The 57,671-nt window shown below is 40.6% G+C and carries 53 protein-coding genes (2 of these 53 only partly in view); 39 read left to right on the top strand and 14 right to left on the bottom strand.

Translation table 11 applies throughout. The annotated features are described in order from the left end of the window. From FC093_RS04895 to FC093_RS04880, 4 genes are all read left to right on the top strand, one after another. Positions 1-1,102, top strand: the 3' portion of a protein-coding gene (locus FC093_RS04895) for a RagB/SusD family nutrient uptake outer membrane protein (RefSeq protein ID WP_137260615.1). It extends 416 nt beyond the left edge of the window; the window shows 1,102 of its 1,518 coding nt (coding positions 417-1,518); the start codon falls outside the window, past its left edge; the stop codon is at positions 1,100-1,102. A gap of 198 nt (positions 1,103-1,300) precedes the next feature. Further along, complete coding sequence (locus tag FC093_RS04890) at positions 1,301-3,163, top strand: alkaline phosphatase (protein WP_137260614.1); 1,863 nt, start codon at positions 1,301-1,303, stop codon at positions 3,161-3,163. A gap of 370 nt (positions 3,164-3,533) precedes the next feature. Then, positions 3,534-6,674: a GH92 family glycosyl hydrolase gene (locus tag FC093_RS04885; RefSeq protein ID WP_170970995.1), complete on the top strand. Its 3,141-nt coding sequence runs from the start codon at positions 3,534-3,536 to the stop codon at positions 6,672-6,674. 156 nt (positions 6,675-6,830) lie between these two features. After that, complete coding sequence (locus tag FC093_RS04880) at positions 6,831-8,057, top strand: aminopeptidase (RefSeq protein ID WP_240743193.1); 1,227 nt, start codon at positions 6,831-6,833, stop codon at positions 8,055-8,057. Positions 8,058-8,663: 606 nt separating this feature from the next. Here the strand turns inward: FC093_RS04880 and FC093_RS04875 are convergent. Then, the gene (locus FC093_RS04875) at positions 8,664-9,539 is read right to left on the bottom strand and encodes an OmpA/MotB family protein (RefSeq protein WP_240743192.1); all 876 of its coding nucleotides are present in this window, start codon (positions 9,537-9,539) and stop codon (positions 8,664-8,666) included. A gap of 211 nt (positions 9,540-9,750) precedes the next feature. Here FC093_RS04875 and FC093_RS04870 point away from each other — a divergent pair, with 211 nt between their 5' ends. From FC093_RS04870 to FC093_RS04790, 17 genes are all read left to right on the top strand, one after another. Then, entirely contained in the window at positions 9,751-10,182 is a 432-nt protein-coding gene (locus FC093_RS04870) for an RrF2 family transcriptional regulator (RefSeq protein WP_137260612.1), read from the top strand. Positions 10,183-10,217: 35 nt separating this feature from the next. Further along, complete coding sequence (locus tag FC093_RS04865; protein ID WP_137260611.1) at positions 10,218-12,383, top strand: cbb3-type cytochrome c oxidase subunit I; 2,166 nt, start codon at positions 10,218-10,220, stop codon at positions 12,381-12,383. Between the two features lie 89 nt (positions 12,384-12,472). After that, positions 12,473-13,507: a cytochrome c gene (locus tag FC093_RS24775; protein WP_240743190.1), complete on the top strand. Its 1,035-nt coding sequence runs from the start codon at positions 12,473-12,475 to the stop codon at positions 13,505-13,507. 193 nt (positions 13,508-13,700) lie between these two features. Continuing rightward, positions 13,701-13,955, top strand: a complete 255-nt coding sequence (locus FC093_RS04855) for a hypothetical protein (protein WP_137260610.1) — start codon at positions 13,701-13,703, stop codon at positions 13,953-13,955. Positions 13,956-13,962: 7 nt separating this feature from the next. Further along, positions 13,963-14,367 (top strand): cytochrome C, encoded by a 405-nt coding sequence (locus tag FC093_RS04850; protein ID WP_137260609.1) that lies wholly within the window; start codon positions 13,963-13,965, stop codon positions 14,365-14,367. Further along, complete coding sequence (locus FC093_RS04845) at positions 14,367-14,762, top strand: group III truncated hemoglobin (protein ID WP_137260608.1); 396 nt, start codon at positions 14,367-14,369, stop codon at positions 14,760-14,762. The genes FC093_RS04850 and FC093_RS04845 overlap by 1 nt, the downstream gene beginning before the upstream one ends. Continuing rightward, positions 14,762-15,202, top strand: coding sequence for a hypothetical protein (locus FC093_RS04840; RefSeq protein WP_137260607.1), 441 nt, complete (start codon positions 14,762-14,764; stop codon positions 15,200-15,202). The genes FC093_RS04845 and FC093_RS04840 overlap by 1 nt, the downstream gene beginning before the upstream one ends. A gap of 24 nt (positions 15,203-15,226) precedes the next feature. Beyond that, entirely contained in the window at positions 15,227-15,583 is a 357-nt protein-coding gene (locus FC093_RS04835; protein ID WP_137260606.1) for a DUF488 domain-containing protein, read from the top strand. A 203-nt stretch (positions 15,584-15,786) separates the two neighbouring features. Then, the gene (locus tag FC093_RS04830; protein WP_137260605.1) at positions 15,787-16,284 is read left to right on the top strand and encodes a hemerythrin domain-containing protein; all 498 of its coding nucleotides are present in this window, start codon (positions 15,787-15,789) and stop codon (positions 16,282-16,284) included. Further along, the gene (locus tag FC093_RS04825; protein WP_137260604.1) at positions 16,284-16,628 is read left to right on the top strand and encodes a 2Fe-2S iron-sulfur cluster-binding protein; all 345 of its coding nucleotides are present in this window, start codon (positions 16,284-16,286) and stop codon (positions 16,626-16,628) included. Before FC093_RS04830 ends, FC093_RS04825 begins: the two co-directional genes overlap by 1 nt. Before the next feature lie 100 nt (positions 16,629-16,728). After that, positions 16,729-17,040, top strand: coding sequence for a phosphoribosylpyrophosphate synthetase (locus tag FC093_RS04820; RefSeq protein ID WP_137260603.1), 312 nt, complete (start codon positions 16,729-16,731; stop codon positions 17,038-17,040). Positions 17,041-17,493: 453 nt separating this feature from the next. Then, positions 17,494-18,147 (top strand): GTP cyclohydrolase I FolE, encoded by a 654-nt coding sequence (folE, locus tag FC093_RS04815; RefSeq protein WP_137260602.1) that lies wholly within the window; start codon positions 17,494-17,496, stop codon positions 18,145-18,147. Between the two features lie 478 nt (positions 18,148-18,625). Then, positions 18,626-19,726, top strand: a complete 1,101-nt coding sequence (gene tal / locus FC093_RS04810; protein WP_137260601.1) for a transaldolase — start codon at positions 18,626-18,628, stop codon at positions 19,724-19,726. A gap of 158 nt (positions 19,727-19,884) precedes the next feature. Next, complete coding sequence (locus tag FC093_RS04805; protein WP_137260600.1) at positions 19,885-20,604, top strand: FAD-dependent oxidoreductase; 720 nt, start codon at positions 19,885-19,887, stop codon at positions 20,602-20,604. A gap of 563 nt (positions 20,605-21,167) precedes the next feature. After that, a complete protein-coding gene (locus FC093_RS04800; RefSeq protein WP_137260599.1) occupies positions 21,168-22,019 on the top strand; it encodes an isocitrate lyase/PEP mutase family protein in 852 nt (283 codons plus the stop codon). Between the two features lie 10 nt (positions 22,020-22,029). Continuing rightward, positions 22,030-22,473, top strand: coding sequence for a carboxymuconolactone decarboxylase family protein (locus tag FC093_RS04795; protein WP_240743188.1), 444 nt, complete (start codon positions 22,030-22,032; stop codon positions 22,471-22,473). Positions 22,474-22,611: 138 nt separating this feature from the next. Next, entirely contained in the window at positions 22,612-23,004 is a 393-nt protein-coding gene (locus tag FC093_RS04790; RefSeq protein ID WP_137260598.1) for a cupin domain-containing protein, read from the top strand. A gap of 116 nt (positions 23,005-23,120) precedes the next feature. Here the strand turns inward: FC093_RS04790 and FC093_RS04785 are convergent, their stop codons facing one another. The 4 genes from FC093_RS04785 to FC093_RS04770 all read right to left on the bottom strand — a co-directional run bounded on the left by FC093_RS04785 (position 23,121) and on the right by FC093_RS04770 (position 25,112). Then, positions 23,121-23,375: a hypothetical protein gene (locus FC093_RS04785; RefSeq protein ID WP_137260597.1), complete on the bottom strand. Its 255-nt coding sequence runs from the start codon at positions 23,373-23,375 to the stop codon at positions 23,121-23,123. A 41-nt stretch (positions 23,376-23,416) separates the two neighbouring features. Next, entirely contained in the window at positions 23,417-24,094 is a 678-nt protein-coding gene (locus FC093_RS04780; RefSeq protein WP_137260596.1) for a sigma-70 family RNA polymerase sigma factor, read from the bottom strand. Positions 24,095-24,225: 131 nt separating this feature from the next. Then, on the bottom strand, positions 24,226-24,564 hold the full coding sequence (locus tag FC093_RS04775; protein WP_206106504.1) for a plastocyanin/azurin family copper-binding protein: 339 nt from the start codon (positions 24,562-24,564) through the stop codon (positions 24,226-24,228). After that, positions 24,561-25,112, bottom strand: coding sequence for a DUF4142 domain-containing protein (locus tag FC093_RS04770; RefSeq protein WP_240743187.1), 552 nt, complete (start codon positions 25,110-25,112; stop codon positions 24,561-24,563). The genes FC093_RS04775 and FC093_RS04770 overlap by 4 nt, the downstream gene beginning before the upstream one ends. A 109-nt stretch (positions 25,113-25,221) precedes the next feature. On the opposite strand from FC093_RS04770, the gene FC093_RS04765 reads away from it, so the two are divergent. The 8 genes from FC093_RS04765 to FC093_RS04730 all read left to right on the top strand — a co-directional run bounded on the left by FC093_RS04765 (position 25,222) and on the right by FC093_RS04730 (position 32,931). Then, a complete protein-coding gene (locus tag FC093_RS04765; RefSeq protein WP_137260595.1) occupies positions 25,222-25,827 on the top strand; it encodes a TetR/AcrR family transcriptional regulator in 606 nt (201 codons plus the stop codon). Positions 25,828-25,835: 8 nt separating this feature from the next. Next, positions 25,836-27,134: a TolC family protein gene (locus tag FC093_RS04760; RefSeq protein ID WP_137260594.1), complete on the top strand. Its 1,299-nt coding sequence runs from the start codon at positions 25,836-25,838 to the stop codon at positions 27,132-27,134. Between the two features lie 3 nt (positions 27,135-27,137). Next, the gene (locus tag FC093_RS04755) at positions 27,138-28,085 is read left to right on the top strand and encodes an HlyD family secretion protein (RefSeq protein WP_137260593.1); all 948 of its coding nucleotides are present in this window, start codon (positions 27,138-27,140) and stop codon (positions 28,083-28,085) included. 2 nt (positions 28,086-28,087) lie between these two features. Next, on the top strand, positions 28,088-29,014 hold the full coding sequence (locus FC093_RS04750; RefSeq protein ID WP_137260592.1) for an ABC transporter ATP-binding protein: 927 nt from the start codon (positions 28,088-28,090) through the stop codon (positions 29,012-29,014). Beyond that, positions 29,007-29,753, top strand: a complete 747-nt coding sequence (locus tag FC093_RS04745; RefSeq protein WP_137260591.1) for an ABC transporter ATP-binding protein — start codon at positions 29,007-29,009, stop codon at positions 29,751-29,753. The genes FC093_RS04750 and FC093_RS04745 overlap by 8 nt, the downstream gene beginning before the upstream one ends. 176 nt (positions 29,754-29,929) lie before the next feature. Continuing rightward, on the top strand, positions 29,930-31,036 hold the full coding sequence (locus FC093_RS04740; protein ID WP_137260590.1) for an ABC transporter permease: 1,107 nt from the start codon (positions 29,930-29,932) through the stop codon (positions 31,034-31,036). Then, a complete protein-coding gene (locus FC093_RS04735; RefSeq protein ID WP_137260589.1) occupies positions 31,033-32,151 on the top strand; it encodes an ABC transporter permease in 1,119 nt (372 codons plus the stop codon). Before FC093_RS04740 ends, FC093_RS04735 begins: the two co-directional genes overlap by 4 nt. Before the next feature lie 207 nt (positions 32,152-32,358). Then, complete coding sequence (locus FC093_RS04730) at positions 32,359-32,931, top strand: NADPH-dependent FMN reductase (protein WP_137260588.1); 573 nt, start codon at positions 32,359-32,361, stop codon at positions 32,929-32,931. 70 nt (positions 32,932-33,001) lie between these two features. Here the strand turns inward: FC093_RS04730 and FC093_RS04725 are convergent, their stop codons facing one another. The 3 genes from FC093_RS04725 to FC093_RS04715 all read right to left on the bottom strand — a co-directional run bounded on the left by FC093_RS04725 (position 33,002) and on the right by FC093_RS04715 (position 36,843). After that, positions 33,002-34,720 (bottom strand): GMC oxidoreductase, encoded by a 1,719-nt coding sequence (locus tag FC093_RS04725; RefSeq protein ID WP_206106503.1) that lies wholly within the window; start codon positions 34,718-34,720, stop codon positions 33,002-33,004. Between the two features lie 161 nt (positions 34,721-34,881). After that, positions 34,882-35,802 (bottom strand): sugar phosphate isomerase/epimerase family protein, encoded by a 921-nt coding sequence (locus FC093_RS04720; protein WP_137260587.1) that lies wholly within the window; start codon positions 35,800-35,802, stop codon positions 34,882-34,884. A gap of 285 nt (positions 35,803-36,087) precedes the next feature. After that, positions 36,088-36,843 carry a C40 family peptidase gene (locus tag FC093_RS04715; protein WP_137260586.1) on the bottom strand — a complete coding sequence of 252 codons (756 nt, stop codon included), beginning with the start codon at positions 36,841-36,843 and terminating at the stop codon, positions 36,088-36,090. Between the two features lie 74 nt (positions 36,844-36,917). Here FC093_RS04715 and FC093_RS04710 point away from each other — a divergent pair, with 74 nt between their 5' ends. Both FC093_RS04710 and FC093_RS04705 read left to right on the top strand, forming a co-directional pair. Next, entirely contained in the window at positions 36,918-37,490 is a 573-nt protein-coding gene (locus FC093_RS04710; protein WP_240743185.1) for an RNA polymerase sigma factor, read from the top strand. Position 37,491: 1 nt separating this feature from the next. After that, positions 37,492-37,842, top strand: coding sequence for a hypothetical protein (locus FC093_RS04705; RefSeq protein WP_137260585.1), 351 nt, complete (start codon positions 37,492-37,494; stop codon positions 37,840-37,842). 273 nt (positions 37,843-38,115) lie between these two features. On the opposite strand, the gene FC093_RS04700 is transcribed toward FC093_RS04705, so the two are convergent. Both FC093_RS04700 and FC093_RS04695 read right to left on the bottom strand, forming a co-directional pair. Beyond that, complete coding sequence (locus FC093_RS04700; RefSeq protein WP_137260584.1) at positions 38,116-39,777, bottom strand: beta-N-acetylhexosaminidase; 1,662 nt, start codon at positions 39,775-39,777, stop codon at positions 38,116-38,118. Positions 39,778-39,828: 51 nt separating this feature from the next. After that, entirely contained in the window at positions 39,829-40,650 is an 822-nt protein-coding gene (locus tag FC093_RS04695) for a 5'-nucleotidase, lipoprotein e(P4) family (RefSeq protein ID WP_137260583.1), read from the bottom strand. Between the two features lie 243 nt (positions 40,651-40,893). Here FC093_RS04695 and FC093_RS04690 point away from each other — a divergent pair, with 243 nt between their 5' ends. Then, entirely contained in the window at positions 40,894-41,730 is an 837-nt protein-coding gene (locus FC093_RS04690) for an MBL fold metallo-hydrolase (protein ID WP_137260582.1), read from the top strand. 138 nt (positions 41,731-41,868) lie between these two features. Here the strand turns inward: FC093_RS04690 and FC093_RS04685 are convergent, their stop codons facing one another. The 4 genes from FC093_RS04685 to FC093_RS04670 all read right to left on the bottom strand — a co-directional run bounded on the left by FC093_RS04685 (position 41,869) and on the right by FC093_RS04670 (position 45,158). Then, the gene (locus FC093_RS04685; protein ID WP_137260581.1) at positions 41,869-42,408 is read right to left on the bottom strand and encodes an RsmD family RNA methyltransferase; all 540 of its coding nucleotides are present in this window, start codon (positions 42,406-42,408) and stop codon (positions 41,869-41,871) included. Between the two features lie 8 nt (positions 42,409-42,416). Then, positions 42,417-43,202 carry a DUF3822 family protein gene (locus FC093_RS04680; protein WP_170970994.1) on the bottom strand — a complete coding sequence of 262 codons (786 nt, stop codon included), beginning with the start codon at positions 43,200-43,202 and terminating at the stop codon, positions 42,417-42,419. Positions 43,203-43,251: 49 nt separating this feature from the next. Continuing rightward, complete coding sequence (locus FC093_RS04675; protein WP_240743184.1) at positions 43,252-43,857, bottom strand: 7-carboxy-7-deazaguanine synthase QueE; 606 nt, start codon at positions 43,855-43,857, stop codon at positions 43,252-43,254. A gap of 422 nt (positions 43,858-44,279) precedes the next feature. Beyond that, positions 44,280-45,158, bottom strand: coding sequence for a bifunctional 5,10-methylenetetrahydrofolate dehydrogenase/5,10-methenyltetrahydrofolate cyclohydrolase (locus tag FC093_RS04670; RefSeq protein ID WP_137260579.1), 879 nt, complete (start codon positions 45,156-45,158; stop codon positions 44,280-44,282). Between the two features lie 184 nt (positions 45,159-45,342). On the opposite strand from FC093_RS04670, the gene FC093_RS04665 reads away from it, so the two are divergent. The 7 genes from FC093_RS04665 to FC093_RS04635 form a co-directional block, all read left to right on the top strand. Further along, positions 45,343-48,519, top strand: coding sequence for a SusC/RagA family TonB-linked outer membrane protein (locus FC093_RS04665; protein WP_137260578.1), 3,177 nt, complete (start codon positions 45,343-45,345; stop codon positions 48,517-48,519). 23 nt (positions 48,520-48,542) lie between these two features. Further along, positions 48,543-50,057: a SusD/RagB family nutrient-binding outer membrane lipoprotein gene (locus FC093_RS04660; protein WP_137260577.1), complete on the top strand. Its 1,515-nt coding sequence runs from the start codon at positions 48,543-48,545 to the stop codon at positions 50,055-50,057. A gap of 28 nt (positions 50,058-50,085) precedes the next feature. Next, positions 50,086-51,078, top strand: coding sequence for a DUF1735 domain-containing protein (locus FC093_RS04655; protein WP_137260576.1), 993 nt, complete (start codon positions 50,086-50,088; stop codon positions 51,076-51,078). Positions 51,079-51,112: 34 nt separating this feature from the next. Beyond that, positions 51,113-51,853 (top strand): choice-of-anchor J domain-containing protein, encoded by a 741-nt coding sequence (locus FC093_RS04650; protein ID WP_137260575.1) that lies wholly within the window; start codon positions 51,113-51,115, stop codon positions 51,851-51,853. Positions 51,854-52,635: 782 nt separating this feature from the next. Beyond that, on the top strand, positions 52,636-55,782 hold the full coding sequence (locus FC093_RS04645) for a SusC/RagA family TonB-linked outer membrane protein (protein WP_137260574.1): 3,147 nt from the start codon (positions 52,636-52,638) through the stop codon (positions 55,780-55,782). A 97-nt stretch (positions 55,783-55,879) separates the two neighbouring features. After that, positions 55,880-57,481: a SusD/RagB family nutrient-binding outer membrane lipoprotein gene (locus FC093_RS04640; RefSeq protein ID WP_137260573.1), complete on the top strand. Its 1,602-nt coding sequence runs from the start codon at positions 55,880-55,882 to the stop codon at positions 57,479-57,481. A gap of 20 nt (positions 57,482-57,501) precedes the next feature. After that, positions 57,502-57,671, top strand: partial view of a DUF1735 domain-containing protein gene (locus FC093_RS04635; RefSeq protein ID WP_137260572.1) — the 5' portion only. The gene runs 802 nt beyond the window's last position; only the first 170 of its 972 coding nucleotides appear in the window; its start codon is at positions 57,502-57,504; the stop codon falls past the right edge of the window.

Genomic DNA, 57,671 nt, shown 5'->3' with positions numbered 1-57,671 from the left:
TTATTTTTTAAGAGCGCTGATGTATTTTCAGTTAACTTACAACTATGCCAATGATAAAGCTGGTGTGCCCATTGTAACAGAAGCCGATTTTGAAAACAGCAGTGCCATTCCTCGTGCAGCAAGTGCCAGTGAAAATTACGCCATGATAGAGTCTGATTTTAAAACGGCCTCTGCTTTATTGCCTTATTTTGATACGTACAGTCCCGATTATTATGGTCATACGCATAAAGATGCGGCACTGGCTTATTTGAGTAAAGTGTATCTGTACGAGAAAAAATATGCGGAAGCCGAAGCGTATGCCGATTCTGTGATCAACAGTGGCAAACATGCTTTGCTTACCAACTTTGCCGATGTATTTACCGTAGAAAACAACTGGAGCACAGAATACATCTGGAGTGCTTACAGCACGGCTGCGGGTACCGGCGGCTGGGGCAGCATTTTGCCTGGTGTAATGCTTGAAAACAAAGGCTGGGGCTTGTATAACGGCTGGGGATATTACACACCTACCAAAGAATTGTATGATGCTTATGAGAGTGGTGATGCACGCAGGGAAGCAACCATTTTAAAACCGGGTGATACCTTTGAATTTTTCGGAAGCACCATGACGTACAGTTCTGTAAACAGTACCAGCGGCTACCAGTTCCGTAAATACATGGACCCGTTCAGGCACAGCGATCCGGTGAGTACTTACATTAGTCCAAACGGAGATCATCCTACTACTGCATTAAACCCGCCCTTATTGCGTTATGCTGAAATAATATTGATTAAAGCTGAAGCGATGCTGATGCAAGGCAAGAATGCCGATGAATACATTAATATGATCCGTAACAGAGCCGGGTTGCCTTCTGTAACAAATGCTGATATGGCGGAGTTGAAGAAGCAAAGGCGCTCCGAATTTGCAGGCGAGTGGGCAGACCGTCATCGCGACCTGGTGCGCTGGGGCGATGCGCAAGCGGCGTATGCACAACCGCTTCATGGTTATGATGGCAGCGTCATTTGGCCTGCCAGAACATTCAATCCGGATGTAAACAATGTATGGCCGGTGCCACAAACAGAGATTGAAAGCAGCGGCGGCGTTATTAAACAAAATGCAGGCTGGTAAGTATCAATATCATAAGCATCCCGTGCATGAATGCCGGGATGCTTTTTTATGTTGCTGTATTATACCATTTTCCCCTGTAGGTTGCATGATATGCTCATAGAAGCTAACTGCTTGTAGCGTGCAGCTTGTATGAAGTAACCTGCCGGAAATTAGTATTATTTCTATCCACACAACCGTTCTATTTAACTATAATTGTACATGCGTTATATCTTTTTTCTTCTTTTTTCAGGTGTTGTTTCAGCAGCTTTTTCACAGCCGGTAAAATATACCGTAAGTAATGCGCACTCTCATAATGATTATGAACAAAAAGTGCCGTTTTGGACAGCTTACAATGAAGGCTTTGGCTCTATAGAAGCCGATATTTTTTTAGATAATGATAGCTTGTATATCGCACACAATACTGAGGAACTGAAGGTGCACAGAACCTTACGGCAGTATTATATAGAGCCCTTGATAAATGTAATAAAACAAAATAATGGCTATGTATATAAAGACAGCTCAAAACATTTACAATTGTTAATTGATCTCAAGACAGATTCTGTTCAAACATTGAATGTATTGATCGTCTTATTAAAGCAATATCCAACACTTATTAATAATCATTCTATACAATTTGTGATTACCGGCAACCGCCCGGATCAATCCCAATTTACTGCTTATCCTGCTTTTATATGGTTTGATGGTGAGTTGTATAAAGATTATTCAAAAGAAGCACTGACAAGAATTGTAATGCTAAGTGATGATTTAAGTAATTACTCGCACTGGAACGGCAAGGGCAACCCGCCCGAAAAAGAATGGACTGCGCTTACCAAAGCGGTAAACAAAGCACACAGCTTAGGCAAAAAAGTTCGCTTTTGGGATGCGCCCGATTTTACCAATGCGTGGTACCAGTTTATGCATTTGGGTGTGGATTATATCAACACCGATCATATTGTGGCGCTGGCTACTTTTTTAAACAATTTACCTAAAACTACTTATACCTCAACCAGCAATACGTACGCAACTTATCAGCCCACTTATAAAACAGATGGCATAGATAAACCGGTTAAAAATCTAATTCTATTGATAGCTGATGGTACCAGCTACGCACAATTATATACCGGCTACACGGCTAATAAAGGCACGCTGAACATTTTTAATATGCGGAACATCGGTATATCCAAAACAAGTTCTTATGATAACTTCATTACAGACTCTGGTCCTGGTTCAACAGCCATTGCTTCGGGCGCTAAAACCAACAACCGTTTTGTAGGTGCCGATCATACTGGTGCACCACTGACGTTACTGCCTGCTGTGCTGGCAAAAAGAAATATTAAAACAGGATTGGTAACCTGTGGTGATATTGCCGATGCAACACCTGCCGATTTTTATGCGCACCAAAGCGAGCGCGATGATGCAACTGCAGTGCTGAAAGACCTGGAAAATGCGTCCATTGACATCTTGATGGGGTCGGGCAATGAAAGTCTTGAAAATGTAGACATCCTAAAAGCATCAGATAAAGCGGTGATTACAGAAAGTGTAATAGCACAGCTACAAAAGAAATACAGCATTGTATCTGCCATTGATAGCGTAAAAGAAACGGCTGATAAAAAGTGGATAGTGATAGATAAAAAGGCGGGATTATCTGAATTAAAAGGACGGGGCGACTGGCTGCAAAAAGCTTTTGCTAAAACGGTACAAATTTTATCTAAAAATAAAGCCGGCTTTTTCCTGATGACGGAAGGTGCGCAGGTGGATTATGGCGGACATGCCAATAACATTGCCTATGTAGCGACGGAGTTAATGGATTTTGATAAAACAGTGGGCGCGGCATTGCGATTTGCAGATACAGACGGGCAAACTTTGGTGATTGTAACAGCAGACCATGAGACAGGTGGCTTGACATTGCTGGATGGAGATTACTCGAAAGGATATATAAGCGGGCAATTTGCTTCCAACGATCATACTGCTTTACCAGTGCCTGTTTTTGCTTATGGACCGCAGTCTTTCCGCTTCAGAGGCGTGTATGAAAATACGGCATTGTTCAGTAAAATTTTAGAGGCTTATGGTATAGCGAAATAATAAATGGCTGTACACTTTTAATGTTGTGTTGGATGATTGCTTACGTCTTTTGTTGTGTATTTAGGAGTATGTTATTGTTTATAACCCAAGACTTCAGCCTTGGGTAGAACGGAGGTGAGCGTTTACGGGCTTTAGCCCAAGTGGGTGCTTTGGCCAAAGCCCGTTATCCTTTTCTATTGTAATCCCAAGGCTGAAGCCCTGGGTTATATTGCAGCAGTTAATAGAGCCATACAATACACTTCCTCAGCATACAATTTTTTAATAAGAAAAGAAGTATTTATGTCAAATTTTAGTATTCACTTTTATTAAAATGAAGTCTTATTTTCCTGTCAATATTATAAACTATTTACTCTTCGTATCAGCTTGCATAATGCCTCGCTTGTTATTTGCGCAGCAGGAAGAAGTATTGCATTATGTAAATCCTTTTATCGGCACTGCAAAAAGTGATGTTTATACAAGATGGGGTAATGAAGGCGGCACTTATCCGGGCGCAGTAGCACCGTGGGGATATATTCAATTAACACCCGAGACCCGCAACAGCGGCTATGATTATAAAGACAGCAGTATCCGCTTCTTTAGCTGTTTGCAACATCGTAGCGGCTTCCCCGGCGGCTCTGGCGGAAGATTGCATATTATGCCCGTTGCCGGTAAATACGACAGCGATTATAAGCGCCCAGTTTTACATACGAATGAGTATGCTGAACCGGGTTATTACAGCGTAACATTGGAAGATGATAAAACAAAAATAGAAGCAACCACTACCACACATGCAGGACTGTTTAAAATTACTTTTCCGCCGCATGTAATGCCAGCTATTTGGGTTGGCGATGCTGGGGATATGTCCATACTTTCCCCCAATAATGTAACAGGAAGAAGATTTAATACACTCCTGCATTTTGATAAAGCTATTAGCGATACGCAAAAGGTGGCAGATGGTTATATTCTACATTTTTCTCCTGCTGCCATAGGCAATACCATCATCACCATTCAGCTTAGTGCTTCTGCTATAAGCATTGAAAGTTCGCAACAAAATATAGATGCGGAGCTTGCCGATAAATCATTTAATGAAGTAAAGGAAAATACAGGGCAATCATGGAACAAACTATTATCTGTTATTCGTATCACTGATACTTCAAAAGAAAATAAAGAGATCTTCTACACTGCCCTATATCATTCGCTTTTACTGCCATGGATCACCTCTGATGTGAATGGTAAATACAGAGGTGCCGACGGGCAGATACATACTGCAAAAGGAAAGCATGCATATGGCGGCTTTTCTCCCTGGGATACCTTCCGTTCGCTGCATCCCCTGTTGTCGTTATTGTACCCCGACAGGCAATCAGACATGATCTTGTCAATGCTTGATATTTATAAGCAGAAAGGGTATCTTCCCATTGAATCCATGACCGGCAACCACAGCATTCCCATTCTGGTGGATAGTTATTTAAAAGGTATCAGACCGGTGGATAGTGTATTGTTGTATAGGGCAATGAAAAAGAGTATTGTGGATGGTCCTTACCTGCAACCGGATATGTCTTTGTACCAGCAAGGCTTTATTCCCTATCCGCATACAGAATCGGTAACAAGAACTGTTGAATATACGTATGATGACTGGGCGTTGGCACAATATGCAAAAGCAATAATGCACGATGATAGCTTGTATGCAATACTTACAAACAGAAGCCGCAACTATCGTTATTTATTTAATGCAGACGAGCTTAGCCTCTTGCCACGCAAGGGAGATGCGCTGTATCATGGAACTGCCAATGCTGGTTATAAAGAAGGTGATCAATGGGTTTATACCCTCTTTATACCACACTATCAGCGTGACCTGATTAACCTGCTTGGCGGTGATGACAACTTTATTCAAATGATAGATAAAGCGTTTGAGAATAACAGGCTGGTGTTTGATAACGAAACGATGTTTCATGTACCTTATTTGTTCAACAGTACGGCTTATCCTTACAAAACGCAGCAATGGGTACATGCTATTGAACAGCGTTTTGCTGCAACGCCGGGCGGTTTACCAGGCAATGACGATTTGGGTGCAACATCCAGTTGGTTTGTGTGGAGTGCTTTGGGATTGTATCCTGTTTGCCCCGGCAATCCGGTGTATGCCCTGGGAGCACCTTTGTTTAAGGACGTAGAAGTGATATTGCCAAATGGTAAGCATCTGGATATACATGCAAATAACATTTCACCGGATAACTTTTATGTAAAGAGCATTCATCTGAACGGTAAAGCCTACAACGATACATGGCTTACACATGCAACTATCTTGAAAGGCGGTGAATTAACTTTTACAATGGATAGCGTAGCTGATAAAATGCAACGAAAAGGTGCTATACCGGGCGAGCAGGATAGTGATATGCAAACCTATTTATCAGCTATTTCCCTTTCACAAAAAAGCGTAAAACCAAATGAGCCTTTCTGGATAACATTCACCATCAATAATACAGGAGCAGCAGGTACGGCTATTGTAAAGTTGCGTATAAATGATTCCACCTTCTTACAGAAAAATTGCTTTGTTGAGAAACAGGAAAATAAAAGGGATTCGATACTATGCCGCTTGTATGCTTATGGCAATAACAAATTGCAGTTGGCAGACTTATCCCCGCTATTTATACAGGTTACCAAACCTGAACACCAAACAATTGATAACTCATTTATATCAAACGTGCAGGTTTCTCCACTTACGAAAAAAGGTAGTAAAATGTATTACCGCTATACTGTAAAAAATATGGATGGAGAAGCTCATCAGTTTGTTATACCAGTGAAGCTAAACGATAAGTTGCTGCGATATGATACAGTGATGTTACACGCCGGTGATTCAGTTGTAATCAATCATCATGCAATAGCAAGAGAAGACGGAGGATATCAATTAACCATAAAAGATGCAGTTGCAAAGGGTAAGGTGTATAGTACTGCCGACAGTGCTATTGTTTTGGATATACCCGGAGAAATAATGGGTAAAGAAATGGTAACAGATGTATCGGGCTTTGAAAATAATGGACACAAAGCTGCATTTGGAAATTATATTGAATTGCCGCATACAGCAAGCCTCGACAGCAATGGAACAGCCTTAACGATGATAGCATGGATCTACGATGCGGGTACCAACAAGCCGTTGGTGGAGCTTATAGCCAAAGGCGACAATCATGTACTGCAATTGGTGAATGGTAAAAGTCTCACGTTCTTTGCCGGAGGCTGGGGCAGAGGTGATTGCACCGTGCAACTACCTGAAGACTGGCAGGGGCGCTGGCACCAGATAGCAGGTGTATGTAACAGCGCCGATTTGCGTGTGTATATTGATGGAAAGCTACAAGGTATCACACCACTCGAAGAAGAAATTAACCTGGATGTAGCAGCAAAATGGACTATCGGCAGCAATGAAGAATTTCCGCTTGACAGAACATTTACCGGGCAAATGCGGGATGTAAAAATTTATATTGCGCCATTATCTGTAGCAGACATACAATCCATTTATCAGAAAGAGAAAGTGTATCCGTAACTGCCTTCAAACAGGAGGACTATAAATTGCCTGTTTATGGGTGTAAACGGGTAAATTATTCAGGAGTATTTAACGAAGAAAAGTAACCTTCACCGCTATTCCTTTTCCCTTTCTCCAATCCTTCCTAATTTCGTTCTCATCAAAAAATAAATACTAATGATAAAGCTGGATGACAATCTGCTAAAAAAATATGCACAGGTAATGGTAAGATATGCATTGAATAATGGAGAAGGAATTAACAAAGGCGACACGGTGTTTCTTGTGGGGCAGGAATGCAGTAAAGACTTGTTTATGGCTATTGCCAAAGCGGTTTATGCAGCAGGTGGCAACCTCCTTACACACTATCAGCCTAATAATATCAGGGAGAACAGCCTTGCACGCTTTCTGTTGGAAAACGGCAGTGATGAGCAGATCAGCTTTTTTGCAAAGCCTTACTGGCAGGGCATTGTAGATGCAACAGATCATATCCTCTTTATTATAGCAGAGCCGGACATACATGTTTTTGAAGGATTACCTTCTTCCAAAATCAGCATGATGAACAGTGCCAGAGCGCCTTACATGCAAATGCGGGAACAAAAAGAGCAGGCAGGAAAACTATCATGGAGCTTGTGTCTCTATGGCACGCCATCTATGGCAGAGGAAGCCGGACTTACCTTGGAGCAATACTGGGAGCAGATTATTGAAGCGTGCTACCTGAGAGAAGACGACCCTGTGGCTAAATGGAAGCAGGTACAGCAGGAGATTGAAGACATCAAGGACAAACTGGATGCATTAGCCATTGAAAAGCTGCACATAAACGGCGAAGATGTGGACCTGTATGTGCAAATAGGGAAAAACCGGAAATGGCTGAGCGGTGGCGGAAAAAACATTCCTTCTTTTGAAATCTTTACCTCTCCTGATTGGCGGGGCACCAATGGCTTTATTCGTTTCAACCAGCCGTTGTATTATTCCGGCAAACGTATCTCCGGTGTATCGCTGCGCTTCGAGAATGGTGTGGTAGTAGCTTCCTCTGCTACGGAGAATGAAGATGCCCTCAAAGAGATGGTTGCGCAGGAAAATGCTGATAAAGTGGGCGAATTTTCGCTAACTGATAAGCGCCATTCCCGCATTACCCATTTTATGGCTACTACGCTTTACGATGAAAACATGGGTGGTGCATTTGGTAATACACATATTGCATTGGGCAATGCCTATAAAGATACTTTTACGGGTGATATGGCAACCATAACAGAAGCGCAATGGGCTGAGATGGGTTATAATTCCTGTCCTAAAGTGCATACGGATATTATCAGCACCAGCAACAGAACAGTAACGGCTACGCTGAGTGATGGTAGTGAAAAAGTGATTTATAAAGATGGGGAGTTTGTGTTGGGAGAGTCGTAATTTATTTTTTAATGAAATGGATGAGCTTAGCTGTTGGTAGTGATTTTTATTAGCTGCTTTGTAGGTTAAAGGAGAGGATGATTGTAGCATTGCAATGCTTGTTTGTCACTTTTTGCCTTGATGCAAAAAGTAACCAAAAAGTTATGAATATATTGATGCTTTTTCAATGGTATTCATGAGAACGCCTCGCTTAGTTATTTCGGATAGTAAATATTTTCAATGGACTCAATGAGCCACTTCGTGGGTTCAAGGACGGCATGATCGCTCCGCGTATCCGTCTGTGCATTCGCACCACTTAGCCTAAGATGGATTTTTATTGTTTAATTATTGTTTTGGCTGGGAGAATATAGAGTAATGTAGAGCTTATAAGTTTGTGCTGCTAAATAAATCAACGATAATAATTATACCATTTTGATGTATTGATGATACAATAAAAAAGTAGCAATAAGCCAAAAGCTTATTGCTACTTTAGTTTTAGCATGTGCTGCGAAAGTGTATTGGATAATGCTTATAACTTTTTCAATAATATACACGCGATGTATTTTGCTCAAAGCTCGTAGCTCAGGGCTCACAGCTTAATGCTTACAGCTCATAGCTCCCCCCTACTTACTTCGTACCGGTAGAATCGGATGCCGGTGCTTGATTGATGAGTTCCATAAACTGGTCAAGCTTTGGCGTAATGATGATTTGGGTACGCCTGTTTTGCATTCTGCCGGCTTCTGTATCGTTGCTGGCAACAGGATTGTATTCGCCTCTGCCACCTGCAGTAAGACGCTTAGGATCTACGCCAAAGTTATTTTGCAACGCCTGTACTACCGAAGATGCTCTCAGTGTACTTAAATCCCAGTTGTTGCGGATGTTAGGTTTTGAAATGGGCACATTATCGGTGTTGCCTTCAATCAGCACTTCAAAATCTTTGTAGTCTTTAATAATCTTGGCAATCTTTGATAATGTTTCGTTTGCTTTATCCGATATTTCGTAGCTGCCGGATTTGTACAGCATATTGTCGGAAAGTGAAATATACACTACGCCTTTAAGTACCTGCACATCTACGTCCTGCATCTCTTCGCGGCTTAATGAACGGGTTAGATTGTTGGTCAATACCATGTTCAAAGAGTCGCTCTTGTTCTTAGAGGCAATCAATTCCTGGATATACTTATTAGAGGCATTGATCTCATCTACCAGTTTGGAGATATTTACATTGCCCTGGCTGGTAGAAGTTAAACACTTGTCTAATGCAGACTGCAGCGATTGAACATGCGCACGTTCTGCCTGCAACTGATCCTGCAATCCCGCAATTTTAACATTGGCAGCGCCCAGGTTGCTTTGGCAATCCTGATTTTCTTTAAAAAGCGCATTGCTTCTGCCTTGCAAGGTGTTGTAATCTGCCTGCAATGATTGAAATTTTTTGTTGCTTACACAGCTTGTGGCAAGTAAAATTACCGCAGCACTAAAAAGCAAGCGAAAGTTGGTTTTCATCATATTATATTATTTTAGTCAAAAGTATTGATTGATAATTACAAATTTATGGCCAAGATTGCAGATGTCTGCATAAAGTCCTTCCTATCAATCGACTTGTAAGTTTGTCTTTAGCAGGTATGCATCGCCTTTTATTACATGTTTAAATAATAAAGGATAAATTTATCCTTTATTATTTAAACATGTACCTTTGCCTTAAAATTTTAATTGTTGGATGTTCTCAAAAACCTGTGAATATGCTATAAGAGCTATGATTTTTATAGCGCAGAAATCGAAGCAGCAGTGTAAAACGGGCATAAAGGAAATTGCAAAAGAGATTAGTGCACCTGAACATTTTATTGCCAAAATTCTTCAGGATCTATGCAGAAACGGATTGCTGCAATCCTCAAAAGGTCCAACCGGCGGCTTTTATCTTGATGCCAATTCGCAAAAATGCACTTTATTAGAAATAGTAAAGGTTATTGATGGGGATAAACTTTTTTACGGTTGTGCATTAGGTCTTGATTCCTGCTCGGAAAATAAGCCATGCCCATTGCATCACCAGTTTAAAATAGTACGTCAGGATATTTATGACATGTTGAAAAATGCAAAGGTGGACGAACTGCAGGAACAGCTTGAAAGCAGACTGGCCTTTCTGAAACAGTAATAGTTTTTACAAAAAGTTTTTTAATCATTCCTTTTATGAGTACAAATAAGCATTTCAAGGTGCAGTGGCTACGGGTTATTGTATGTTTATTACTTCCTTTTTCAGTTTTTGCCCAGGCAAAAAATACTGCATCTCCGTCTGCTCATGCGGGTACAGGTGAACTGATATTGCTTGGTTTGCTGGTATTGATAGTGCTGGTAGCTGCAATCTACCTGTTTATTAAAACAAATGAAATGATGCGATTGACAAGAAAGGATAAGGATAGAGAAAGTACCGGAAATGTAGAGCGATACCTTAATTCCTTCAACATCGAACAGATTGAAACCTATTTAAAATATAAAGAGACAACTAAGCCAAAATCTTCGGGTAACAGGCTGGTGCTGGTGTTATCTATGATTGTTGTAGCATCATTGTACAATACAGGTTTGTTTGCACAAACATCTGCCAAACAACCTGTTTCTTTATTTAGCGAAGGTGGCATTATTATAACGCTTATTTTAATTCTTACTCCCATTCTTGTAGGTATCATACTCATGATTGTAAAGGTGGTAAATATGACAAAACGTTACCGCCGCAGTCAGAACCTTGCAGAAGTAGCTCGGCTAACCGAATACTTAAAGTCACTGCCGGAAGAAGAAATAACCGATGCTTTAAGAAAGCGAAAGGCAGCGCTTGATTACAAACTGAGCCATAACGAGCTATCCGGTTCATTACCTGTAAAAGACGACAGAGGCATTATTACGAATGTAAACGAACATGCTAATATCCGTTTTATCGCAGAGAAAAGAAAAGCGCTTAAGCGCCCGGAGGTAGATCCTCAACTGTCGAAACTGGTTATCTGGTTTTTAATTACAGCTACCGTATGGCTGGTGTTTGGTACTTCTGTTGGCGAATACATAGGTATTAAGTTTGTAGCGCCCGATGCCGACCACTTAAGCTGGTTGAGCTTTGGCAGGCTCAGGCCGGTGCATACCAATGCAGTGTTTTGGGGCTGGTCTTCGTTAGGCATGTTAGGCCTTGGGTATTATGTAGTACCGCGTGTTGGCAACGTACAAATTCATAGCATCAAATGGGGCTGGTACACTTTATTGCTCATTAATGCTGCGGTACTGTTTGGAAGCATTGCTTTAATGGCTGGCATTAATAATGGCGGCGGTGAATACCGTGAGTATATCTGGCCTATTCAGTTGTTGTTTGGCATAGGGCTGGCAATCACTTTAGCCAATTTTCTTAAAACAGTAGCTCGCCGTAAGACGCGGGAGATATACGTATCCAACTGGTACATTATAGCTGCTGTGATGTTTGCCATTACTATCTCCCTTGTAGCGTATTTACCTTTCTGGCAAAATGGTTTGGGCGAAACTATTACGCAGGGCTACTACATGCACCAGGGTGTGGGCATGTGGTTTATGTTGTTTACACTGGGTTTGGTGTATTATTATCTGCCGCAACAATTAAACAAACCCATCTATTCTTACAGCCTCGGTATTCTTGCATTCTGGTCCCAAATATTTTTTTATACACTTATCGGTACGCACCACTTTGTATTCAGCGCCATTCCATGGTCGTTGCAAACGGTTGCCATTATAGGCAGTGTGGGTATGGTTATCCCGGTGGTTTCGGGCACTACCAATTTCATTATGACCTTTAAAGGCTCATGGCATAAAGTGTCGGGCAGTTATACGTTGCCTTTCTTTATCATTGGTATCATCTTCTACTTTACCGGCTCGCTGCAGGGAACTGCAGAAGCATTTCGGTTTACCAACCTTGCCTGGCATTTTACCGACTTTACAGTTGCGCACTCTCACTTAACCATGTATGGCATTATTGCCTTTTTTCTTTGGGCTGGTATTTATGCTATCATACCACGCATTACCCGGCAGGAGCCGCCACAAATAACAGTAGGTATTCACTTCTGGATGGCATTTATCGGGCTGCTGTTTTACAGTATTCCGCTGATGGTTGGCGGCACTTTGAAAGGTATGATGTGGATGGACGGGAAACCATTTATTGACGGCGTTTCTTTCATGGCTCCTTACTGGTTATGGCGCGCTATCGGTGGTACGCTGATGTGGACTTCGCACCTTGTTTTCGCTTTTAATATGTACAAAATGATACGTCCGAGATATACCGTCAACATTAATGAAGAAGCTATAGAAAAATTTGCTTCGGAAGACCATGAATTGGTGGACGTACAGTAAAAAGAAAAGTGAATGTGCGCAGTGTGTTGCATGTAAGCAACAAACAGGTAATTAGAAACGGGGAAGCATTACACGAGCAAAAATATTATATGATGGAATTTTTTAACGACCATAAAAAACTTTTTTTAGCAGCGCTGGGCTTGTTTCTTTTCTTAACCCTCATGGTGGCTATTTTGCCTGCTTTGTATAATCAAAAAAACAATGCGCCGCTACCACAGGCAGAAACGTTGAGCGGAGATGCATTGGAGGGCAAAGCAATATATGTAGCCAATGGTTGTGTAGCCTGTCATACCCAGCAGGTACGCAATATTGATATGGATAAAGTATGGGGGGCGCGGCCCAGCATCGCCGCTGATTATGCCAATTTCCACCGCACCGATTTTTGGCGAAATACTGCTACTTTAATGGGTACCGAACGCACTGGTCCCGACCTTACATCTATCGGTACCCGACAGCCAAGCATTGACTGGCATTTGGTACACTTGTACAATCCAAGAATTGTAGTAAAGCAATCTGTTATGCCCGCTTATCCCTGGATGTTCGTAGTAAAAAAAACACCTGCAAAAGGTGATGTAGTGGTAAATGTGCCTGCCGAATATTTAAACAGTGAAGAAGGCAAAGTAGTAGCTACCAAAGAAGCACTTCAGTTGGTAGCTTACCTGCAAAGTCTTAAACAGGTAAAGCTGCCTGATGGAAGACCTGCTCCTGAGTTTTTGTATAAAAGAGAACAAAAAACACAGGTTGCAGGTACTGCCGGAGAAATGCAGGGGCTGGATGGTACTGCATTATACGCCGCCAACTGCCAAAGCTGCCACCAGGAAAATGGAGAAGGCTTGCCGGGCGCTTTTCCACCATTGAAAGGAAGCAAAATAGTATTGGATGATAATCCTGAAACAATGGTAGATATTATAATGAATGGTTATAGCGGGCGTGTATCAGAAGGCTTTCCGCCCATGCCGCCAATAGGTACAACCAACAATCTGAAGCCTGAAGAAATTTCGGCCATCATGAACCACGAAAAAACAAGCTGGGGCAATAATGCAAAGACGGTAACTGCTGCAGATATAAAAAACTTAATGGATTTGGTTAAAACAAAATCAACAGGTACGGAAGCTGCAAAATAGTAGTGATTGGATGGTGAGAATTTTTTAACCTGGCTATATAACTTTTGGAAGGTTTTACTCCTGTTGCGCTCTTGTATAGTTTTTGCTTTGTTCGGTAAATGAACTGCAGCGGCACTAAGCACACAATATAGCAAACGATAATGCCATAAAATAAATGTTGATAAAAAATATATCGAAGACAAAAACAACTACAATGAAAAAGATACTATTAATAATTTGTCTGTTGATCGTAAGGATGGCTGCTATTGCGTGTCCTGCGTGCGAAAAGCAACAACCTAAAATACTATCGGGCATTACGCATGGTGCAGGTCCCGACAGCAACTGGGATTATGTGATTGTTTGGGCCATGGTTCTTATTGTTTTGGTAACCCTTTTTTATGCCATTAAAATGCTGGTAAAGCCCGGTGAAAGTAACTGCAACCATATTAAAAGAACCGTATTAAACTAATGTAAAAATGGAAGACAGAAGCTCTGTAATAATTTTTATAGACGATGAGCAGCAGCCGGTTGGCTCATTTAAGTCGCCCATCAACTTTGAGCTGGATACCCGTAAGCTGGTTGATGGGGAACATTTTTTACGGATTGTAAGCAAAGACCCGCAAGGCAAGGAAGGCATTCGTAAAATACCATTTATCGTTCGCAATGGCCCTGATATTTCAGTAGAAGGGATTAAAGAAAATGAAGTGGTGGATGGCGTAATTCCTATTATGGTAAGCGCTTACGGTAAAGGCGACCAAAAGGTCTTTTTAATTGAAGGAAGCGAAACACCACGAAGCATTCCCGGCTGGGTTTGGATAGGACATATATTATTTGGCGGCTGGGCTATTTATTACTTAATCACTCAATTGTTTCAAAAATAATGAACGGCAAACACGACATAGCAACGTTAGATGATATAAAATATCTGGTTGATACTTTTTACGATAAAGTACGGGACGATGCCACTTTAGCGCCCGTTTTTAATGCGGTAATCCAAGACCGCTGGCTGCAGCATTTAGAGAAAATGTACACTTTTTGGCAAACAGTTTTATTAGGTGAGCATACGTATTTCAGCAGCCCGTTTCCACCACATGCAAAGCTGCCGGTTGATCATGCACACTTCGAGCAATGGCTGCAACTATTTACCCAAACCATTGACGAATTATTTAGCGGAGATACAGCAGAAGAAGCAGTATGGCGGGCAAATAAAATGGCACAACTGTTTGAAATGAAAATTGAACACTACCGCAATCAACAATTTAAAACTTTAATATAATGGTGAAACAATATATTATGCTGTTGGCTGTATTGATATGGTCGGGTTGCGTTGTTGCTATTAGTTTTATGGAATCGTGGTTGAAGTTTCGCGCATCCGGCGTTACCTTACCAATTGGTCTGAGTATTGGCAGATTAGTGTTTAATGCGCTTAATAAAATGGAATGGTTTTTTGCAGCAGTACTTTTGGTAGGATATTTTTTAAATAAAGCGCAAATAAATACATTCAGCATAGTCTTGTTTGCCCTCGCTGTTTGTTTGTTAATTATGGAAACGTTCTGGTTGTTGCCTGCTTTAGATGCAAGAGCCAACATCGTTATCAGCGGAAAGCCTGTTGCTGCTTCTTCATTGCATTGGTATTTTGTTGTTGCGGAGGTCATCAAATTAGGTGCACTGCTGACGCTTGGCTTTCAATTATTCAAAGTGTTTGTTATTCGATAGTATTTTACATTCAACCTGGTCATTATGGCAACTATAAAAATAAAACGCGCGTATGAGTCAATAGCATCTTCAGACGGGTTTCGCATATTGGTTGACCGTTTATGGCCGCGTGGTATAAAAAAAGAAGATGCGCATGTTGGTGTATGGCTAAAAGACATTGCGCCTTCAACGGAATTGCGTAAATGGTTTAATCACGAACCGGAAAAATGGGAAGCATTCCGTAAAAAGTACTTAGCAGAACTGCAGGATTCACCAGCAACAGCAGAACTGATAGAACAGGTGAAAAAGCATAAAACGGTAACATTGGTGTACAGTGCCAAAGATGAGCAACATAACCAGGCGGTGGTGGTAAAAGAATTTTTAGAAAAGAAAGAAGCGTAATAAATGAAAGTTCTTACTGTATATGTTTTGCCAATCTTTATGGTAAATAGATTGCTATCCAAATAAATTTAGAATAAGCCATCTGGTTTCGGATGGTGAGCTGCCATCCATTAGAAGGTTATCATCGGATGGAACACCCGCCGGACACTTATGTGGTTTAATTAACAATATACTAAAGCCTGTTTCCTTTAATCATTATCATCATGTCGGAAAAGAAACCCATCAAACGAAACGTGCATATCGTTAAACTGTCAAAAGATCATCATTTTACATTATTGTTTTGCTGGAAGATAAGATGCGGGTTGAAGTTTAGGGTGGAACCGAGCCGCATCATCAGTTATGTAAACTACTTCTGGCAACACCACATGCAATCGCATTTTAGAGAGGAAGAAACTATATTATTTGCGCCGGTAAAAGATGCAGCCGTTCAGAAAGCTTTGAAAGAGCATGCACAAATTACAGAACAAATACAAGCTTTAAATGCTGATAAAAGCAATGCCACAAACAAAGTTGCAATGCTTGCTGATACAGTTGACAATCATGTGCGCTACGAGGAAAGAGAACTGTTTCCACACCTGGAAAGTGTGCTAACCGATGAGCAGCTAAATACTATTGGAAAACAATTAGATGCACAACATGACCCGGCGCTGAAAGATGATTTTGCTGATGAATTTTGGTTGAAGAACAACAACGGATTATAATGGCTATAAACAGGACTCCTATTCATTTTACAGCTTATTACGAAGGCGAAAAGCATGAGCTACAAACCTACACTTACGAATATCGCAGCCTGATGATGTTGCTGTTTGACAAGATTTATATAGATGATTTTGGTGAGTGCAAAGGCATGGGCAGGTGCGGAACCTGTGCTATAAAAATAAGTGGTCTTTCCAAAGCGGTGCATTCGCTTGGCAGAAATGAAGAGCAAACACTCTCAAAAATGGGAGTTCATGGCGGAGATATTCGCCTTTCGTGCCAGATATTGGTAGATGAAAACCTGGAAAACAGTACAGTAGAAATTATTGGTGGAGAATCGGTTGAATAGACAAGGCGTATTTATAACGTTGCGTGGCGGAAGTTATAGTAGAAAAAGTAAAAACCTTTAACCCGGTAACTAATAGATTAGCATATTTAATTGGATAGTTATGAAAGAAAGTTATGGTACTTTATCCCAAACCGTAGATGGTTTAAAGCAGGAAGGTTATACTTTGGATTTTAATATCCAGGGTGAATGTATCGTTTACCATCAACGCAATACAAAATTATCGCCGGATGATTTTGAGATTGATAAAGTGTATCGCTTTGAAGGCGAATCCAACCCCGGTGATGAAGCGATCGTGTATGCACTTTCTTCGCCAGGATTTGGTGTAAAAGGAGTGCTGGTAAACGGCTATGGTATTTCTGCCGATGAAACTTCTGCGAAAATGGTAGAAAAATTACAGCGACATAAAGAATAAATTTATATTATCGTATTCTATCAACTTTATTTAAAGCAATCATCTTCTGTTCTTTTCAATCCTTATCAATTAGACAAGATATTTTACTCTACTACTTTGAACCTTCTTTTTGCGTGCTTAACCCTTGCAGTAACTATTCCAGCCAGGGCGTAAACTACATTTTAAACCATACTACGAAAAGGGAAGCTAAGATTAAAATTGCTTACGATATTTCACTTTCTTCTATCTCTTTGTTCGGTGCAATGAAGATAAATAACTGAGTTTTTGTAACCTTTTTGTTGCAATTCTTTCTATTATATACGAGTATATACAAGAGATACTTCAGCGTGTTGTAATGTATTGATTTAAGGCAGGATTATAACACAATTTAATGAGTAACATCTTCTGAATTTCTGCCCAATTGCATTAAGACATAATGGTCTTGTGAGGTATATTTTAACATATATAGAAGCTATGATAAACGGAAAATTAACAGTAGATGTGATGGACGATAAGAGGGCATCAACGTGTTTTGATATAGCAATACATGATGATGTTTTTGAATTGACAAAGGAAGAAAAGATAAGAAGAATCAGTTTACACTTTAAGCAAATCATGCTGGCATTAGGACTTAACTTACATGATGACAGTTTGAGAGATACGCCTAACAGAGTTGCCAGGATGTATGTAGAAGAAATATTTAGCGGGTTGGATCCATTAAATAAGCCCGATATTACTTTGTTCAATAACAACTATAGGTACAATGGGATGCTGATAGAGAAAAATATTTCGTTATATTCCTATTGCGAGCACCATTTTGTGCCAATTGCCGGAAAGGCGCATGTGGCATATATACCTAATGGGAAAGTTATTGGACTATCCAAGATAAACAGAGTGGTGCAATATTATTCAAAAAGACCCCAGGTGCAGGAGCGGCTTACCCGGCAAATTGGTGATGCGTTAAAAGATATATTAGGTACGGAAGACGTGGCGGTTATGATAGACGCGATACATTATTGCGTAGCTTCAAGAGGCATAGAGGATACCAACAGCAGTACGATTACAACACATTACTCCGGCAAGTTTTTGAATAGTGATGAAAGAAGGGAATTTCTTTCCATGCTGTAAATGAAAAGCTCGCTTGAAGAGAGTTTTACTTTAAGTGAGCGTAATTGTTATCTATCAAATATTGATGACTGTTTCGTTAAGAATGCTGCACCATTTATGATTGCTTTACTATTTTAGAAATATAATATGCCTGAACTAGTATTAAAGGATAAAAGACTCTTTTATTGGTAAAATAACTTCTAACTTTACTATAAGCTACAATAAGTGAACGAATGGATGTTTTGGATTCTTCCGAATACTTTTTGCCATTTAATTATCAGCTCTTGCTGATGCTGTAAACATGTTCAATATGAAGAAGGAGCGCTGATTCCATATCTTCAAAGAAAATGGTCAAGTGTTGAATTGCAACATTTGAGAACTGAAGTAAAGTTGTACCAATCTGGTGAAAATAAAGATGACTTTCCTGACGAATTTTGATTACGTGAAAGAAGTTATATATACCCGTTTCTAAAAATATATAACGCAAAAATTAAAGATTATGCAATTAAATAAAGTAAAAGGTATAAAACGATTTGGGCAAAGCATTTGGCTTGACTTTTTTGACCGCAAGATTATGAACAATGGCGAGCTTCAAAGATTAATTGATGAAGATGGCTTGAGTGGGATTACTTCCAATCCATCTATTTTTGAAAAAGCTGTTAGCAGTAGTGCAGATTACGATGAAGATATAAGAAAGCTGGCCAGCGAACAAAAAAGCAACGAAGAAATATTTTTTGGATTTGCTCTAAAGGATATTAAGCGTGCTGCCGATATGCTCAAGCCGGTTTTTGAAGCATCAAAGGGGGACGATGGTTTTGTAAGCCTCGAAGTATCGCCACATCTGGCTAATGATACCAACGGCACTATTACACAAGCTGCCGAATTATGGAAGGCTGCAGATCGTCAAAATGTAATGATTAAAATACCAGGCACAAAAGAGGGATTGCCTGCAATTTGCAAGTGCATCAGTGAAGGTATTAACATAAATATTACGCTGCTGTTTGGTTTACACCGTTATCAGGAGGTAATAGAAGCCTATATCGCCGGATTGGAAATTAGGGTAAAAGACAATCAACCTATTGATCATATTACATCTGTAGCAAGTTTCTTTCTCAGCCGTGTAGATGTATTGATTGATCCTGTATTGGAAGAAAAAGGACTTGGACACGTGAGAGGGGAAGTAGCTATTGCTCTGGCAAAAAAGGCTTACCAGCTTTATAAAGAAGCATTTGAAAGTGAACGCTTTAAAACGCTTGAGAAAAAAGGGGCTAAGCCACAAAAGCTGCTGTGGGCCAGCACGGGTACCAAGAATCCGGCCTATAGCGATGTTAAATATGTAGAGGCTTTAATAGGCAGAAATACAATTAATACACTTCCGTTGGAAACGATTAATGCTTTTAGAGATCATGGACATGCTAAAAATAGCCTGGAAGAAAATCTAAATAATGCAACCGCCGTATTGCAGCAATTAAAAGATAATGGAATTAATATGGAAGAAGTAAGCCAAAGGCTGGAAGAGGAAGGAATCGGGAAGTTTAATACAGCATATGCATCTTTATTGAAGGCTATAGATAACAAGAAAGAGAAGACGTTAGTCTGAATGTTCTGATAGCAAAAATGAATATCAGCAATGCTGAAGAATCATACAATATTTAAAATGAAAAGCTTTCATGCTACAGTTGTCTTCAACTTTTCAGAAGCCTTCTACTCACAACTTCTTTGATTGCTTATTCTATACTTATCATAAAAATTCTGCTCATGCCAGTCTATACAATACAACTCAGAGACAAAAAGGAAATAGCTGCCGGCACCATGGCATTTTATTTTGACAAGCCGGACGGATTTACCTACAAAGCCGGTCAGTTTGGCGACTTTACGTTAATCAATCCTACCGATACGGATGACGAAGGAAATGTGCGCGGGTTCTCCTTATCCTCTGCACCCTTTGAAACCGGCCTGATGCTTGCCACCAGGATGCGTGACACTGCCTACAAACGTTACCTTAAAACAATGCCCGTTGGTACAGCAATTACAATGGATGCACCCTACGGCTCGTTTACGCTGCAAAACAATACAAAGATCCCTGCAGTTTTTCTCTCCGGCGGCATTGGCATCACGCCTGTAAGAAGCATTGTTTTGCAGGCTACGCATAATAAAACCGCACATAAAATCTTTCTCTTTTATGCTAATAAAACACCTCAGGATGCAGCATTTTTAGATGAACTGACAGAAGCCGGAAACAATAATCCCAATTTCACGTTTGTTGCTTCTATGACAGCCACTGAACAATCAGAAGAATGGCAGGGCGAAAGGGGTGTCTTTACCCGGGAAATGTTGCAAAAATACATAGGTGATTTAACCTTGCCCATTTATTACGTTTCCGGCCCTGCAGCTATGGTAACTGCTATCCGCAAAACACTGAACGAAGCAGGTGTTGATGACGATAATATCAGAACAGAAGAATTCCCGGGATATTAAGCTTAGCGAGAGCAGTACACTGTTCCCAAAGTTTATCTACTTTGTAGCAGGCGTAAACACCAAAGGTGTATAAGTACAGCCGCTTATAGCAAGTTGTTGTTTGCCACTTTTTGCTTGATTAAAAAGCAGCTAAAAGTATGAACGCATTGATGTTTTATCAATGGTATTTATGAGAGCGCTTCGCTTGGTTATTTCGGGAATAATTGATTTGCTCTTGCCCTAATGAGTTACTCTTTGAGTTCAGGGACAACCCGATCTCTCCGCGCGTTTATCTTCGATGAGACTTCGTGTTGTCCAGGCTAATGCCACCACTTACGCTAAGGTGGATTTTCGTTTATCAGAGCTTGTTTTAGCTGATAATAAAACTACATGTATCTGTGTATTTTATCTTTCACTAAGGTTGAAATTAGTTTATACAGTAGGTAGTCAGCAATAAATAGTTGCTTTCATTGCTTACCTTCCTGTTTCTGTATAAGTGTGCACCACGTTAGTGAATGTGGTGCAATCGTATTTAGTAGTTGTTATGTAATACGCATAAAAAATATACGGCTTACATTTACTTAATGAATAACACAACTAATCAAACACAACAAGCTAAAGCAAATACTTTTAAGTCATTACATCATAACGGGCAAATGCTGGTGCTGCCCAATATCTGGGATCCGTTAGGCGCTTCGTTACTGCAAAGTTTAGGATATGTTGCTGTTGCCACAGCCAGCGCTTCTATCGCTTTTACCAACGGATATGATGATGGTGAACACATTCCTTTTACCGACCTGTTGCGTATTTTAAAACGCATTGTAAACAGCGTTACCATCCCGGTAACGGCTGATATTGAAAGTGGCTATGCAGATAATAACGCATCTCTTGAAACAAATATTAAGCAATTAATTGACACAGGTATTGTTGGCATTAATATCGAAGACACCAACAAACAAAACGGTCAATTACTTTCTATTGAAGCGCAATGTGAAAAAATACAACTGATAAGAAAAATAGCTTCTGAAATGGAAGTGCCTTTATTTATTAACGCCAGAACAGATGTATATCTTAAAGCAAAGGCTGAAGATACAGCAGCAGAAAAATGGAATGAAACACTTAAAAGAGGTAAAGCATATATAGCTGCGGGCGGCGATTGCTTTTTCCCTGTGTTTATGAAAGAAAAGCACGATATAGCAACACTCGTTGCCCAACTTAAAGCACCGGTAAACATCATTGCTGTACCCGGCGTTCAGGATTTGAAAATATTAAAGGATGTTGGCGTAGCAAGAGTAAGTATTGGTCCCAGCTTCCTGAGAACTGCTATACTTGCAATGAAAGAACTGGCTTTAACTTTAAAAGATTATGAAGGGCTGGACATGGTGACCAATAATCCCATTACCACCAATCATCTAAAAGCATTAGTAAACCATTAATAACTACAATTTGAAACGGAGAGCTATTAAAGACGTAGAACCGGAAGCATACAAAGCTATGCGAACTTTAGAAACTTATACGCAGTCAACACCTATTGATCCAAAGCTGCGTGAACTGATAAAAATAAGGGCATCGCAGATAAACGGATGTGCCTTTTGCATTGATATGCATACGCAGGAGGCAATTGCCAGGGGAGAAAGTGCAAGGAGAATTTTTGCACTATCGGCATGGAAAGAATCACCATTATTTACTGAAGAAGAAAGAGCTGTGTTACAATTGACAGAAGAAGTTACCTTGATTTCGGAAGACGGCGTGGCAGATGATACCTATGATAAAATCGTTCAGTTTTTTGGTGAACATGGTGTAGCACAACTCATCATGCAAATCGTTGTCATTAATTCATGGAACCGGATAACAGTATCAACAAAACAAATATTTGGAAGTGCTGTTTAGTATTGGCTGGCAATTGAATTACACCGGCACATAGAATATCATAATAACTAGTCTAAGGAGAATGTACCGGTATTTATATTTTATAGCATTATTGTTGAGCGCTATTCTTTTGAACGCCAAAAATCAAACAATTAAAACATGGAAAATAAATCAAACGAAGCTACACCACAACGCCCTGAGGGGGATCGTACATTAGATGCTTTCTTAGTAACTATGGATCTGAACCATTTAATAGCGCAGGTGCAAAACGAGCCATCTTGGAACGACAGTGACCGTAACTCCATCACTATTTTTAAATCGGATACCATGCGTATCGTGCTCATTGGTTTGCATGAAGGTGCCGAGCTAAAAACACATACTGCCAATGGTATTATTAGTGTTCAGGTACTTGAAGGGCATATACGATTTACTACAGCGCCCGAAACAGTGGAGTTGCAAAAAGGGCAAATGCTCGCGCTGCATAAACGCGTTCCGCACAGCGTAATTGCTTTAAAAGAAAGTTTTTTTCTGCTTGCCCTGGCCATGGGTTAGCGGCTTATAAATAGGATCGTAAATCAACTTTGTCTCTTCAATACAAGTATAGCTTATGTATTCATTCTAATCCCTGATAAATACATAAGCTATACTTTGTAAAAAAACAGCAAGATTTAGCATTCAGAATAATCATCACGAAAAAGTCCGTTAACAGCAATAATATGCTCCAAAATAACCGCCTCTTTGTTATCAATAGCGATTGTGCTTTTGCCTATATCTTCACTTTGTTCAACGTTTGTTATCTTACCTTCTATTCTTGTCAATCCTTCGTCATCAATTAAAAGAGCAGCTTGCTGCTGTTGCTCCTGAAGGTTTAAAAAGATAGAAAGTAACTGCTGATAATCTTTAAAAGTATCCCTTTTATCCATCCTTATAACGTTTTCTCTTTTGTTGCAGCAATTACTATTCCTCAAAATTCATTTTGCACTTTTTGTGATTTAATTACTCTTGCCATCACGTTTTCAACAATCTTATCGCAATAAATAAGATTAAATTCAAAAATCTCTTCCGCAGAGTACATTTTTTCAACCTCTTTTCTAAGCATTGCTTTTGCCCGGTTCAAACGCACTTTTACGTTGGTTTCGGTAATATTCAATGCCATTGCTGTTTCGTGTACACTCATGCCATTCAGTTCCCTCAACGAAAATACCATTCGGTAATCCATAGGAATTTGCCTGATAGCATTTTCGATAATGCTGCTCAGTTCCCGGTTGCCAACGGTTTTTTCTGTATCATCATTACCATTATCTGAAAACATAGGTGTAGATTTTTCATATACAAAAGTATCAGCCATCACTTCCTTTCTTGCGGCAGCCTTATAACTTTTTCTATAACATTCATTCAACATGATCCGTATCAGCCAGGTCTTAAAATATGTCTTGTTGTGCAACTTGCCAAGGTTTTCGAAAGCACTGATAAAGGTTTCCTGCATCAGGTCTTCCACATCCTGATGAATATACCCATACGACCTCCCAACTTTGTATAAATAGGGGTTGTATCTTCGTATAAGTACCTCAAACAGTGCTATATCACCACCAATAACATTGTCAATAATTTCAATTTCGGATAACTGCTGATAGACTATCATATTGTTTTTGTATTATCAGGGATAACGGCATTGCACCAAATGAATGTTTTTTCATTATAAATAGAGACAAAGGCGGTGTAAAAGGTTACAAAAGGTAAGAAAAAAATGCTGATAAGCCAAAAAATACAGACTTACTTCACCTTTAAACTTCCTTTCATTACCGGATGAAGCGTGCACGAATAAGCGGCACTTTTCACCATAACCTTGTTCCACGACATGCCCGGTGATAAATTTGGCGATGACCAGTCTTTAGTTTCTGTAGTTACATTGTGTTCTACAATATCCTTGTTGATCCATATTACCGTATCCCCTTCATTAACGGTAAGATCAGCTGGCGTAAACTTCATTTGTTGTATTACCACCGTATATGTTTTATTTGCCTGTTTGCCTTTGTCTCCGTTACATCCGGAAAGCGCCATTACAAACAATCCTGATAGTACTATATTCCCTGTTTTCAATAATCGTCTCATTTTCCGGAGAGTGTTTTTTGAACCATTTCAGCGTGTTCGAGGTGGGCTTTCAGTGCAGGTACAACATTCTGTAATAACGCCTTTAATTCTCCATTGGTTGCCTGTGGTATCAGCACCGTTTCAACCGCTGCAATAACAGCTTTGTGATAGGCTACTTCATTATCAATATATGCCTTATCAAAATCTTTTGCCGATTTTGCAAGCAGCATTTTGCTTGTTGCGGCTGCATCTGATGCCAGTTTTTTACTCACTGCATTATCTTGCGGTGTAACCTTTAGTTTAGTTACAAGTGCTACAGCCTGGTCAATAACAGCCTGGTGGTCTCTCATCATGGTTTCTGCAAATTTTATAACCTCTGCATTCTTCGATTTTTGCTTCGCCACCTTTGCAAAATCTATATCGTTTTGATTAGCTACCACTGCCGCCGAAGCTATTTCTGCATCATTCAGTTTGGGGCTTTGTTGTGCATAAATGGTACCAGCAAACAACATTGTTGTTATTGCTAAAACGATAACGATGGCCATGGGAAATTTAATCTTTTTCATCATATTACTTTTTTCTATTAGAGGCAGCAGTAATGAAAAAGGTTACAAAAATTTTTTCTGTTTTAAAGAAAATACGAACTTTGTTAACCGGATGGTTAAATCAACTGGTTAAATGAAAAAAGATTTATCAACTGAAGAAAAGATTCTAAATGCGGCTAAGAAAGTGTTTTTAACTAAAGGCATGGATGGTGCACGAATGCAGGATATAGCAGATGAAGCAGGCATTAATAAAGCATTGTTGCACTACTATTTCCGCAGCAAAGACAAGTTGTTTGAACAAATATTCATGGAAGTTGCTTCTGCATTTTTACCTAAGATATTCACCATTTTAGAATCGGAAACTACTTTGTTCCAGAAAATAGAACTGTTTTGCAGCGAATACATTTCACAAGAAATCAAAACACCTTATGTACCCATTTTCATTCTGAATGAAATTAACCGGCAGCCAAAAGCTTTTTTGAAAAAAGTATTAGGCAATCATAAACCACCTATTCAAAAGTTGCTGGTGCAAATTGAGAAAGAAATCAAAGCAGGCGTTATCAAACCAATTGAACCTTTACAATTATTGATGAATATTTTATCACTCTGCATCTTTCCATTTTTAGCCTGTCCGATGATTCAACTAATCACCGGCATGGATAACAAACAATTTAATGAATTGATGGAGCAGCGTAAAAAAGAAGTTCCTCAACTCATTATTCAATCAATAAAAAAATAAAATTTTTTATGGCAGTATTAACTAACTGGTTAAATAAATTGGTTAAAGCAATTGCTTTGCTAAACTGCATTACAGGTGCAGCCTCACTACAGGCGCAAAGCCCTTCTACCATCTCGCTGGTGCAAGCATTTAACCTTGCCCAACAAAACTATCCGCTCATCCGGCAAAAGGGATTATTGCAACAAACGGAACAGCTTTCTATTGAAAACTTAAGTTCCAACTTTTTACCGCAATTAGTTGTAAACGGCCAAGCCACTTACCAGTCGGATGTTACAAGCGTAAGTATCCCGCTGCCCGATATAAAAATTCCTGTACCAGCCAAAGATCAGTATAGGATAACCGCAGAAGCCGACCAGCTATTGTATGATGGTGGATTGAATAAAGCGCAAAAGCAAATACAATCATTGAACACGGCAGTGCAGGAAAATGCTTTGGCAGTTGAGTTGCATAATTTAAAAACAAGAGTCAATCAATTATACTTCAGCATTTTGTACCAGGATGAATTATTAAAGCAAACAGATATAACATTGCAAAACATACAAGCAGGAATTAATAAAACAAAGCCGCAGGTAGAAAGTGGTGTTGCATTACGTTCCAATTTGCAGGTATTGCAGGCTCAGCTGTTACAAACGCAACAACGCACCATCGAAATAAAAGCTACCCGCAAAGGACTGACAGATGCGCTGGCAGTATTCATTAATCAGCCTATATCAGAAAATACGTTGTTGAAAATACCGGCAGATTATACTGCAACGGATACGATTAATAATCGCCCGGAATTGCAGTTATACAAAAGTCAATCTTTATTAGCGGCGGGGAAGGAACGGTTAGTCAATACAAGGAATTTGCCCAAGGCAACTGCGTTCTTTCAGGGTGGTTATGGCAGGCCCGCATTGAATGTATTATCCAACGAATTCAAGCCATTTTACATTACCGGCTTACGATTAAACTGGTCACTTGGCAGTTTGTACAACCATAAACGGGATAAGAAATTGATTGATATTAATCAGCAAACTATTGACCTGCAAAAAGATGTTTTTTTATTGAACACGCAATCGCAGTTGCAGCAGCAAAAAGCAGATATTGATAAATACAAAACTTTAGTAGCAACGGATAATGAGATTATTCAATTGCGTAAACAAATAACCGAAGCTGCGAAAGCACAACTGGAAAATGCAGTAATTACTGCAAATGATTTTTTGATACAAATCAATGCAGAAGATGCTGCACGACAGTCCTTAGTCTTGCATCAATTACAGCTTCGGCAGGCACAAATCAACTATGCAATTACAACCGGAAAATTATAATTTATGCGCACGAAACAATTTATTCTTCCCTTACTACTTTTTATTTTATTGCAGGCCTGCGGCAACAAACAAGAGCATTATGATGCTTCGGGTTCTTTTGAAGCAGATGAAGTGGTAGTCTCCTCACAACTAAGCGGACAGATACTATCATTTAACGTAAATGAAGGTGATTCGTTAAGCCAGGGGCAAATTGTTGGCGTTATTGATTCTACCAATCTGGCTTTGCAAAAGGAACAGGTAAGGGCAACTATTCAATCACTGTCCAAAAAAACCGCTAATGTGGCACCACAAATACAATTGCTACAAAATCAGTTAGCGGTGCAACAGGCACAATTGAAGAATTTATTGCACGAAAGAGACCGCACGGAGCGCCTTGTAAAAGCCGATGCTGCCACCGGCAAGCAATTGGATGATTTGAACGCACAGGTAGATGTTTTGCAAAAACAAATGGACGTAACGCAGCAGCAAATTGCCGTGCAGCGCAGTAATATTGCCACGCAAAACCGCAGCATTTTAAGCGAAAGTGCGCCCTTGCAGAAGCAGGCTGCACAGGTAGAAGAGCAAATCTCCAAAGCCAGGGTTGTTAATCCTGTCAGCGGTACAGTCATTACTAAATATGCCGAACAAGGCGAAGTAACAGCACCCGGAAAAGCCTTGTATAAAATTGCAAATTTATCTACATTAACACTACGAGCATACATAACCGGCGCACAGTTATCGCAACTAAAATTGGGGCAACAGGTAAAAGTATTAGTAGATAACGGTGCAGACCAATACCGCACGTATAGCGGAACGATCTACTGGATTTCGGACAAAGCAGAATTTACACCCAAGACTATTCAAACCAAAGAGGAACGTGCGAATTTGGTATATGCAGTGAAGATAAGAGTGAAGAATGATGGTTATTTGAAGATAGGTATGTATGGGGAAGTACAATTGCAAAATCCATAACCATGAGTGCGGTTGCAGTGCATAATTTGGTGAAGCAATATAAGAGCGGCAAAGCAATAATTGAAGCGGTGCAGGGCGTATCTTTTGATGTGGCGAGAGGCGAATTATTTGGCATTATTGGTCCGGATGGCGCCGGCAAAACATCTATCTTTCGTATGCTCACCACACTCTTATTGCCAGATAGCGGCGGTGCAACGGTGGATGGTTCGGACATAGTAAAAGATTACCAAGCTATTCGTCAAAAAGTAGGGTATATGCCCGGCAGATTTTCGTTGTACCAGGATTTAACAGTAGAAGAAAACCTGCATTTTTTTGCTACTATATTCAAGACATCGGTAACGGAAAATTATACGCTCATCAAAGATATTTATGTGCAGATAGAGCCATTCAAAACACGCAAGGCAGGCAAGTTGTCGGGCGGTATGAAGCAGAAGTTGGCCCTTTGTTGTGCGCTCATTCATAAACCCGTTGTTTTGTTTTTAGATGAGCCGACCACTGGCGTAGATGCAGTGTCACGAAAAGAGTTTTGGGATATGCTTCGCAATCTCCGGCAGCAGGGCATTACTATTCTTGTTTCAACCCCTTACATGGATGAAGCTTCGCTATGCGATAGGGTTGCTTTAATGCAAAAAGGAAAGATAATGACTACCGGCACACCCCAGCAAATCATTCAAAGTTTTAATCACAACATTCTTGCAGTAAAAGCGCAAAATATGTACGGTTTATTGCAGGTTTTAAAACAATGGAATGCAATAGAAGATGCGTATTCTTTTGGCGAATATCATCATGTAATAATGAAGGAGAGGTATGATAAAAAGGTAATGCGGCAATACCTCGCTTCAACAGGTTATGCTGATGCCGATATACATGCTGTAACGCCTACGATTGAAGATTGTTTTATGCAATTAATGCAACACAAACATGACTGAGCAGCCAATTATATATACGGAGCATCTTACCAAGCGCTTTGGTGATTTTACGGCAGTAGATGCCATTTCTTTTGAGGTGCAGAAAGGAGAAATTTTTGGTTTTCTGGGTGCTAATGGCGCAGGTAAAACAACCGCTATGCGCATGTTGTGCGGACTTTCTTTGCCTACATCCGGCAAAGCAACCATTGCTGGTTTTGATGTGTATAAACAAACCGAAAAAATTAAGCAAAATATTGGTTATATGAGCCAGAAGTTTTCGTTGTATGAAGATTTAACCATCAAAGAAAATATCCGGTTTTATGCAGGTATTTATGGCAAAAGCGATGCATTTATAAAAGATAAAACAGCACAATTGCTACAGCAGTTAAACCTCGAAGCGGAAGGTGATAAACTCGTAGGTTCTTTACCATTAGGCTTGAAGCAAAAGCTGGCTTTTTCCGTTGCTGTCTTCCATGAGCCGCAGATTGTGTTTTTGGATGAGCCAACCGGCGGTGTGGACCCGGTAACGCGCCGTGAATTTTGGAATATGATTTACGAAGCGGCCACCGCCGGCATCACCATATTTGTAACCACGCATTACATGGATGAGGCCGAGTATTGCAATCGCATTTCTATTATGGTAGATGGGAAAATAGAAGCATTAGATACGCCCGCCGGATTGAAAGAGACATATAATGCTGCAACGATGGATGACGTGTTTTTGCAGTTAGCGAGAAAGGCAACGCGAAGTGATGCGTAGCACACGGATAACACGGATGTTACCAATACAGATTTGAATGGAGTTAGTTGAACATGGATTTGTCTAATCTAATTGTACGAATTAGTTTGGAATAGGAATAAAAAGAAGTTTATTAAGTAAACGAATCAGTCTTATCAGTAATCAATCAGTTACATCCTTATCAAAAAATTACTGCTATGAATCAATTTTTAGCATTTGTAAAAAAAGAATTCTATCACATTTTTCGCGATAGAAGAACGCTTTTTATTTTGTTGGGAATGCCGCTGGTGCAAATCATCATTTTTGGATTTGCACTCACCAACGAAGTAAAGAATGCAAATTTTGTAGTGCTGGATAATGCCAGAGATGCAGCCTCTCAACAATTGATTGCACAAATAAATGCCAGCCGTTATTTCGATTTCGAGAAAAATATTTACAGCAATAAAGATCTGGAGGGGGTGTTTCAAAAGGGTGAAGCTAAAATTGCCATTGTTTTTCCACCCGCATTTGCCTCCGATTTGCAGCATTTAAATAAAGCGCAGGTACAAATTATTGCCGATGCCACCGATCCTAATACGGCTACTACACTTACAGCTTATGCTGCGGCTATTATCATGGATTATCAAAAAGAGATTACGCAAAATGCACTGTTGCCTTATACAATAGACATACAACAACGTATGCTGTACAATCCTCAATTGAAAGGTGCTTACAGCTTTGTGCCGGGCGTAATGGCAATGGTACTTATGCTGGTTTGTACGATGATGACAGCTATAACCATTGTACGCGAAAAGGAAGCCGGTACGATGGAAGTAATGCTGGTCTCGCCGGTGCGACCACTCAAAATTATTGTTGCTAAAGCCGTGCCTTACCTGCTGTTATCCATCATCAATATTATCAGTATTTTGCTATTAAGTGTGTATGTATTGAATGTGCCGATAAACGGAAGCATCCTGTTATTAATGAGCGAAGGCATCTTATTTATTATCACCTGTTTATCCTTTGGCTTATTAATTTCCAATGTTACAGATTCCCAGCAAACGGCTATGTTCATTGCATTGATTGGTATGTTTTTACCAACGGTTATGCTCAGCGGTTTTATGTTCCCAATAGAAAATATGCCGTTACCCTTGCGCCTGATTTCCAACATCGTACCGGCAAGATGGTTCTATAGCATTGTAAAATCAATCATGATTAAAGGTTTGGGCATTCAATTTATCTGGAAAGAGACATTGATACTTGCGGGCATGACGTTGTTGTTGTTAGCATTAAGTATTAAAAACTTTAAAATCAGGCTGGCATGAGAACCTTGCGTTTTTTATTGCAAAAAGAATTTAAACAGGTGTTTCGAGATCCTGCTATTTTACGCATCATTTTTATGATGCCTATTATTCAATTGCTGGTATTGCCGTGGGCGGCTGATTATGAAGTAAAAAATATTAAGCTCGCCATTGTTGACCACGACCATAGTGATTATTCAAGACAATTCATCTCCAAAGTCACTGCTTCCGGCTATTTCCAATTAGACCAATACACCACATCTTACAACAAAGCTGTGGAAGAAGTAGAGAAAGAAAATGCTGATATAGTGGTAGAAATTCCGGTACATTTTGAGAAGGATTTGGTAAAAGAAAGTAAAGCACCGTTGTTTATGGCGGTGAATGCTATTAACGGGGTAAAAGCTGTGTTGGGCGCCTCGTACCTGCAAAGCATTGTGCAGGATTACAATAACGAAATACGCCAGCAATGGATGCAACTGCCGCGCTTTAGTCCGCAAACAACTATTGAAATTACTTCTTCCAACTGGTTCAATCCATTAATGGATTATAAACTGTTTATGGTACCCGGCATACTGGTGTTGCTGGTAACAATGGTTGGTTCCTTTTTAGCAGCATTAAACATTGTAAAAGAAAAAGAAGTTGGCACCATTGAACAAATAAATGTAACGCCCATTAAAAAGTACCAGTTTATTTTAGGAAAGCTCATTCCGTTTTGGGTATTGGGCTTGCTCATTCTCACCATTGGTTTAGCCATTTCACTTATTGTGTATGGCATCCATCCTGCAGGCAGTTTCCTTACCATATACGCCTTTGCAGCCGTGTATTTACTGGTGGTATTAGGGTTAGGATTACTCATCTCTACTTACTGCAATACACAGCAACAGGCAATGCTTATTTCTTTCTTTTTAATGATGATTTTTATTCTCCTTGGCGGCTTATATACGCCTATCGAAAGTATGCCGCAATGGGCACAATGGATTGCCAAATTCAACCCGGTATCTTATTTTATTGAAGTAATGCGGCGGGTAGTTCTGAAAGGTAGTTCACTGGCTGATATTGCACCGCAAATTGGTATTATTTTGTTGTTTGCGTTTGTTTTAAATGGCTGGGCAACATGGAACTATCGTAAAAGAAGCTGATGCGCTTGGTGATTAATTACAGCAATCTCATTGTTTTCCTGCGGAACGGAATTGCACCCTTTGTTTTTGTCTCGTTAATTCTTTTTTTGTAAATACTGATATGACTTAGTTTTGGAAAATACCATTCCATTAGCAGGCGTAAAAAGAAAAGATGAAGTTTTTTATTTTTACGCCTGACCTATAAAATTTTAGAATTAATCTTTGCACATGTACAAATTAAAAATTATTAATTCCACTGTAAGGCCCGGCAGAAAAGGGCCACTGGTAACGGATTGGATTGCTGGCATTGCCAAACAGCAGGGAAGTTTTGACGTAGAAGTGTTAGATCTTGCTACTATTAACCTGCCTTTTATGGATGAGCCAAACCATCCGGTGCTGAAAAAGTATGAACATGAACACACCAAACGGTGGAGTGCAAAAATTGATGAAGCAGATGCCTTTATTTTTGTGACGGCTGAATACGATTTTAATTACCCTGCTCCCTTGCGCAATGCGCTGGAATTTCTGTACCAGGAGTGGAGCTATAAGCCGGCAGGCATTGTGAGCTATGGTGGTGTTTCGGCTGGTACAAGAGCCGCTAATAGTCTGAAGGCAGATTTATCTACTTTTAAAGTCGTTCCGCTCTACGAAGCTGTCAATTTTCCTTTTTTCACTAAGAATATCAATGACCAGGATGAATTTATAGTAAATGAAATATCTGAAAAAGCGGCTGCCGCTATGCTGAAAGAACTGGCAAGATGGGCAAAAGCATTAAAAGCTATGCGGGAAGATAAAGCGTAGCCATAAAATAGTTTTGCCTGGTTTACTATTGATGGAAAAGCAGCAGTAAAGCTGCACATTGGAAATGCTTTTACAAATTTCCTCTTTTTAATTCATTCACTGCAAAATGAGCGGCTCTTGCCGTTAATGCCATATACGTTAAAGATGGATTTTGGCAGGCAGTAGAAGCCATGCAAGCACCATCGGTTACAAATACATTTGGTGCATCCCAAAGCTGGTTGTTGCCATTGAGTACCGATGTTTTCGGGTCTTTGCCCATGCGCGCGGTACCCATTTCGTGTATGCCCAGGCCGGGTGCTTCTTCATCGTCGTATGCATATATGTTTTTAAAGCCTGCTCTTTCCAGCATTTCTGCACTGGTTGTGAGTATATCCTTCAACATACTCAACTCATTGTTGCGGAACCGGCAATCTATTTCCAGCAGTGGTATGCCCCAGTCGTCTTTTTTCGTTTTGCTTAGCGATACTTTATTGTTGTAATCGGGCAAACATTCACCCATACCGGTCATCCATACACTCCATGCGCCTGGCTCGGTCAGGCTTTCCTTGTAAGCAGTGCCAATCGTTTCTTTTGTTTCAACACCCCGGTTTCTGCTGCCGCCTGCGGCAAAAGCATAACCGCGAATAAAATCTTTCTGCACATCATTACCTACATTGCGAAAACGCGGAATATAAATACCTGCCGGTCGTCTGCCGTAATAATAAGTATCCTGCAATCCTTCATACGTGCCACCTGCGTGTCCGCGATAATTGTGATCCATCAGGTAATGCCCAAGCACTTCATTGTTACCTAGGCCGTTGGGGAAAGAAGGAGAAGCAGAATTGAGTAAAACCAGTGTGGAATTAAGCGTACCGGCATTTAAGAAAATGATCTTTGCATAATACTCCGTTGCTTCTTTTGTATTGGCATCAATTACCCTTACGCCCCTTACCCTTTTTTGCTGTTCATCGTAAATGAGCGAATGCACTACAGAAAAAGGCCGCAGCGTCATATTTCCTGTGGCATTTGCTGCCGGCAACGTAGCGGATACACTGCTGAAGTATCCGGCATACGGACAGCCTCTTGCACAACGATCCCGGTACTGGCAAGGTCCTCTGCTGTTTAAACTTTTGGTAAGATTGGCCGTTCTTGAAATAATCACATGCCTGCCGGGGAAAGCAGTTTCCACACTGTTTTTTAAATGCTTTTCTACGCTGTTCATTTCCATTGGCGGCTGAAACTCTCCATCGGGCAAATGTGCAATGCCATCGCGGTTACCACAGATACCTACAAATTTTTCCACATAGCTGTACCAGGATGCAATGTCCTTGTAGCGGATGGGCCAATCTACTCCAATACCTTGCTTTGCGTTGGCTTCAAAATCAAGATCACTCCAGCGTTGTGTCCATCGTGCCCACATCAGCGATTTGCCGCCGGTTTGATAGCCACGTATCCATGCAAACGGGTGTTGTTGTATGTATGGATGTTCATTGTCTTTTACAAAAAAATGCTGTGTTGCCTCATCCACAGCATAACATTGACTGAGGACGGGATTGTCTTTTTTAAATGCCTCGGATAATGCACCATGATGCGGCAACTCCCACGGCGCCTTCATAGCCGTTGGATAATCTTTAATGTGCTCTACATGCCGCCCGCGTTCCAGCACCAATGTTTGTAACCCTTTTTCGCACAGCTCTTTAGCAGCCCAGCCCCCGGTCATGCCAGAGCCTATCACAATGGCATCGTATGTATGCTGTTGCACTCCTTTTACATTGAGGTTTGGAGTTGGTAGAGAATCATTGAAACCCATGATGATTGATGATGAATGTTATGAATATTGGTGAGTGATGAATTATGAACGGTGAATTGTGAATAGTGAGTTGTGAATAGTGAGTTGTGAGCGAAAGCAGTTTTCATAAACTAATTCAATTATGTCTTTTATTCACCATTCACAATTGACAATTCACAACATCACCACCCAAACACCTCCTTTACATACTGCCTGCTCATTTTCCAGTCTTCACGTACAGGATTAACCGGCGGTTTATCAAATGCGAGTTCTATAGCTGCTTTCCCGCTGTAATTTATAGCTTTTAATGCTTGTGCAATAGCCGGAAAATCAATAACGCCTTCACCTACTACTTCCGTCCATTTGCCGGTTGCATCCTGATCGCGGAGGTGCATATACACCATTTGATGTCCGTATGTTTTAATAAACCATACCGGATCAACGCCACCACGTACCAGCCAGTTTAAATCCGGACCCAATTTTATATCAGGAATGCGGGCTAACGTGCCTTTCAGGTCGTGCATTCCGTTTTCTACTTCAAACGTATGGTTGTGCAGGTTGGGAGCTATATTGTTTTTGGCACAAATCACCATTGCTTTTTTCAACAAATCTGCCTGCGCATCCAGTTCCGCTTCTGTCTTTATGTGTTTCGCATCGCCCACCGTAATGCCCAGCATTGTTCCGCCTATGGCGTGCAGGCGTGCCGTTACCAATTCTAAATCATCCAAAATTCTCTCATGCTCGTTTTTATTCCACATATCGCCATAGTAAGAAGCACCGGAAACCGGCAGCGAATATTGTTGAATAAGCTGGTTAAATCTATCCACTGCATCATTGTGCCGGAGGTGTATTTCCATTACTTCTATGCCCTGCATGCCTGCATATTTCAGGTCGCTAAATACTTCGTTCATGATAGGCGTACAATCCCAATCGGGCGGATAACGGCTGGCATACACCCACAGGTGCGCATACACCGGAACAACAGCATTTTTAACTCCTGCGGCAAAGGTGTTTTTATTAAATAATCCATGCAACAGCAAAGCACCCGGTAATGCAGCCGTGTGTTGTATAAAACGCCGGCGGGAGTAGTTATTTTGTTTCATTTACTATGGTCTTAACACAAGCTAAGCAGCTTATGGCAAGCTTTAATGTTTAACTGTAAAAAGGACAAGCATTGAATAAGTAAATATGCAGTATTTTTTTGTATTAATATATTACTTTGGCTATTGATTTAGTAAACAGGAAACAAACTTCAATACTTAAATTATAAGAACAGTTTTTTGAGCGTACCGCATACAGCACATTTATTAGCAGAAAGGGGAAAGTCTGCGATTTTCATATATAATGGATGAAAGGAGGCGAACTGGATCAGGAGCGTTTGAATGATGTTACCCTCTTTTTATTACTCTCAACTGATGTGTTCTCAAGCCGGTATTTCTATTTATAATACCGTAGCTATCCATCGTGTCCACCCTTACATTGCCCGAGGCATGGATGATTTCTTCACTATTCAATAAAATACCTACGTGCACAATCCGACCTTCCGCATTATCAAAGAAAGCCAGATCGCCGCATTGTACTTCCTGCAAAAAACCAATGCTCCCGCCCTGTGCTGCCTGTTGGTATGTATCGCGCAGCAAGTGCTTGCCAAAGAGCTTAAACACCTGTTGTACAAAGCCGCTGCAATCAATACCAAACGAGCTTTTGCCGCCCCACAGGTAAGGCACATTCTCATATAGTAATGCAACCATTCTGATTACTTCTTCAGTATAAAAGGAAGCATCAAAGAGTACTGTTTCTTCATCAGTATATTCTACTTTGTACTTACCAAAAAACGTATTGCGGAACACCGGCGTAGCTAATGGCACATGCATCGGTGCATCATTCAGCGCTACTATGGTATTCCTTTTAAATGTATAACCCACAGGCACGGCTTTCGCTATCTCTTCATCTACTTCTGCCAACTGGCTCGTTTGCGCCCATGCTTCATAGCCGTCGTACAGGCATTTTACTTTAGTGAAATCTTTACCTGCTTCCAATACTTCGGCGCCCTCGCCAAAGAGCAACTGGCTCACCATTTCGCTACGGTGCGATGCCTCGCTGCGCAACGGGCACACAGCCACAATTGCCACTACATATTGCATACAAAAATTTGGGCAAAAGATATGGAATTTGTCGACTGTTGCATCTTACAGCAATAAATATTTACTTTACCAGCGTGAACAGTAGCAATGATGCACATATCAGCGATCAGGAATTGATGGAGCAGTTTTACAACACGCACGATAACCGCCTGCTTGGTACTTTATTGCAGCGCTATACCATGTTGCTGCTGGGTGTGTGTATGAAGTATTTGAAGAATGAAGAACTGGCAAAAGACTGCGTACAGCATATCTTTTTAAAAGCAATCAGCGAATTGCAAAAATACCAGGTAGCGCACATCAAAAGCTGGTTGTATAAGATTGCCTGCAACCATTGTCTTACATACCTGCGCGATAAGCACGAAAGCACCAGGGAACTGAGCGAAACAATAGCAGCAGAAGATGAGCTGTTTGCTAAAGCAGATAGCCTGAAAAAGGATGCAATGCTAACTTATATGGAAGAAGCTTTAGACCAATTGAACGCGGAACAAAAAACATGTGTAACTTTATTCTACCTGCAAAAGAAGTCGTACAGCGAAATAAGTGCGATTACCGGTTATAGTATGATGCAGGTAAAGAGCAGCATACAAAACGGCAAGCGAAAATTGAAACAGTTGATAGAAATGAAATTAGGACAACACAATGCCTGACGTGAACGACAACATATTACACAGCGGGGAGGAACTCAGCGATGAACAGCTCAAGAACTATCTCAAGGGCTACTTGTCGCGCGAGGATGCGCATGATATAGAAGAAAGGATGGTGGATGACTCCTTTGTAAACGATGCCATAGAAGGTTTACAACAGTTTTCTTCTAATAAAAAGCTGGATGATTATGTGCGTCAGCTCAACCAGCATTTGCACCAGCAAATGGCTGAACAAAAACAGCGCAGTTACAAACGCCGGCTGAAAGATATACCCTGGATTATACAGGCACTCATCATTGTACTCCTGCTATGCATGCTGGCGTATGTGGTAATTATGTTTGTGAAAGAGCATTAATAAATAGACATTTTCGATATTCATAGCCGGTTTGCAAACACCGCCGTTGCAGGAAGTTCCGCTTTATTACAAGTGAGGCAATCCGGAGTTGCGATATAATCAACCTTCCCTTTTGAATTGCAATTTCTTTTTATATGCGCTTTTGCTCATTTTTTATTAAGGTTTATATCCTCTTTTTAGTAGTTTTCTATGTTGCAAAGACATTGTTTCCCGTTCCCAAAAAACAAAAAAGCTGTTGAGTTGCTCAACAGCTTTTTTTACTAATAATGAGCATTATTTATTTATCCCCGTGCTTTTCATATCTTCAAAAAACTGCTTGGAGCAATCCGCATTCCATAGGTTATAACGCTTAAACTGGGTGGGCAACCGTTTTGCGAAATCATCCCAATTCTTGCTGGCTTTGCTGCTCCACAATACTTCACTCAATGCGCTCAGGCGCGGAAAAATCATGTACTCTACCTTTTGCTGATTCGTCATGTATTCCGTCCACACATTCGCCTGTGCGCCCAGGATGTAACTGCTGTCGCTGTTTTGCAGTTCTGTGGGTATGGGCTCGTAGTTGTACACGGTTTTTAGTGGCAAATAACCGCCTATTGTCAATGAATCTTCGGGTTTGCTTTGCGAATAATCAAAATAAACATAGGTAGTGGGCGTCATTATCACATTGTGCTTTTGCTGAGCAGCAGCAATGCCGCCTTTTTCGCCACGCCAGCTCATCACAGTAGCATTAGGTGCCAGTCCACCTTCCAGTATTTCATCCCAGCCAATCATTGTTTTTCCTTTACTGTTAATGTATTTTTCTATACGCTGTACAAAATAGCTTTGCAGTTCGTGTTCATCTTTCAGCCCCTTTTCTTTCATTAATTGCTGGCAAAAAGCACTGCGCTTCCAGTTCTCTTTCGGAGCTTCATCGCCACCAATGTGAATGTATTTGCCGGGGAATAGCGGAATCACTTCATCCAGCACGTTCTCCAAAAATTTAAACGTGTTTTCGCTGGGTACATATATATCATCATATACACCCCATGCCTGCTGTACCTGTTTGCCGGTACTGTCGCCCGCCCATGTTCCTTTTTTAGGGAAATACTTTACCGTAGGTTCATCAGGAAAACAACTTAGTTCGGGATAAGCCGCAATGGCAGCGCTGGCATGTCCCGGCATTTCTATTTCGGGCACTACGGTAATATATCTTTTAGCAGCATACGCAACTATTTCTTTTACCTGGTCCTGAGTATAAAAGCCGCCACTAATATTGTGGTCGTTGCCTACGCCGGGGTGATGCCCAATGATGGTGCCATTACGAAAAGCACCTTTATCGGTAAGTAATGGATATCTCTTTATTTCAATGCGCCAGCCCTGGTCTTCGGTAAGATGCCAGTGGAAATAATTCATTTTGTGCAGGGTAATAAAATCAATGTATTTTTTTACAAACGATACCGGAAAGAAATGCCTGCCACAATCGAGCATTAACCCGCGATATTGAAAGCGTGGCTTGTCGTGAATGCTTACATACGGTATTGCCAGTGATGTGCTTTTTTCTACCGGTAATAGTTGTATTAGGGATTGTATGCCGTAAAAAGTACCGGCAGCGTTTTGCCCTCTTACATTTACGCCATTACTGTTGATGTCCATATCATAAGCACCTTCTACCGTAGCACGGATAGGCGTTATTACCGTTAAGTTAATAGCATTGGTAGCAGTTTTCTTATCCGTTGTTTTCAGGGTAAAACCATACACTTCTTTTAAGTAATCATTCAAAAAATCAGCACTGTTTTTTGTAACGCCATTTGCCACAATTATAGTAGCTGGTGTAATGGCGAATGTACCGCCGTTGGAAGGTATGGTTACCGATTCTGGTTGTGGAATAATATTTACCTGCGCCATGCAAACATTCGTGACTAAGAAAGAAAGTAAATAGAGAACTTTTTTTAGCATAATGAGGATATTATTTATTATAAATTGAAACAGATTGGGTTGAAGATATAATCAGTAAGTTGTTAATGCTTTAATCATGGTATCGGCTTTCACGTTCATACTGTCGGCATAACGGTAATGATATAAAGCACTCACCCATTCGCCATATACCGGATTGGGCAATACTATAAAACGATTGCCAAAACCGGCTGCATGTTGATGCACCAGCGAATCTCTGATTTCAGTTGATTGTTTATCAAACACACCTGTAAAGTCGCCTAGGTTATCGCCAAAATAAAGTACCACATTGTAGTTGGCTGTTACCGATGCGCGGCGTTCATCTTTGTTGGAAGTAGTAGTTTTAAGCAGTACATGTGCAGCATCGGCGTAGGGCATATTATACTTCTGCAGGTTGGCAATAGTTTGCGTAAGTTCCTGCGTCAGGCGATTGCTAATGTAAAATACTGCTACATTTTTGCTTGCTGCATATTTAAAAAAAGCAGGTGCGCCGGGTACCGTATCTGCTTCTACTCTTTTACTCCATGCTATCCACGAGCTATCGGAGTACGTTTTACCAAGTAAAGCATCGTGCACGGCGTTGGGGCTGTTGTCGAGTATCGTTTCGTCAATGTCTGTTATAACAGCAATGGGCTTATTACTTTGTTGTTGCAGATAAGCATCCAGCTTTTCGCGTGCAATATTGTAAGCCTGAATGGTGAGTGCTTTGTATTCGGCTGCTTTTTGCTGGTATAGTGTACCCCACAGCGGGCCATACGTTAACAGCAGGCGGTTATCTGGTACATTCATCTTTGCCGTTTGCACTTTGTTGGCAGCACAGCCTGCCAGTAATTGCACTACAGCAAAAGCCATCATTATTACTATTGCTTTTTTCATATGAGTGAAGACTAAACAATTATCAAATTAAAACTTTTAATAGCTGGCAGCAAAGAGGAAGGTAAATATAGATAAACAATTGGTAGCCGTAAGCGGAAAGGAAAAACATTGAGCCGCAGAGACACAGATATACAAAGATGTACAATGTATTTTATTCATTTTCTTTATGCCTTTCTGTCTTTGTGGCTTAAACCAAAATTTAGCTTTCCCACTTCAAAAAAACAATTTTTCTTTGTATTCCTGATGTCTCTTTTCATTACCTCGTTAAACTCCGGCAGCAATGGCAACTGTTACTACATTGGTAACGGCGAGGAAGCGGTATTGATTGATGCAGGCATCTCGTGCCGCGAAACAGAAAAGCGCATGACGCGCCTGGGCCTCCCGATAAGTACAGTGAAAGCGATCTTCATCTCGCACGAACATACCGACCATATCTCGGGCGTTGCCACATTAGCAAAGAAGTATCAGCTACCTGTGTATATTACTACCGGCACGCATTTTTACAGTGGCATTCAAATTGAAGCTTCGCTCATCAAACCACTACTTCCTTACGTGCCGGTAGTTATTGGCGAATTAACTATTACTGCTTTTCCTAAATTGCACGATGCTGCCGAGCCGCATAGTTTTGTAGTGCACAATAGCAAAGTGAAGGTGGGCGTGTTGACTGATATTGGTAAGCCCTGCGAACATGTTATCCGCAATTTTAAAGAATGTCATGCTGCTTTTTTAGAAGCCAATTACGATGAAGTGATGCTGGAACAAGGCAGCTATCCGCAGCATTTAAAGAACAGAATCCGTGGTGGTAAAGGTCATCTTTCCAATGCACAGGCGCTTTTGCTTTTCAGAATGCACAAAGCACCTTATATGAGCCATTTACTGCTGTCGCATTTATCTAAAAACAATAATCATCCGCAGTTGGTAGAAGATTTATTTAAGCAATATGCAGGTAATACTACTATTGCCGTTGCCGGGCGCTACAAAGAAACGCCGGTATATTATGTTAGCAGTCATACCAGCATTATTGCCCGTCCAGCCGTTAAGATTGTAAAGCCAAAGCCCGAACAGCTATCGCTGTTTTAAGTAAAAGTGAGTGCTGTGTAAATGAATATTTGAATGCTAAGTTGGGAAGCGGAAAGTGAAAGTGCTATCGTCATTGCGAACGGAGTGAAGCAATGACGGGCTCGTTGCTCTTAATGATAAGCAAGCAAAGCCGTTATTCTACTCATTTCTGAAAAAAGAAAACACCGTAGTACCGTAGTTGCGCCGGAATTGAAAGCCCTCATAGGCTTCATAATTATTGCGCGGTGTATGTTCCAATACAAAATAGCCTTTGGGCGCAATCAATTTTTTGCCAACTATTATTTTTGGCAATTCATCAATAGTAGTTAGCGCATATGGCGGGCCGGCGAAAATGAAATCGAACTGTTCGCCGCAGCCATTCAAAAAGTGAAATACATCCATTTGCAACACCTTGCAGCTTTCAATGTGGAGCGCAGCAATATTCTTTTTGATGAACGCATACATCACATTATCCTTCTCCACAATTGTTAAGTCTGCCGCACCGCGCGAAGCCAGCTCATAACTAATGCTGCCGGTACCGCCAAACAGATCCAGCGTTTTAATGCCATCAAAACTGATGCGGTTTTGCAAAATGTTGAACAAACCTTCCTTTGCGATATCGGTAGTAGGGCGTGTATGTGGCATGTTGGCGGGCGGCGAAATGCGCCTTCCGCCCAATGCGCCCGAAATGATGCGCATAGTGTTAGCTATTTATAAAAGGTAGTAAAATAATGTGCCGGATATTCATCTTTCAGCATTCCCTTTTCTGCCGGTTGCAGTAAGGGAATATATTGGTACAACTCTTTGTATAAGGCAGAATTCATATCTATGAAACCACTTACCAATACTACTGTCTCATTCAGCGGCAGGTTAAGCTGCTGCATCGTATATAATATATAATACAGACAATCTTGCGACGATTGATAGGCAATGCTGGTAGCTAATTGCAGCGCATTATCTTTTACTGCCAGTAATAAGAAATGATGATGATAAAAAATAGTGTGTAATGCAGTAACGGCATTGCCGCTCAACTCCTTAGAAAGCTGGCAGATTTTGTGCGAAGCCGTTGCTTTAGGAAAATGATGCTGTACCAGGCGCAACGCATCTTCCTTTACCGGATATGCCACCGTAATATCCCTCTGCGTACAGGACAAAGCTTTAGTAAACGGGCTTTTGTCCAGCATATTAATATAATCATCCAGTACTTCGGGCTTAAAAAGCGCATTGGGAACACAGGTAAAAGGTGTAGTTTCCCAAATTACTTCTGTTGCCGCAAACTCATTATTGAGTAATACGGAGTGTAGCTTGGCTACTTTATAAACCTTTTCAAAGTCCTCGTGCTCATCTGTAGTATGAAAAGTAAAATATTCAAATGCCTGCAGGCTTTGTTTATCGCCGGTACACCAGCAGGCAATGTGGTGATGCCCAATCTCAATGAACAGCGCATTGGTTTCATCGGGAGTAAAATATATACTAAAGAGTTTCTGAACCATAAGAATGCTAATATACAAATGCTGAAAATGCAAATATATTGTTCCCGCATCAGGGTACATTAATATATTTATGTACCTGCAGGCTCAGTTGCCATTTTGGATTAGCTTTGATGTATTCCACTATCAAAGGCGTTACTTCGGCAGCTTTAGACCATTCAGGTTGCAGGTAGAGGCGGCAGTTTTTACTTGTTTGCTGCGCAAAACGTTCTGCCCAGGCAAAATCGTGTTTATTATATACAATTATCTTTAGTTCATTTGCCAGTGGAATATTTTCGGGAAGTGGCGCTTTAAATTTCTTGGGCGAAAGGCAAATCCAGTCCCATTTTCCGCTGATTGGGCTGGAACCTGAAGTTTCTATATTGGTTTGAAAACCAGCCTGCCGGAGTTCAGCAGTCAATTCATCCAGGTTGTGGAGCAATGGCTCGCCACCCGTTACCACCGCAATTCTGCCGGGGTAAGCAGCAGCACCCGCAATAATTTCTTCAATCGCTACCTGCGGATGGGCGGCAGCATCCCAGCTTTCTTTTACATCGCACCAAAAACAACCCACATCGCAGCCGCCGAGGCGAATGAAATAGGCAGCCTGCCCCTGGTAAAAGCCTTCACCCTGCAAGGTATAAAAAGCTTCCATCACCGGAAGCGTTGTTCCTGTCAAGACCATTTTGCAAAAGTACAAAGCTTGCAACTATTACCGGCAGGATGAACAGGTGACCAGGAAAGATTTATAATCGTATTAAATAAAAAGCTGTTTACGTGAGCGTATATGGGTAAAGCATACCAGCACATTGCTGACTGTATTGTTCTGTTATATCTGGCGAAACCTGCCGAAAAGCGTTCCTAAATGGTATTTTGTCTGAAGTTCAGAAGTAAGCTTATCCTACCCTTTACGTAGGCTTTGCCTACACTTTACCATGAACTATGTAACGTGCTAAAATAGTTACGCCCTGCAGTAATACAGTTACAAAAGAGCTGGAGCATAACTAATTCCATAAAATAAGTATAAAAGAACAGCTGCTATTAGCTAACGTACTTTTTATTAAAGTGCGCGTTCTGTTGTACTTCAAATTTCAAAAAATATTACTGCTGCCGCGTGCGGTATGCCTGCAAGGTGTTTTTTAGCAAGCCTGCAATTGTCATTAACCCCACGCCGCCGGGCACGGGTGTAATAAAGGAAGTTTTGGGTGCTACTCCATTAAAAGCCACATCGCCTTTAATCACATAACCCCTTTTAGCGGTACTATCTGGTACGCGGGTAATACCAACATCAATTACAACGGCACCTTCTTTTACCATATCAGCGGTTACAAATTCCGGTTTGCCTAAAGCTGCAACCAATATGTCGGCTCTTTGGCAAAGTTCCTTTAGGTTTTGCGTATGGGAGTGGCAGAGCGTAACGGTACAATTGCCATGCGGGTGGTTGCTGCTGAGCAAGATACTCATTGGGCGGCCTACGATATTGCTGCGACCGATGACCACTGCATGTTTGCCCCTGGTAGGTATATTATAATGCTCCAGCAAGAGCATAATGCCATACGGCGTGGCCGAGATAAAAGTGGGTAAACCCAATACCAGCTTGCCGGCGCTGATAGGGTGAAAACCATCCACATCTTTCAAAGGGTTTACGCTCTCCGTTACTTTTTGCTCACTAATGTGTTTAGGGAGCGGCAGCTGAACGAGAATGCCATCCACTGCGTCGTCGTTGTTTAGCTTTTCTATTTCCTGCAGCAAAGTTGCTTCGCTACTGTCTTCTCCGAGGCGGATGAGGGTAGAGGCAAAGCCTATTTCTGTACAGTTTTTTACTTTGCTGGCAACATAGGTTTCGCTGGCACCATTATTCCCCACCAGTATAGCAGCCAGATGCGGTGCGCGTTTGCCAGCGGCAATTATTTCATCTACTTCCTTTTTCAATGTATCCTTTGTGTGCTGGGCAGCCAGCTTTCCATCCAGTATTTGCATGATGCAAAGATATTCAGCGTTTGCAGATTGATTTTGAATAAAATGGTAGTAAAGAATAATTTTTTTATGTATTTGTGCAGCATTATTAGTTAACAGTGTGTCAAATTGAAAACTATATGGGGCTTTAACGTTTTATTGTTTATTCCCCTACTTTTACCGCAGTTAATTAAAATTTATTATGCACATGAGAAAATTTCTAACACTGTTAGCAGTGTTGATGCTTGGCTTCCTGATAGCCAATGCGCAATCACGAACCATTACCGGACAGGTGGTGGATAATGCAGGGAAACCCGTGGAAGGAGCCTCCGTTATTGTGAAAGGTACCACAAGGGGCACTACAACAGTATCAGACGGTACATTTTCTATTACAGCCAATACAGGCGATGTACTTGTAATCTCAACTATTAATGCAGGAAGTGCCGAAGTAACAGTAGGTAATGAAAATACTGTTTCGGTAACGTTGAATGCAACAGCTAATAATCTATCCGAAGTAGTTGTAACTACTGCTTTAGGTGTACAAAGGCAGGCTAAGGAATTAGGCTATGCAACTACTACTATTACAAACAAAGAATTGACCACGGCAAAATCGGTAAACGTTCAACAGGCTTTGAATGGAAAGATTTCGGGGTTGAATATTTCTACTGTAAACAGTGGTGTATTTGAAAATGCGAAAATCAACATCAGAGGTATCCGGTCGTTAACAGGTAACAACCAGCCGATGCTGGTAGTAGATGGCGCGCCAACACCATTGGGTTTTCTTTCTTCTATACCGCCAGATGACGTAGCCAGCTTAACTGTATTGAAAAGTGCTGCTTCTGCTGCTATTTACGGACCAGATGCGGTGAATGGCGTAATTGTTATTACTACTAAGCGTGGTGGAAAAAGGGCTACCGTAACATTAAATTCTACTGTGCAGGCTACTAAGGTATCTTTCTTTCCAAAATTGCAGAAAGAATTTGGGCAAGGTGCAGGTGAAACCACAGACCAATACGGTAACTACCTTTATGTTCCTTATGAAAACCAGCAATATGGTCCTAGATTCGATGGGTCTATGCAACCATTAGGTGTGCCTTTGGAGGATGGTTCTATACAAATGGTTCCTTATGCTAATACGCACTACAAGGATAAAATTAAGTTCTTCAATACAGGTTTAACCTGGCAGAACTCTGTTTCCGTTTCAGGAGAAGATTTTTATGTAAGTATCCAGGATGCGAAAATAAAAGGATTGATTCCTGACGATGAAAACCGCCGTACGAGTCTCCGGTTTAACGGAGGTAAAAAGTATGGAAAATTTTCAGTTAACTATGGATTGAACTATGTTCTTCAAAATTATGATGTTGTAAATGAGGCGGGTTTTCAGAATACTTTTCCGGATGCTTATGATGGCGGTTTGTTTTTCTTAGTAATGCAAACTGCAAATAACGTTCCCTTACTGGACTACAAAGATTGGAGAAACAGCAAGTTTGCTCAATTTTCTAATTATTACAATGAGTATGCAGTAAGTCCTTATTGGCTTATTGGAAATATAAGGCAAAAAGGACGTGAGGATGACCTCATTGGTAATATTGATGTAAACTACCAGTTTTTTCCGTGGCTTAAGGCATCTGCAAGGGTAAGCTCTAACCTTGCGTTTACCAGTTTCAAAAACACAAATGCACCAGTGATCGTGTCTGACTGGGCGGCAGCTAACAGAAATGCAACCCAGTATTCCAATAGAAAGGGAATTGTGTTTGATGATGAGGCTTATACATCCCGGATTAATCTTGATTATTTCTTAAGTGGCGACCATGACATTACTAAAGCCTTCAATGTTAGATACCTTGTTGGTGGTACTGTCCGCCAGAATAAATCGAAGGATGTTGCTGTAGGCGGCAATAATCTGGTGGTACCTTATTTATATAATGTAGCTGTACGCAGCGGCGATGCAAGTGTGCCTACCGGTACCTTTAACTATGAAATAACTTCAAGATTGCTTTCAGCTTATGGAACAGTTGGATTCAACTATAAAGGATGGGCCAATTTGGAACTTACCGGCAGAAACGATTGGGATAGCAGGCTGCTAAAAGAAAACCGTTCGTTCTTTTATCCGGCTGCCAATGTATCTTTTGTGCTTTCTGATGCTATTAGCGCGCTTCAAAACAGCAATACTATTTCTTACTTAAAAGTAAGAGGTGCCATTTCTAAATCAGGTAATGTAAACTTAAATCCTTATTCGCTTCAGGCTACTTATGCTCAACCTGCAGGATTTCCATACGGCAATACTGTTGGATTTAGTGCCAATGGAACTATACCTGCTGCAAACCTGAAGCCTGAGTTTGTGAATACAAAAGAAGTTGGCGTAGAATTAGGATTTATGAAGAACAAAATCAATGTGAATGCTACCTATTTCTATCAGAACAACACTAACCAGATTTTGCTGATTTCGCAATCTTCCACTACTGGTTATCCAAATGCGCTTGCCAATGCTGCTGACTTTAAGAACTATGGTGTTGAAATGGAACTGAACCTGACTCCGGTAGTTAATATAGGCAGAGGCAGAATAGATTTTAGAGCAAATGCTACCTATAATAATAATGAGGTAACACATACTCCCGGCGATTTACCAGTTGTGATTGGTGGAAGCTCCGGTTTCATTCAAAACTCTGTTAGCTCACCGACTGTTAATAATGTTGCAGCGGTAGGACGCCCAGCCTTTGTTTTCCAATTAACAGATTATGAAAGAGACCCTGCAACAGGAAAAGTAATTGTAGATCCGGTTACCGGTTATCCATCCCAGGCTTCAGCATTAGCTATCAGAGGAAGAACTTTGCCGCTTTGGATAGTAGGCCTTACGCCTTCTTTCTCTGTTGGTAACTTCTCTTTTACGATGACATGGGACTTTAAAGGTGGTCATAATTACTTCTCTGGCCTTGGTTCGGACGAGGATTTTGCAGGAATTTCTGCAAGAAGTGCTCAATATAACCGTCAGCGCTTTGTGTTCCCGAATTCTGTTTACTGGAATGGCAGCAAATATGTTCCGAATACTGATATTTTAGTTCAGGATGGTAACTATGGTTTTTGGTCTCAGGACAGAAATACCCAGATCGGTACCAACTACTATTCAAGTGCTGCTGCATGGAGATTAAGAGAAGTAAATATTTCTTATTCGCTGCCTAATAGTTGGATTGGAAATGGTAAGTTCTTCAAGAGTGTAACTGTAAGTGCCGTTGGTAAAAATCTGTTGCTCTTTGTCCCTAAGTCTAATCAATGGGGTGATCCTGAGTTCAACTATTCTACAACAGGTAATACTTTCGGTGTTGCCAGCTCATTCCAGGCTCCTGCATCAAGACTTTTTGGTGGCTCACTGACTGTTCAATTTTAATTAATTAAGTAAACAGATTATAAATGAAATATTTAAATAAATTTTTCCTTTTTCCTGCACTGGCTTTAGGAATAATAATGACAAGCTGCAGTAAAAACTTTCTGGATGTAAATGATGATCCGAACAGGGTGACAGAGTCTAATGTTACACCCGAATTAATATTTCCGGCTGCTGCTGTTGGAGTAGGTGCAAGACAAGCCAGCGGCGACTTTGGTTTTCTGAATAACTGGATGGGATACTATGCGCCCAATGGCGATTTTGCTCCAAGTCTTCAGGAACAAACTTATTCCCTTGACTTCAGTTTTGGTGACGCTTTGTGGCAAAGGCACTATAATGTACTTTTTGATTTATACCAGGTAAAAACCAAAAGCTTAGTGGAAGGGGGCGATACGGTTTTAGCAGCGGCTTCCATGATCTTATCTGCTAAACTGTTCCAGGAGTTAGTTGACCTGTATGGCAATATACCTTATAGCCAGGCTTTTCAATCTAAACAATATCCTAATCCTACTTTCGATAAGGCGCAGGATATTTACAATTCACTTTTAATGAGCCTGGATACTGCTGTTAATTATATGAGCACTTTAACTGGTTCCAAATCTTTTGCAAGTGTAGACGTTGTGAATGGTGGTGACCAGACCATGTGGATAAAATTTGCAAATACACTCCGGTTAAGATTATTAATTCGTCAATCGGAAGTTCCCGGCTTTGATCCTACCGCAGAGATTGCCAAAATTCAGGCAACAGGTGGAGTGTTGGGAGCGGGCGAATCTGCTAATGTAAATCCAGGATATGTGAATGATGTGGATAAGCAGAATCCTTACTATGCTAATTACGGTTATACGCCAACCGGCAATAAAGCTACCACGTCTGTGAATGCAAACAACTATATTCTAGGTATTTTGTCGTCCAGTGGTGACCCCCGTATAGGACGCTTTTTTCAGCCTGCTGGGTCTGGATATGTAGGTGGTACTTATGGTGATAAGCAGAGTGATATTCCTATTGGGTCTCAAAGTTCCTATTTTGGTCCTGGATTAATAGGGGACGATTTGGATGGAGGAGCCGGTGCCAGCCAGGACCAATGGATAATACCTTCTTTTGAAAGTATGTTTCTTTATGCAGAAGCTGTAGCCCGGGGCTGGATAGCGGGCGATGCAAAGGCTGCATATGAAAGTGCAGTTACAGAATCTTTTGTTTGGCTTGGTGTACCCAATGCAGAAGCTGAAGCGGCTGATTATTTGACCGGTAGTGATATAGCAATCTGGAATAATGCCGCTTCTACAAGTGATAAGATCAAGCTCATAGTATACCAGAAGTATATTGCGTTAACCGGTATAGACCCTCTGGAATCTTACTCTGACCAAAGAAGGTTGCACTTCCTGCCAGATAACGGTTATATTTCTGCAAATCCGGCAAAGGTTTCCAACACACTTCCTTTGCGCTTATTGTATCCACAGAGTGAATACACTACCAACAGTGCAAATGTATTGGCAGAAGGTACAATTGATCCGTTCGGTACAAAACTCTTTTGGGAGCCATAATTAAAATACGAGTTTAAATAATCTCATTATGAAATATAATTCTTTAAAATACACCTTAGTTTTCTTATCGTTGATTTCCATAACGCTGTGGGGATGTTTGAAAGATGAATCATTTGATGATCATGAAATTCAATCAGTAGCCGGGAGCGGGAATCAGAATGTGGTAAGTATGGCTTTAACTGCCACAAATACTACCAACCATTTGCAAATAGCATTTGATAAATCTGATGCAGATACAACTTTTGATGCTATTCCTGTTACACTCGCAGGACAGCCAGCTACTGAGGATATACAAGTTAAGTTAGTAATAAACCCGGCTTTATTAGGTGATTATAATGCAGAAAACGGTACCTTACATGAAGAAGCACCCACCAGCGTGTACTCGGTTACAAACGCAACCGGCGATTCCGCTACGGGGTATATAGTAACCATACCTAAAGGCTCTAATACTGGTTATTTACAATTAAAGATTAAGCCAAACGATTTTTTAGGTAAAGACTATGCATTAGGCGTACAAATCAGCAGCATTTCACCAGCAGGCTATTTAATTGCAAGTAATTTGTCAGCAGGTATATTGGCTCTTTCCACAAAAAATCTGTGGGATGGTAAATATACCCTTGTCCAGAAACAAGTCGGGTGGGCTGCTTATGGTATTGCAGATGGTGAAACAAACACGTGGCCAAGTGATGTTTCCATTATTACGGCCAGCGCAGTAGCCGATGATATAAATACTCCTGAAGGCGGGAATCTTCAGCCAGCGTTTACACCTGGCGGCGGCGTTACAGTTTTTGGCGCTACTGCACCACGATTTACATTTGACCCTGTTACTAATGCAGTTGTAAGCGTAGAAAATACGATACCTGATGATGGAAGAGGCCGTACGCTGCAGCTGAACCCTGCCGTAACGGACAGCCGTTATGATCCTGCAACTAAAACAATTTATGTTGCTTATATAATGAAGCAGAACGGCCGACCAGACCAATATATTTATGATACGCTTACTTATGTAGGGCCTCGCTAATAAAATTTCAACATTAAAGTAAAGACTAGTATTAATGAAAACTATAAAATGTATTACGAAAACCAGAGCTTTTGTCTTAGCAACCTCAACATTGCTGCTGGTACAAGTTTTTTCCTGTAAAAAGGACTCTACTCCTCCACCTGTACCGCCGGTGGTGACTGATCAGTCTTTTAGTACAAGCTTTGAGAACAAAGATAGTCTGGTCAATCAGGGATGGGTATTTACTAACTTAAGCGATTTTCCTGGACAAGGATGGGACTTTGAATCTGAAACATCTTGGGGAGCTGCTCCTTATGATGGTTCGAAATTGCTTGATAACAATCCTTTTTTAGCGACTGAAGATCCATATGATACTCTTACAGGAGCCGCTGTAATAAGTGATTGGCTGATTTCACCAAAACTCTTTTTGCAGAATGGAGATAAAATCAGTTTTTATACTTTATCTCACGGTTCGATTGGATATGGTGCTGGTGGGTCATACGGAGATAGATTGCAATTACGTTTGAATGTTTTCAATACTTCAGACAGCATTGGTACTGCTTCGTCAGATGTTGGCCATTTTACAACGCCTTTGCTGGATATTAATCCACTTTACAAAACTACACCTTCAGGTGATTATCCTTCTACCTGGACCAAATATGAAGCAACTATTACAGGATTGAATCAGCCCGATTCCGGCCGTTTTGCACTCAGGTATTTTTTGGAGTTAAGCGGTGGTGCACATGGTGATGAAATAGCTGTTGATAAATTGGAGTTTACAAGTGCAGGGCATTAAAGTTTTCTGGTTTAAAAAAAAGCCGCTTAAAATAGTTGAGCGGCTTTTTTATTTGTTTATGCCCTTGTACTTGATGCTTTAAAGTATAATATCAGATTGAATTAAGTTGCCTTACATAAGCTGCGGGCAGAAGCTCTGCGCTTTGTATATCATGCTACCTGTTTAAAATAGGTATAAAATAAATTTACAATAGTCAAATTTTACAATACGAATAATGGCTAAACATAATTAAATTAATCTTTTAGCGCAATAACCATTATCCTTTATAGTATAACAAACAAACAGTTGTATGATATGGTAAACAAAGCTAGTTCTTAAAATTGGCATGAATAATATTAATTGCTAATTAATCTTATCCGCATGCAGCTAATGCCTATAAAAAGGCCTGATAATTAAATTGTTATAATAGCGTCTATCGCTATTGCATATAAAATTGTTGATAGAATGATTTAATTTTTGTTAAGAAAATATTTAAAGAATGTAAAATTTAAATCCTTTTCTTTCTATTTTTACATCATTCTTGTTTTAAGAAATGTATAAATGCACATGAGAAATCTATTTTCCGCCTCGGGAAATACTAATGGTATGTTATTTTGTCCGGTACCGCCGGCAGATATTTTCATTTTTTTGAATAATCAAAAATGTAATGTTAGGTAGAGCGATACTTCTTATTGAGAAGATGGTATTGCTTTGCTATGCCGCATTATAGCGCCGGTAATTTACCGGCAGACAGTTTTATGTTCAGTAAAAGCAAAGTTTTTTATTTATCAAACAATATGCACATGAGAAAAATTCTATTGATGTTGACAGTAACCATACTGTCCACTTTATTCGCATTTGCTCAAACCCACACCATAAGCGGGAGGGTATTGAGCAACGATGGCGTTCCGGTAGCCGGAGCAAGTATCGTAGTAAAAGGTACCACAAATGGTACTATCTCTAACGACAGCGGGTATTACAGACTTGAAGCAGCTCGCGGAGCCATTCTGCAAATAAGTGCGCTTAATTTTAAATCGGAAGAGGTAATAGTGGGCAGTAGCAGTGCGTTAGACTTTCATCTTACAGGTGTCACCGGTATGATGGATGAAGTGATTGTTACGGCTGGCGGTATCAGATCATCGCGCAGACAACAAGGTACTGCCAATACCGTGATTAAAGCGGCCACCCTTACGGCTGCAAAGCCGGTGAATATTGCAGGTGGGTTGCAGGGTAAAGTCGCCGGTTTGCAAATAAATGCAACAAGTGGCGGTGTTAATCCTAACTACCGGCTGATACTAAGGGGGCAACGCTCGCTCACTGGTAATAACCAGGCGCTGATTGTATTGGATAACGTAATTGTGCCTAATACCGTTTTAGGTAATTTGAATCCGGAAGATGTGGATGAAGTTGTAGTTTTAAATGGCTCTGGTGCAGCGGCTTTATACGGCTCTCAGGCTTCAAACGGTGCTATTATCGTAACTACAAAAAAGGGAACAAACGGTCTTACGCAAGTAAGAATATCCCAAACAACTACGGTTGAATCCGTAGCTTTTTTTCCAAAAATTCAGAAAGAATACGGCGCCGGTGGTAGCTCTTATGGCTATGATGAAAATGGTAATCCGGCATGGTCTTATTTAGAAAACCAGTCTTACGGAGATCATTTTGATGGTTCTTTGCGTCCTTTAGGACCCCCGCTTGAAGATGGTAGCCAAGATTCTGCTTACTATTCTTATAATGATGGTCACAATAAATTCTGGCAAAAAGGTTTAACTAATCAAACTGACTTCTCATTAACAAATGGAGATGAGAAATCCACCTTTTACTTATCCGGCCAGTATGCTACCATAAAAGGTACTACACCCGGCGATAAATATAACCGTACAACATTGCGTGCTAATGGTACACGTAAAATAGGCAATATGGTAAACGTTACCTATAGTACTTCTTATACACAAAACCGTTATGATATTACCACACAAACAGCCAGCATGTATGCAAATATGCTAAACATGCCTTCGAATGTAGATATTACAAAGTATAAGAACTGGAGAACAGATCCTTTTGCAAACCCTAACGGATATTATAATCCGTGGTATCAAAATCCATACTTCAGTGCAGATAATTATAGGTCTAACCAAAGAAATGATTACCTGACGGGTAATGTGGAAGTGAAATTTACGCCTGTTAAGGGGCTTGATTTTGTGGCAAGGCAAGGTATTGCTACAAGGAATTATTCTTACAAAAATACTATAGCCGCTTTTGATTATACTTATTATGCAGAGCATACAGATGCGAGCTCAAAATCGGATATTTCTGCTGCCGTTGCTGATGGAAGTGCTTATACCACTGAGTTGCTGAGCGATCTGTTTACACAGTTTAAAACAAATGCAAATGACTTTTCTTTCAATGTAATTGCCGGTGGTCAATGGCGTCAGGACCAGTCAAAGTATATCGATATGTCGGCAAATGGATTAGTAATACCTGATTTATATAACATTAGCAACCGCCTTGCAACACCCAACGTAGGCGAGTCTAATTATAAAGCCAGACAGATGGGTATATATGGTGATGTGAGAATCGGATATAAAAATTATTTATTCTTACATGGTACCGGACGTAACGACTGGGTTTCTATACTGGCACCCGAAAACCGTTCTTTTTTCTATCCTTCTGTTGACCTTTCTTTTGTTGCCAGCGATGCTATTCCATCACTTAAAAATAGTACAACAATCAGCTATTTGAAAGTAAGAGGCGGCTGGTCTAAAGTAGGACAGGTAAACCTGGGTAATAGCGGAGATTATGGAGCTTACTATCTTGATCAGACATTTAGCCAGGCTAATGGCTATCCATATACCACAGGTGCAGGATATACTGTAAACAATACGCTTGTATCGCCCAGTTTAAAGCCTGAAATTACAAAAGGGTATGAAGTGGGTTTTGATTTGAACCTTTTTAAAGACCGGTTCTCTTCCAGCGTTACGTGGTACGATACTAAAACAGATAACCAAACTGTTACAACAGGTGTTTCAAACGCTACCGGTTTCTCAGGTTTTAGGGTAAATACAGGTCAAACCATGAGCCGCGGGTTAGAAGTAGCTGCACATGTAACCCCTATAAGAACCCGCAATGTAGAGCTGGTAGTTGGTGGAAATTACACTTATCTTGACAATAAGGTTAATGCTATCAGTGCAGACCTGCCAAGGTTGTCGCTTGCTACATACGGCAACGGATCGGGCTCTTATGCAGTAGCTGGCTATGCTTTCCCGGTTATTATGGGTACAGACTATCAGCGCGATGATGAGGGACATGTAATAGTAGATGCTAAAACCGGTACGCCTCTAATCGATGAAACAATACGGGTGCTTGGAAGTGCCGTAGCAAAGAACCGCGTGAGCCTGGATGCCGGTATTACTTTATTCCAGAACTTCCATATTTCTACTTTATTTGAATATCGCGGCGGATATAAAATTTACAATAGCATGGGCGGCGAACTTGACTGGGCAGGCACCGGTTATAGAACAGCTATTTACCATAGAAATCGTTTTGTATTTCCTAATTCGGTATATGAAGATCCTGAACATCCTGGCACTTACGTAAAGAATACAAGCATTACTGTTGACAATGCAAACGGAAATTCCGGCTTCTGGACAAATGATGATAACAGGGATGTTACCAGCAACTATGTAACATCGGGCGACTTTTGGAAACTCAGAGAACTTACCATTTCCTATGATCTTCCTGTATCATTGCTAAGTAAGACAAGGTTTATTAAGGGCGCTACTGTTAGCCTCCAGGGACGTAATTTGTTTGTATGGCTGGCTAAAGACAACTACTATACCGATCCTGAATATAGTGATGCAGGTAACGACAATAATGGTATTGGTTTGACTGGCTTGTCGCAAACGCCACCATCCCGTTTTTATGGCGCTACTATCTCCGTAAATTTCTAATTGAACAAATCACCGCAGCAGGCGACCCATTTTAAAATGTGTATGCAGTAATAAAAATGGGTAGTCTGCCGGGGTATTAATAAAATAAGTAAGATAAATGAAAAAAGTAATAATTGTACTGATAGGGGTGGTGGTGTTAGGCACCTCTTGTAAGAAGTATTTAGATATTAACAAGAATCCTAATGCAGCAATATCTGCTACACCGGAAACAGTGCTGCCGCAGGCAATGACTTATACTGCAAGTGTATCCAACAGCTATAATACCTATGGTGCACAAATGGTTGGCTATATGGCAAATGCCGGCGGCTATGGTGGCTTTGGTTCTAATGTAACATATGATTTTGGCACAACTGATTATCAAGGTCTGTGGTCTTCTGCTTATGATGTACTGGAAGATTTGCAGTATATTCTTAAACAGACAGATACGTTACCAGATTATGGCTACTTCAATGCAGCCGCCCGGATATTAAAAGCTTACAACTTTGAGCTGCTTGTAGATACCTATAATGATGTGCCTTATACAGAAGCACTCGAAGGATTAGGTGAGTTAACGCCTAAATATGAGGATGCAAAAACGATTTATGTAAGTTTGGCGAATCAGTTAGATTCAGCTATTGCAACTATTCATACCGCGATGGATGACCAAAGCAATAATCCAACAAGTAATGTGAAGGATTTGAGCGGCAATACAGATATCATGTTTCGTGGTAACATGACTAAATGGATACAATTTGCAAATACTATCAAACTACGCCTGGTGGTACATGCTGGTGGAAAAGTAAACTTTGCGAATACAACTTTTGACGAAGCTGGTTTTCTGACTACCGATGCATTGGTGAATCCCGGATATACAAGAGATAACGGCAAGCAAAATCCTGAATGGGATACCTGGGTATTTAAATATAATGGAGATCCGGGAAACAAAGCCTGGATTGCAACGAAATTTATACTTGGCTATTACGATGGAACCATTTTGCTTGACCAGGGACGAGGCTATGCAAGCTATTACAATTTTCCATCCACCGCATCTAACCAGTTAGGTTTTGAAAGCAACGATGTGCCGAGTTGGCCAACAGGCAGTGTTTGGTACAGCAGTGCTAGCGCTAACAGCGATAGGGGAAGCACAACTGCAGGTGGCAGCATCGGTATCCTTAAAGGACCAAATATGTCTCAACCACTAATGCTGGCTGCCGAAAGTTACTTCCTACAGGCTGAGGCAGTATTGAAAGGACTAATTACATCCGAACTTAGTGATGCAGATTTGTTTGTAAATGGCGTTAAGGCTTCTTACGCCTATATTTATAAAAATCCTGATGGTTCATCAGAACCAGGATGGGATCCTGAGGCTGATTATCAGTTGTACCTCGATGATAATCCCGATAGCTATTTGGTACATTATGATCTTGCAAATTCTATGGATCAAAAACTTGAAGCTATTATTACCCAGAAATATGTTGCTTTGAATATGATCAACAGCAATGAAGCCTGGAATGAATATCGCCGTACACATTATCCATCTATTGTGAATGGTTCGTCAGATCCACACGAAACCTTTGCTTCCCTGCAGTCTATCAGTACCCGTCCTGATGAACTACCGACGAGAATACTATATCCGGCTTCAGAATCCTCTTACAATCCAGAGAACAAACCTACAGACGTAGATAAGTTTACTTCTTTGATATTCTGGGCTTTACCATAACTTTTTAAACAAATTATAGCATGAAAAGAATAATGATTAAAATACTTCCTTTATTTATGGTGATTTGCAGTTTATCATCATGCTTAAAGGGATATGATACAAATATTGATACGGATAAGACAAACAGTGTTGTTGAATTTGCAAATACCGGAAATATTGTTTCTGGAGGTAATGCCACTTACCATAGGTT

Origin of the sequence: Ilyomonas limi, from assembly GCF_005233845.1 — a bacterium.
In the GTDB taxonomy this organism is placed as follows: Bacteria; Bacteroidota; Bacteroidia; order Chitinophagales; family Chitinophagaceae; genus Ilyomonas; species Ilyomonas limi.
The sequence above is the reverse complement of the archived record's forward strand: the minus strand, read 5'-3'. Positions and strand labels throughout refer to the sequence as shown.

What these genes read in the sequence shown, in the direction of transcription:
- FC093_RS04890 (WP_137260614.1), top strand. Translation starts at nt 1,301, where the DNA reads ATGCGTTATATCTTTTTTCTTCTTTTTTCAGGTGTTGTTTCAGCAGCT.
- FC093_RS04885 (WP_170970995.1), top strand. Translation starts at nt 3,534, where the DNA reads ATGCCTCGCTTGTTATTTGCGCAGCAGGAAGAAGTATTGCATTATGTA.
- FC093_RS04880 (WP_240743193.1), top strand. Translation starts at nt 6,831, where the DNA reads ATGATAAAGCTGGATGACAATCTGCTAAAAAAATATGCACAGGTAATG.
- FC093_RS04875 (WP_240743192.1), bottom strand. Translation starts at nt 9,539, where the DNA reads ATGATGAAAACCAACTTTCGCTTGCTTTTTAGTGCTGCGGTAATTTTA.
- FC093_RS04870 (WP_137260612.1), top strand. Translation starts at nt 9,751, where the DNA reads ATGTTCTCAAAAACCTGTGAATATGCTATAAGAGCTATGATTTTTATA.
- FC093_RS04865 (WP_137260611.1), top strand. Translation starts at nt 10,218, where the DNA reads ATGAGTACAAATAAGCATTTCAAGGTGCAGTGGCTACGGGTTATTGTA.
- FC093_RS24775 (WP_240743190.1), top strand. Translation starts at nt 12,473, where the DNA reads ATGATGGAATTTTTTAACGACCATAAAAAACTTTTTTTAGCAGCGCTG.
- FC093_RS04855 (WP_137260610.1), top strand. Translation starts at nt 13,701, where the DNA reads ATGAAAAAGATACTATTAATAATTTGTCTGTTGATCGTAAGGATGGCT.
- FC093_RS04850 (WP_137260609.1), top strand. Translation starts at nt 13,963, where the DNA reads ATGGAAGACAGAAGCTCTGTAATAATTTTTATAGACGATGAGCAGCAG.
- FC093_RS04845 (WP_137260608.1), top strand. Translation starts at nt 14,367, where the DNA reads ATGAACGGCAAACACGACATAGCAACGTTAGATGATATAAAATATCTG.
- FC093_RS04840 (WP_137260607.1), top strand. Translation starts at nt 14,762, where the DNA reads ATGGTGAAACAATATATTATGCTGTTGGCTGTATTGATATGGTCGGGT.
- FC093_RS04835 (WP_137260606.1), top strand. Translation starts at nt 15,227, where the DNA reads ATGGCAACTATAAAAATAAAACGCGCGTATGAGTCAATAGCATCTTCA.
- FC093_RS04830 (WP_137260605.1), top strand. Translation starts at nt 15,787, where the DNA reads ATGTCGGAAAAGAAACCCATCAAACGAAACGTGCATATCGTTAAACTG.
- FC093_RS04825 (WP_137260604.1), top strand. Translation starts at nt 16,284, where the DNA reads ATGGCTATAAACAGGACTCCTATTCATTTTACAGCTTATTACGAAGGC.
- FC093_RS04820 (WP_137260603.1), top strand. Translation starts at nt 16,729, where the DNA reads ATGAAAGAAAGTTATGGTACTTTATCCCAAACCGTAGATGGTTTAAAG.
- folE (WP_137260602.1), top strand. Translation starts at nt 17,494, where the DNA reads ATGATAAACGGAAAATTAACAGTAGATGTGATGGACGATAAGAGGGCA.
- tal (WP_137260601.1), top strand. Translation starts at nt 18,626, where the DNA reads ATGCAATTAAATAAAGTAAAAGGTATAAAACGATTTGGGCAAAGCATT.
- FC093_RS04805 (WP_137260600.1), top strand. Translation starts at nt 19,885, where the DNA reads ATGCCAGTCTATACAATACAACTCAGAGACAAAAAGGAAATAGCTGCC.
- FC093_RS04800 (WP_137260599.1), top strand. Translation starts at nt 21,168, where the DNA reads ATGAATAACACAACTAATCAAACACAACAAGCTAAAGCAAATACTTTT.
- FC093_RS04790 (WP_137260598.1), top strand. Translation starts at nt 22,612, where the DNA reads ATGGAAAATAAATCAAACGAAGCTACACCACAACGCCCTGAGGGGGAT.
- FC093_RS04785 (WP_137260597.1), bottom strand. Translation starts at nt 23,375, where the DNA reads ATGGATAAAAGGGATACTTTTAAAGATTATCAGCAGTTACTTTCTATC.
- FC093_RS04780 (WP_137260596.1), bottom strand. Translation starts at nt 24,094, where the DNA reads ATGATAGTCTATCAGCAGTTATCCGAAATTGAAATTATTGACAATGTT.
- FC093_RS04775 (WP_206106504.1), bottom strand. Translation starts at nt 24,564, where the DNA reads ATGAGACGATTATTGAAAACAGGGAATATAGTACTATCAGGATTGTTT.
- FC093_RS04770 (WP_240743187.1), bottom strand. Translation starts at nt 25,112, where the DNA reads ATGATGAAAAAGATTAAATTTCCCATGGCCATCGTTATCGTTTTAGCA.
- FC093_RS04765 (WP_137260595.1), top strand. Translation starts at nt 25,222, where the DNA reads ATGAAAAAAGATTTATCAACTGAAGAAAAGATTCTAAATGCGGCTAAG.
- FC093_RS04760 (WP_137260594.1), top strand. Translation starts at nt 25,836, where the DNA reads ATGGCAGTATTAACTAACTGGTTAAATAAATTGGTTAAAGCAATTGCT.
- FC093_RS04755 (WP_137260593.1), top strand. Translation starts at nt 27,138, where the DNA reads ATGCGCACGAAACAATTTATTCTTCCCTTACTACTTTTTATTTTATTG.
- FC093_RS04750 (WP_137260592.1), top strand. Translation starts at nt 28,088, where the DNA reads ATGAGTGCGGTTGCAGTGCATAATTTGGTGAAGCAATATAAGAGCGGC.
- FC093_RS04745 (WP_137260591.1), top strand. Translation starts at nt 29,007, where the DNA reads ATGACTGAGCAGCCAATTATATATACGGAGCATCTTACCAAGCGCTTT.
- FC093_RS04740 (WP_137260590.1), top strand. Translation starts at nt 29,930, where the DNA reads ATGAATCAATTTTTAGCATTTGTAAAAAAAGAATTCTATCACATTTTT.
- FC093_RS04735 (WP_137260589.1), top strand. Translation starts at nt 31,033, where the DNA reads ATGAGAACCTTGCGTTTTTTATTGCAAAAAGAATTTAAACAGGTGTTT.
- FC093_RS04730 (WP_137260588.1), top strand. Translation starts at nt 32,359, where the DNA reads ATGTACAAATTAAAAATTATTAATTCCACTGTAAGGCCCGGCAGAAAA.
- FC093_RS04725 (WP_206106503.1), bottom strand. Translation starts at nt 34,720, where the DNA reads ATGGGTTTCAATGATTCTCTACCAACTCCAAACCTCAATGTAAAAGGA.
- FC093_RS04720 (WP_137260587.1), bottom strand. Translation starts at nt 35,802, where the DNA reads ATGAAACAAAATAACTACTCCCGCCGGCGTTTTATACAACACACGGCT.
- FC093_RS04715 (WP_137260586.1), bottom strand. Translation starts at nt 36,843, where the DNA reads ATGCAATATGTAGTGGCAATTGTGGCTGTGTGCCCGTTGCGCAGCGAG.
- FC093_RS04700 (WP_137260584.1), bottom strand. Translation starts at nt 39,777, where the DNA reads ATGCTAAAAAAAGTTCTCTATTTACTTTCTTTCTTAGTCACGAATGTT.
- FC093_RS04695 (WP_137260583.1), bottom strand. Translation starts at nt 40,650, where the DNA reads ATGAAAAAAGCAATAGTAATAATGATGGCTTTTGCTGTAGTGCAATTA.
- FC093_RS04690 (WP_137260582.1), top strand. Translation starts at nt 40,894, where the DNA reads ATGTCTCTTTTCATTACCTCGTTAAACTCCGGCAGCAATGGCAACTGT.
- FC093_RS04685 (WP_137260581.1), bottom strand. Translation starts at nt 42,408, where the DNA reads ATGCGCATCATTTCGGGCGCATTGGGCGGAAGGCGCATTTCGCCGCCC.
- FC093_RS04680 (WP_170970994.1), bottom strand. Translation starts at nt 43,202, where the DNA reads ATGGTTCAGAAACTCTTTAGTATATATTTTACTCCCGATGAAACCAAT.
- FC093_RS04670 (WP_137260579.1), bottom strand. Translation starts at nt 45,158, where the DNA reads ATGCAAATACTGGATGGAAAGCTGGCTGCCCAGCACACAAAGGATACA.
- FC093_RS04665 (WP_137260578.1), top strand. Translation starts at nt 45,343, where the DNA reads ATGAGAAAATTTCTAACACTGTTAGCAGTGTTGATGCTTGGCTTCCTG.
- FC093_RS04660 (WP_137260577.1), top strand. Translation starts at nt 48,543, where the DNA reads ATGAAATATTTAAATAAATTTTTCCTTTTTCCTGCACTGGCTTTAGGA.
- FC093_RS04655 (WP_137260576.1), top strand. Translation starts at nt 50,086, where the DNA reads ATGAAATATAATTCTTTAAAATACACCTTAGTTTTCTTATCGTTGATT.
- FC093_RS04650 (WP_137260575.1), top strand. Translation starts at nt 51,113, where the DNA reads ATGAAAACTATAAAATGTATTACGAAAACCAGAGCTTTTGTCTTAGCA.
- FC093_RS04645 (WP_137260574.1), top strand. Translation starts at nt 52,636, where the DNA reads ATGAGAAAAATTCTATTGATGTTGACAGTAACCATACTGTCCACTTTA.
- FC093_RS04640 (WP_137260573.1), top strand. Translation starts at nt 55,880, where the DNA reads ATGAAAAAAGTAATAATTGTACTGATAGGGGTGGTGGTGTTAGGCACC.